At 38.1% G+C, this 57,671-nt stretch carries 58 protein-coding genes and 2 riboswitches (2 of these 60 cut by a window edge); of the genes, 13 read left to right on the forward strand and 45 right to left on the reverse strand.

The features are described from left to right. The 9 genes from ACN6MT_RS18950 to thiM form a co-directional block, all read right to left on the reverse strand. Positions 1-7: the start of an ABC transporter substrate-binding protein gene (locus ACN6MT_RS18950; RefSeq protein WP_419887517.1), read on the reverse strand. 998 nt of this gene lie to the left of the window's left edge; only the first 7 of its 1,005 coding nucleotides appear in the window; its start codon is at positions 5-7; its stop codon lies beyond the left edge, outside the window. Positions 8-21: 14 nt separating this feature from the next. Beyond that, positions 22-765, reverse strand: coding sequence for an ABC transporter permease (locus ACN6MT_RS18955; protein WP_419887518.1), 744 nt, complete (start codon positions 763-765; stop codon positions 22-24). Then, positions 762-1,505 (reverse strand): ABC transporter ATP-binding protein, encoded by a 744-nt coding sequence (locus ACN6MT_RS18960; RefSeq protein ID WP_419887519.1) that lies wholly within the window; start codon positions 1,503-1,505, stop codon positions 762-764. Before ACN6MT_RS18960 ends, ACN6MT_RS18955 begins: the two co-directional genes overlap by 4 nt. Positions 1,506-1,516: 11 nt before the next feature. Further along, positions 1,517-2,965: an acyl-CoA reductase gene (locus ACN6MT_RS18965; protein WP_419887520.1), complete on the reverse strand. Its 1,449-nt coding sequence runs from the start codon at positions 2,963-2,965 to the stop codon at positions 1,517-1,519. Further along, a complete protein-coding gene (locus ACN6MT_RS18970) occupies positions 2,962-4,047 on the reverse strand; it encodes a long-chain fatty acid--CoA ligase (protein WP_419887521.1) in 1,086 nt (361 codons plus the stop codon). Before ACN6MT_RS18970 ends, ACN6MT_RS18965 begins: the two co-directional genes overlap by 4 nt. Before the next feature lie 16 nt (positions 4,048-4,063). Then, the gene (gene thiW / locus ACN6MT_RS18975; RefSeq protein WP_419887522.1) at positions 4,064-4,573 is read right to left on the reverse strand and encodes an energy coupling factor transporter S component ThiW; all 510 of its coding nucleotides are present in this window, start codon (positions 4,571-4,573) and stop codon (positions 4,064-4,066) included. A gap of 76 nt (positions 4,574-4,649) precedes the next feature. Continuing rightward, positions 4,650-4,757, reverse strand: a riboswitch (TPP riboswitch). Between the two features lie 269 nt (positions 4,758-5,026). Beyond that, on the reverse strand, positions 5,027-5,638 hold the full coding sequence (gene thiE, locus ACN6MT_RS18980) for a thiamine phosphate synthase (RefSeq protein ID WP_419956482.1): 612 nt from the start codon (positions 5,636-5,638) through the stop codon (positions 5,027-5,029). Between the two features lie 63 nt (positions 5,639-5,701). Next, positions 5,702-6,508: a bifunctional hydroxymethylpyrimidine kinase/phosphomethylpyrimidine kinase gene (thiD, locus tag ACN6MT_RS18985; protein WP_419887523.1), complete on the reverse strand. Its 807-nt coding sequence runs from the start codon at positions 6,506-6,508 to the stop codon at positions 5,702-5,704. A 12-nt stretch (positions 6,509-6,520) separates the two neighbouring features. Next, positions 6,521-7,327, reverse strand: coding sequence for a hydroxyethylthiazole kinase (gene thiM / locus ACN6MT_RS18990; protein WP_419887524.1), 807 nt, complete (start codon positions 7,325-7,327; stop codon positions 6,521-6,523). A gap of 108 nt (positions 7,328-7,435) precedes the next feature. Then, positions 7,436-7,547: riboswitch (TPP riboswitch) on the reverse strand. Between the two features lie 154 nt (positions 7,548-7,701). Here thiM and ACN6MT_RS18995 point away from each other — a divergent pair. Continuing rightward, positions 7,702-8,277 carry an HAD-IA family hydrolase gene (locus ACN6MT_RS18995; RefSeq protein ID WP_419887525.1) on the forward strand — a complete coding sequence of 192 codons (576 nt, stop codon included), beginning with the start codon at positions 7,702-7,704 and terminating at the stop codon, positions 8,275-8,277. Between the two features lie 42 nt (positions 8,278-8,319). Here the strand turns inward: ACN6MT_RS18995 and ACN6MT_RS19000 are convergent, their stop codons facing one another. The 3 genes from ACN6MT_RS19000 to sstT form a co-directional block, all read right to left on the reverse strand. Further along, complete coding sequence (locus ACN6MT_RS19000) at positions 8,320-8,757, reverse strand: universal stress protein (RefSeq protein ID WP_419887526.1); 438 nt, start codon at positions 8,755-8,757, stop codon at positions 8,320-8,322. A gap of 91 nt (positions 8,758-8,848) precedes the next feature. Beyond that, positions 8,849-9,046 (reverse strand): DUF6199 family natural product biosynthesis protein, encoded by a 198-nt coding sequence (locus ACN6MT_RS19005; RefSeq protein WP_419887527.1) that lies wholly within the window; start codon positions 9,044-9,046, stop codon positions 8,849-8,851. Between the two features lie 156 nt (positions 9,047-9,202). Then, positions 9,203-10,441 carry a serine/threonine transporter SstT gene (gene sstT / locus ACN6MT_RS19010; protein WP_419887528.1) on the reverse strand — a complete coding sequence of 413 codons (1,239 nt, stop codon included), beginning with the start codon at positions 10,439-10,441 and terminating at the stop codon, positions 9,203-9,205. A gap of 391 nt (positions 10,442-10,832) precedes the next feature. Between sstT and ACN6MT_RS19015 the strand changes: the two genes are divergently transcribed. Then, positions 10,833-11,141 carry a hypothetical protein gene (locus tag ACN6MT_RS19015; protein ID WP_419887529.1) on the forward strand — a complete coding sequence of 103 codons (309 nt, stop codon included), beginning with the start codon at positions 10,833-10,835 and terminating at the stop codon, positions 11,139-11,141. A 190-nt stretch (positions 11,142-11,331) separates the two neighbouring features. Continuing rightward, positions 11,332-12,867 carry an MHYT domain-containing protein gene (locus tag ACN6MT_RS19020; RefSeq protein WP_419887530.1) on the forward strand — a complete coding sequence of 512 codons (1,536 nt, stop codon included), beginning with the start codon at positions 11,332-11,334 and terminating at the stop codon, positions 12,865-12,867. 31 nt (positions 12,868-12,898) lie between these two features. Here the strand turns inward: ACN6MT_RS19020 and ACN6MT_RS19025 are convergent, their stop codons facing one another. The 4 genes from ACN6MT_RS19025 to ACN6MT_RS19040 form a co-directional block, all read right to left on the reverse strand. Further along, positions 12,899-13,318 carry a hypothetical protein gene (locus tag ACN6MT_RS19025; protein ID WP_419887531.1) on the reverse strand — a complete coding sequence of 140 codons (420 nt, stop codon included), beginning with the start codon at positions 13,316-13,318 and terminating at the stop codon, positions 12,899-12,901. Positions 13,319-13,491: 173 nt separating this feature from the next. Next, the gene (locus tag ACN6MT_RS19030; protein ID WP_419887532.1) at positions 13,492-15,279 is read right to left on the reverse strand and encodes an acyltransferase family protein; all 1,788 of its coding nucleotides are present in this window, start codon (positions 15,277-15,279) and stop codon (positions 13,492-13,494) included. 248 nt (positions 15,280-15,527) lie between these two features. Further along, a complete protein-coding gene (locus ACN6MT_RS19035; RefSeq protein ID WP_419887533.1) occupies positions 15,528-16,094 on the reverse strand; it encodes a DUF4256 domain-containing protein in 567 nt (188 codons plus the stop codon). A 941-nt stretch (positions 16,095-17,035) separates the two neighbouring features. Continuing rightward, positions 17,036-17,425 (reverse strand): cupredoxin domain-containing protein, encoded by a 390-nt coding sequence (locus ACN6MT_RS19040; protein WP_419887534.1) that lies wholly within the window; start codon positions 17,423-17,425, stop codon positions 17,036-17,038. Between the two features lie 308 nt (positions 17,426-17,733). On the opposite strand from ACN6MT_RS19040, the gene ACN6MT_RS19045 reads away from it, so the two are divergent. Next, positions 17,734-18,276, forward strand: a complete 543-nt coding sequence (locus ACN6MT_RS19045) for a GNAT family N-acetyltransferase (protein ID WP_419887535.1) — start codon at positions 17,734-17,736, stop codon at positions 18,274-18,276. Positions 18,277-18,604: 328 nt separating this feature from the next. Beyond that, positions 18,605-18,778, forward strand: coding sequence for a hypothetical protein (locus tag ACN6MT_RS19050; protein WP_419887536.1), 174 nt, complete (start codon positions 18,605-18,607; stop codon positions 18,776-18,778). Positions 18,779-18,969: 191 nt separating this feature from the next. Here ACN6MT_RS19050 and ACN6MT_RS19055 read toward each other — a convergent pair whose 3' ends face one another. The 3 genes from ACN6MT_RS19055 to ACN6MT_RS19065 form a co-directional block, all read right to left on the reverse strand. Continuing rightward, positions 18,970-19,410: a cell wall hydrolase gene (locus ACN6MT_RS19055; protein ID WP_419887537.1), complete on the reverse strand. Its 441-nt coding sequence runs from the start codon at positions 19,408-19,410 to the stop codon at positions 18,970-18,972. A gap of 33 nt (positions 19,411-19,443) precedes the next feature. After that, positions 19,444-20,556: a cell division protein FtsZ gene (locus ACN6MT_RS19060; RefSeq protein ID WP_419887538.1), complete on the reverse strand. Its 1,113-nt coding sequence runs from the start codon at positions 20,554-20,556 to the stop codon at positions 19,444-19,446. A gap of 290 nt (positions 20,557-20,846) precedes the next feature. Then, a complete protein-coding gene (locus tag ACN6MT_RS19065; protein WP_419887539.1) occupies positions 20,847-21,338 on the reverse strand; it encodes a DinB family protein in 492 nt (163 codons plus the stop codon). Positions 21,339-21,548: 210 nt separating this feature from the next. Here ACN6MT_RS19065 and ACN6MT_RS19070 point away from each other — a divergent pair, with 210 nt between their 5' ends. Continuing rightward, entirely contained in the window at positions 21,549-21,788 is a 240-nt protein-coding gene (locus ACN6MT_RS19070; RefSeq protein ID WP_419887540.1) for a hypothetical protein, read from the forward strand. Between the two features lie 53 nt (positions 21,789-21,841). Here ACN6MT_RS19070 and ACN6MT_RS19075 read toward each other — a convergent pair whose 3' ends face one another. The 5 genes from ACN6MT_RS19075 to ACN6MT_RS19095 all read right to left on the reverse strand — a co-directional run bounded on the left by ACN6MT_RS19075 (position 21,842) and on the right by ACN6MT_RS19095 (position 27,530). Further along, positions 21,842-22,468 carry a class I SAM-dependent methyltransferase gene (locus tag ACN6MT_RS19075; protein ID WP_419887541.1) on the reverse strand — a complete coding sequence of 209 codons (627 nt, stop codon included), beginning with the start codon at positions 22,466-22,468 and terminating at the stop codon, positions 21,842-21,844. A gap of 166 nt (positions 22,469-22,634) precedes the next feature. After that, a complete protein-coding gene (locus ACN6MT_RS19080; RefSeq protein ID WP_419887542.1) occupies positions 22,635-23,168 on the reverse strand; it encodes a 2'-5' RNA ligase family protein in 534 nt (177 codons plus the stop codon). 134 nt (positions 23,169-23,302) lie between these two features. Continuing rightward, on the reverse strand, positions 23,303-24,778 hold the full coding sequence (locus ACN6MT_RS19085; protein ID WP_419887543.1) for an amidase family protein: 1,476 nt from the start codon (positions 24,776-24,778) through the stop codon (positions 23,303-23,305). A 142-nt stretch (positions 24,779-24,920) separates the two neighbouring features. After that, the gene (locus tag ACN6MT_RS19090) at positions 24,921-26,231 is read right to left on the reverse strand and encodes an MDR family MFS transporter (protein ID WP_419887544.1); all 1,311 of its coding nucleotides are present in this window, start codon (positions 26,229-26,231) and stop codon (positions 24,921-24,923) included. Between the two features lie 393 nt (positions 26,232-26,624). Continuing rightward, positions 26,625-27,530 (reverse strand): AraC family transcriptional regulator, encoded by a 906-nt coding sequence (locus ACN6MT_RS19095; RefSeq protein WP_419887545.1) that lies wholly within the window; start codon positions 27,528-27,530, stop codon positions 26,625-26,627. Positions 27,531-27,694: 164 nt separating this feature from the next. On the opposite strand from ACN6MT_RS19095, the gene ACN6MT_RS19100 reads away from it, so the two are divergent. Then, positions 27,695-28,996, forward strand: a complete 1,302-nt coding sequence (locus ACN6MT_RS19100) for an alpha-glucosidase/alpha-galactosidase (protein ID WP_419887546.1) — start codon at positions 27,695-27,697, stop codon at positions 28,994-28,996. A 302-nt stretch (positions 28,997-29,298) separates the two neighbouring features. Here the strand turns inward: ACN6MT_RS19100 and ACN6MT_RS19105 are convergent, their stop codons facing one another. The 6 genes from ACN6MT_RS19105 to ACN6MT_RS19130 form a co-directional block, all read right to left on the reverse strand. Continuing rightward, positions 29,299-30,081, reverse strand: coding sequence for an alpha/beta fold hydrolase (locus ACN6MT_RS19105; protein WP_419956483.1), 783 nt, complete (start codon positions 30,079-30,081; stop codon positions 29,299-29,301). Positions 30,082-30,176: 95 nt separating this feature from the next. Continuing rightward, the gene (locus ACN6MT_RS19110; RefSeq protein ID WP_235847130.1) at positions 30,177-30,701 is read right to left on the reverse strand and encodes an AAA family ATPase; all 525 of its coding nucleotides are present in this window, start codon (positions 30,699-30,701) and stop codon (positions 30,177-30,179) included. 1,124 nt (positions 30,702-31,825) lie between these two features. Next, positions 31,826-32,293, reverse strand: coding sequence for a hypothetical protein (locus ACN6MT_RS19115; RefSeq protein ID WP_419887547.1), 468 nt, complete (start codon positions 32,291-32,293; stop codon positions 31,826-31,828). A gap of 166 nt (positions 32,294-32,459) precedes the next feature. After that, positions 32,460-33,056, reverse strand: coding sequence for a class I SAM-dependent methyltransferase (locus ACN6MT_RS19120; RefSeq protein WP_419887548.1), 597 nt, complete (start codon positions 33,054-33,056; stop codon positions 32,460-32,462). Between the two features lie 252 nt (positions 33,057-33,308). Next, on the reverse strand, positions 33,309-33,440 hold the full coding sequence (locus tag ACN6MT_RS19125) for a hypothetical protein (RefSeq protein WP_419887549.1): 132 nt from the start codon (positions 33,438-33,440) through the stop codon (positions 33,309-33,311). 70 nt (positions 33,441-33,510) lie between these two features. Then, entirely contained in the window at positions 33,511-33,957 is a 447-nt protein-coding gene (locus tag ACN6MT_RS19130) for a GyrI-like domain-containing protein (RefSeq protein ID WP_419887550.1), read from the reverse strand. Between the two features lie 695 nt (positions 33,958-34,652). On the opposite strand from ACN6MT_RS19130, the gene ACN6MT_RS19135 reads away from it, so the two are divergent. Beyond that, positions 34,653-36,335 (forward strand): multicopper oxidase family protein, encoded by a 1,683-nt coding sequence (locus ACN6MT_RS19135; RefSeq protein ID WP_419887551.1) that lies wholly within the window; start codon positions 34,653-34,655, stop codon positions 36,333-36,335. A 383-nt stretch (positions 36,336-36,718) separates the two neighbouring features. Then, positions 36,719-37,858, forward strand: coding sequence for a hypothetical protein (locus ACN6MT_RS19140; RefSeq protein ID WP_419887552.1), 1,140 nt, complete (start codon positions 36,719-36,721; stop codon positions 37,856-37,858). Between the two features lie 245 nt (positions 37,859-38,103). On the opposite strand, the gene ACN6MT_RS19145 is transcribed toward ACN6MT_RS19140, so the two are convergent. Next, the gene (locus tag ACN6MT_RS19145; RefSeq protein ID WP_268875075.1) at positions 38,104-38,232 is read right to left on the reverse strand and encodes a hypothetical protein; all 129 of its coding nucleotides are present in this window, start codon (positions 38,230-38,232) and stop codon (positions 38,104-38,106) included. A gap of 305 nt (positions 38,233-38,537) precedes the next feature. Between ACN6MT_RS19145 and ACN6MT_RS19150 the strand changes: the two genes are divergently transcribed. Both ACN6MT_RS19150 and ACN6MT_RS19155 read left to right on the forward strand, forming a co-directional pair. Then, positions 38,538-40,259, forward strand: a complete 1,722-nt coding sequence (locus tag ACN6MT_RS19150; RefSeq protein ID WP_419887553.1) for a multicopper oxidase family protein — start codon at positions 38,538-38,540, stop codon at positions 40,257-40,259. A gap of 189 nt (positions 40,260-40,448) precedes the next feature. Further along, positions 40,449-40,916, forward strand: coding sequence for a low molecular weight protein-tyrosine-phosphatase (locus ACN6MT_RS19155; RefSeq protein ID WP_419956484.1), 468 nt, complete (start codon positions 40,449-40,451; stop codon positions 40,914-40,916). Between the two features lie 41 nt (positions 40,917-40,957). Here the strand turns inward: ACN6MT_RS19155 and ACN6MT_RS19160 are convergent, their stop codons facing one another. Beyond that, positions 40,958-41,764 carry a hypothetical protein gene (locus tag ACN6MT_RS19160; protein WP_419887554.1) on the reverse strand — a complete coding sequence of 269 codons (807 nt, stop codon included), beginning with the start codon at positions 41,762-41,764 and terminating at the stop codon, positions 40,958-40,960. Between the two features lie 320 nt (positions 41,765-42,084). Between ACN6MT_RS19160 and ppsA the strand changes: the two genes are divergently transcribed. Then, a complete protein-coding gene (gene ppsA / locus ACN6MT_RS19165; RefSeq protein ID WP_419887555.1) occupies positions 42,085-44,727 on the forward strand; it encodes a phosphoenolpyruvate synthase in 2,643 nt (880 codons plus the stop codon). Positions 44,728-44,829: 102 nt separating this feature from the next. Here the strand turns inward: ppsA and ACN6MT_RS19170 are convergent, their stop codons facing one another. The 3 genes from ACN6MT_RS19170 to ACN6MT_RS19180 form a co-directional block, all read right to left on the reverse strand. After that, positions 44,830-45,060 (reverse strand): hypothetical protein, encoded by a 231-nt coding sequence (locus tag ACN6MT_RS19170; protein ID WP_419887556.1) that lies wholly within the window; start codon positions 45,058-45,060, stop codon positions 44,830-44,832. A 187-nt stretch (positions 45,061-45,247) separates the two neighbouring features. Further along, positions 45,248-45,694, reverse strand: a complete 447-nt coding sequence (locus ACN6MT_RS19175; RefSeq protein ID WP_419887557.1) for a DinB family protein — start codon at positions 45,692-45,694, stop codon at positions 45,248-45,250. A gap of 18 nt (positions 45,695-45,712) precedes the next feature. After that, a complete protein-coding gene (locus tag ACN6MT_RS19180) occupies positions 45,713-46,279 on the reverse strand; it encodes a hypothetical protein (protein ID WP_419887558.1) in 567 nt (188 codons plus the stop codon). 188 nt (positions 46,280-46,467) lie between these two features. On the opposite strand from ACN6MT_RS19180, the gene ACN6MT_RS19185 reads away from it, so the two are divergent. Next, complete coding sequence (locus ACN6MT_RS19185; RefSeq protein ID WP_419887559.1) at positions 46,468-47,106, forward strand: histidine kinase; 639 nt, start codon at positions 46,468-46,470, stop codon at positions 47,104-47,106. Between the two features lie 355 nt (positions 47,107-47,461). Here ACN6MT_RS19185 and ACN6MT_RS19190 read toward each other — a convergent pair whose 3' ends face one another. The 10 genes from ACN6MT_RS19190 to ACN6MT_RS19235 form a co-directional block, all read right to left on the reverse strand. Beyond that, on the reverse strand, positions 47,462-47,797 hold the full coding sequence (locus ACN6MT_RS19190; protein ID WP_419887560.1) for an acyl-CoA thioesterase: 336 nt from the start codon (positions 47,795-47,797) through the stop codon (positions 47,462-47,464). Between the two features lie 79 nt (positions 47,798-47,876). Then, positions 47,877-48,641 carry a carboxymuconolactone decarboxylase family protein gene (locus ACN6MT_RS19195; RefSeq protein WP_419887561.1) on the reverse strand — a complete coding sequence of 255 codons (765 nt, stop codon included), beginning with the start codon at positions 48,639-48,641 and terminating at the stop codon, positions 47,877-47,879. Positions 48,642-48,710: 69 nt separating this feature from the next. Further along, complete coding sequence (locus tag ACN6MT_RS19200; protein WP_419887562.1) at positions 48,711-49,913, reverse strand: iron-containing alcohol dehydrogenase; 1,203 nt, start codon at positions 49,911-49,913, stop codon at positions 48,711-48,713. 26 nt (positions 49,914-49,939) lie between these two features. Beyond that, a complete protein-coding gene (locus ACN6MT_RS19205) occupies positions 49,940-50,659 on the reverse strand; it encodes an ABC transporter ATP-binding protein (RefSeq protein ID WP_419887563.1) in 720 nt (239 codons plus the stop codon). Next, positions 50,652-52,472, reverse strand: coding sequence for an ATP-binding cassette domain-containing protein (locus ACN6MT_RS19210; RefSeq protein ID WP_419887564.1), 1,821 nt, complete (start codon positions 52,470-52,472; stop codon positions 50,652-50,654). The genes ACN6MT_RS19205 and ACN6MT_RS19210 overlap by 8 nt, the downstream gene beginning before the upstream one ends. After that, positions 52,469-53,362, reverse strand: a complete 894-nt coding sequence (locus ACN6MT_RS19215; RefSeq protein ID WP_063253323.1) for a branched-chain amino acid ABC transporter permease — start codon at positions 53,360-53,362, stop codon at positions 52,469-52,471. The genes ACN6MT_RS19210 and ACN6MT_RS19215 overlap by 4 nt, the downstream gene beginning before the upstream one ends. Positions 53,363-53,515: 153 nt before the next feature. Continuing rightward, positions 53,516-54,763 (reverse strand): ABC transporter substrate-binding protein, encoded by a 1,248-nt coding sequence (locus ACN6MT_RS19220; RefSeq protein WP_419887565.1) that lies wholly within the window; start codon positions 54,761-54,763, stop codon positions 53,516-53,518. A gap of 20 nt (positions 54,764-54,783) precedes the next feature. Further along, a complete protein-coding gene (locus ACN6MT_RS19225) occupies positions 54,784-55,956 on the reverse strand; it encodes an acyl-CoA dehydrogenase family protein (protein WP_063253322.1) in 1,173 nt (390 codons plus the stop codon). Beyond that, on the reverse strand, positions 55,956-57,503 hold the full coding sequence (locus tag ACN6MT_RS19230; protein WP_419887566.1) for an acyl-CoA synthetase: 1,548 nt from the start codon (positions 57,501-57,503) through the stop codon (positions 55,956-55,958). Before ACN6MT_RS19230 ends, ACN6MT_RS19225 begins: the two co-directional genes overlap by 1 nt. Before the next feature lie 21 nt (positions 57,504-57,524). After that, positions 57,525-57,671, reverse strand: the end of a protein-coding gene (locus tag ACN6MT_RS19235; protein WP_419887567.1) for an enoyl-CoA hydratase/isomerase family protein. It continues 639 nt past the right edge of the window; the window shows 147 of its 786 coding nt (coding positions 640-786); its start codon lies beyond the right edge, outside the window — the gene reads right to left on this strand; the stop codon is at positions 57,525-57,527.

Consider the following 57,671-nt stretch of genomic DNA (forward strand, 5'->3'; position numbering starts at 1 on the left):
ATTTCATTTGTAATAAGCTCCTCAATGATTTTTATATTGAAATAAACGACGTTCAATGAAATAAATGATTTGATAGAGAAAAGTTCCAAGAATCGTAATGATAATTAGGACTGAGAACATTAAGGGTGTGTCCATCATGCCTTGAGAGGCAATAATTAATGCGCCTAAACCCTCACTGCCTCCGATAAATTCACCCACTACAGCCCCGACAACAGCTAGAACAACCGCAACCCGAAAACCAGCCATTATACTTGGAAGCCCAGCGGGGATTTTTAATTTGAGCAAAGTCTGCCATCGGGTTGCCCCTAACACCCGAAACAATTCTACTTTTTTAGGATCGGTGTATTGAATGGCGGTTACTGTATTTTCCATTAACGGGAAAAAGCAAATTAATGCCGTGATGACAACCTTAGAGGTCATTCCAAATCCAAACCATAGAATAAATAATGGTGCCAGCGCGAGTTTTGGAACAGCTTGACTGGCAATGACATAAGGAAAGAAAAGCTTTCGGATAAACTCAACTTCACCCATCCATACCCCTGTTAGGATCCCCAACAAACTCCCTAGAAAAAGACCAACAACAATCTCCAAACTGGTTCTGAGAATATGCGGAGTATAATAACCGCTTTTTAATCCATCTATCAGGGTTGTGACCACAACGGAAGGTGCTGGAAGGACTAATTCGGACATTTGCTTGGCCAGCATTTCCCATCCGATCAATATCAAGATGAATAATAACCAGGAATATACCGAAACTTTTTTCATCGTTGTCCTCCACTAATGGCGGTCCGGATTTCCAAGCAAAGCTGACTAAACTGTCCAGAATAACGAAAATCGGTTGTGTGTCGATCTGGAAAATTCACGGAAAAATGCTTGATGATATTCCCTTTATCCATCACCGCAATACTATCTGATAAGTAGACTGCTTCTGAAATATCATGGGTAACAAATAACACCGTCATTTGATGAACTTCACAAAGGTGCAGCAGATCGTCCTGAAGTTCCTCTCTTGTAATCGCATCAAGTGCTGAGAAAGGCTCATCCATATAAAGCAGGGTTGGAGATCCAATCAGCGCCCTCGCAATCGAAACACGACTTTGCTGTCCGCCTGATAAACGAGATGGGTATTCCTGTTTTAAATGAGTTAGACCCATACTTTCTAAAAGGGATTCTGCTCTTTCTACATGTTCTTTGGTTACTTTACGTTTAAGCGATACAGGTAAAAGAACATTATCTACTACTGTTTTCCATTCCAAGAGAGTCGGTGCTTGAAACACAAATCCAATTCTTTCGGACGGTTTTATTTTTTCATTTTGTAAAAGTATGGAACCCTCATTTGGGATTAATAATCCCGCCGCCAGCTTTAACAACGTGGTTTTTCCACAACCGCTTTTACCTAACAAACTATGAAACTTTCCTTTTTCTACATCGAAATTCACGGCATCAACAATCACATTATTTTTTGCATAGCTGTAGGTAACATCTTGTAAACTCAAATAAGCCATTTTCTATCCTCCTAATCGATATAAGCGGCAAAATTCTCTGCATACTCTTCGGCTGAATGCTCTATATCAATCATTTGAACCAAATCTAGTAAATTAAAACGGCCATCATGGTGCCAGCCTGATTCCGGAGAAGTCATCTTTCCTATAGAGGTGATTCTTGTTACCCCCACATTTCCTAACTTTTCAGCCCATTGAAAAAGTTCCCTCGGGGCAGCAGCCACACCTGCACTTTGTAAAAAGGAACGATAGGGTTTAAGATTAGGCAAAATATCATCTACGGTTTCAAATGGTATGACCTTCACCGCTCGATTGGAACAGGTTGGTGAAAACAGCGCACCTGCTTCATAGACAACAGTCCAATGATTTTCAGTTTGACCCCATACCTGTTTGGCGGATCTGGTATAAGATGATATTTCTTCTTGGTTACGCCAATGGATAGCGGCTGTCATTTCCTCCAAGGACAAAGTGCGCCTAGGGTATCTCTTTTGATAACTTTCGAGTTCCTGGGCGAGATACTGTGCAAACGCTTCGGGTGATACATTTCCCCCTTTCTGAACATAGAAAATATGAGGAGAATAACAACCCTGCTGATCGAATTGAATAATGTCGAATGCTGCATGATGAGCAGTGATTAATGCTTTTCGCGAGTCCAGTGCAGTGTTGCTGATTACCCCGAAACTGACTTTATGACCAAATGGCAAGAAACGAGTGGTGACTGGGATTCTACGACTCATTGATTCTAGTGACTGATTACTTCCATAACCGACCACCACATCTGGATACGTAAAAAACTCCTTTTCTCGATCCTCATCTCCGCCCTTCCACCAGACAACCGCTAGGCAATCCTTGAGTTGAGGAGCAACTTCCACTAAAACCTGTGCGAACCATCCGGCAAACAACGGCTCCGCACTCGATACCTTGCCAATGTTACCTGATTTCACCAATAACCCTGAAATGAGACTCCATAACGGGAGGGCTGGTACATTTCCAGCCCATACATGGAGAATTAATTCAGATCCGACTGCTTTAGAAAACCCTCTCTTTATGCGAGGTTGAAAATCATCGAGCAGCAAGGGGTTTCCTAGGTCCTCAACCACGAAGCGCTGCAGCTCCTGTTTGCGGAACTTTTTTAAAAAAGACGTAAGTCCGAGTCGAATCATTTCTTCATCGTAACCAGTTACAATTGGCAGCAGCCTTTCTGCTTTCTTCCGGTAGGTTGAGTTCCGGTCGAGCATAACTTCAATGGCGGTGTCAATAATGGTAATAATCTCCGTAATCGTCATTTTTTTTAACACTTCGGTACTGGCTTTTTTAACCTTCTCGCTCACTTGTTGCATTTGCTTTCTAGTAAGTAACGGCGCTTCTACTTCTAGAGTCACACCTTTTCTTGAAAATGTAAGAATCTTTGACTCTATTACCTCATCCCCAATATCGGGAAGGTATCCAACTCTTTCTCTCATCGTGCAGCTCCCTTTGCAGCCTTGATAAATTCTTCAACCGCAATCGAACAGCCCTTCGCCTCAGTACCTTGTACCCTGCCTAAGAGGAGAAACCCGCCATCCACTTTCATTCCTAAGTCTTCGGTCAAAATGGTGGTGACAGAATTGAAGTTGGCAAGGTCACAATGAACGATGACCCCGCGTTCTCCCTCAGCGACGTCTTCACCTGTTAACGGGTCTATGATTCTCGTTTTCAACCAATGAGGACCGGACTTAACAGACGGAACCCGTTCATTTCCAGAATCATAGAGCTGTGAACTCAATTCCGTCATACCATACATGTTAATGCAATCTTTTCTTGGAACACCTAATACTCTTGATAACTCATGGTAAAAATCATCCAGTTTCCATTCTTTTGACTGATTTTTATATCCACCCGTATCCAAAATTCTGCTTCCAGGCGGCAGTTGGAAACTCCGTCCGATGTTTGTTAGTTCTTCAAACAGATGAACAAAACTGTAGGAAGCCCCTAATAATGCATATGGCTCACCAGAGCGTTCTGCATGCTCCAATTCTTGAATGAGTCTCTCGATTTCAATCCTATTTTCACCTAGGAGATAGTGACTCTCCTCCGTGCCGAACTCCTGCTTCGCAAGCGCTAAATAGCGAGCTAATGAGGAATTTGGCATTTCTTTTTCCGTCGGGAACAGAATTCCCATTCTGATTTTTTCAGTTTCTTTCATAAAGCGCTGTTTAAAATAAGTTTTCATTGAATGATTCCATACCTCTAAGGTCGGATGGTAGTGTTTCCCTTTTATACCTAGTGTGGTACCGCTTGTCATAAAGTATCTCTCTGCTTCTGCAGGTGGTGTACACGTTAGTGGTACCTCCTTAAAAGCATTAATCGGTACCGCTGGTATGTCCTTCCACGTTTTTACGGTCCGGATGGTTTTGCCTTTTTGCTGACAAAACTTCCGGAATGGAAGGTTATTGGTGTATTGATAAGCGAATAGTTGTAAGGCGTTTTGATTAAATTCATCTTCTGAAAGCGAATCTGATTGAAGAATCGTTAGTAAATACTGTATGATTTTCTGCTGTTCCATGAAGGTAAGTTCCTTTCTATTTCAAAGTAGTTCCATGTTGAGTTAGCACAGGTATTTTCTTCTTTAAAAAGACGGAAAGAATGATGGCGCCAATCAGTGCACCCGCGATCGAGCTAAAAATAAATAACGGGATAAAGCCAAATACTGCCGCTTCTTGACCTAATAATAGTGTTGCGATTGGATAGCATAGTATCGCTCCAAGAATGCCTGTTCCTATTACTTCACCGATAAACGCCATATAAATCTTTCTGGTTTTCATAAAAAGAAGTCCCGCTAATAAGGCACCCACCATACTACCTGGAAATGCAAAGAGTGAACCCGTTCCCATCATATTTCGCAGAATGGAGACACATAGTGCCTGGGCAACGGCATAAACCGGTCCTAAGAGAACAGCAGACAAAACATTTAAGAAATGCTGAATCGGAAACACCTTTGTGAAACCGATTGGAATATAGAATAAATTACTCGAAAGTGTGCCAATCGCGATTATCATTGCAGTCAATGTGAGTTTGTGTGTTTTTCTCATAAAAAAAATCCCTCCAAGTTTTTAATAAGCACTGGGGGATAACTGGTTCATACGATACCATTGCCTCAAAAAACAGGTTTTGGATCGTTCACTTCCCTACGCTGGTATAACCCAGATCAGGTTCAGGGGTTTAAGACCACTACAAGTCTAATCTCAGCCTATTCCGGCTCCCCCAGTGCTAGTATGAAATTTTAATAGAATGGTTCTGTTGTTGATTATGTTATTCCGTGGACGATGCGGGTCCGAGTATTGCTTTTCGTTACCGCAAACCGCCTATATTTACTTTGGCGGGCACGAATAGTGCCGTTTCGTTACCGTATTTCACAAAAATCCGCTTTGACGGGCATGAATAGTACCGTTTCGTTACCGTTTTCCACAAAAATGAGTTATTGCGGGCACGAATAAATTAACTTCCATAACTCCCTAACAAAAATCAAAAAAAATCTCGTTAAATCAAGATCGTATCTCTAACACACTTTTTCTTAACGATTTAGCTGCTTCAGTAACAGAAGGAGCATGACTAATCGCAGTTATAACCGAAACGCCATCCGCTCCTGCTGTGATAACCGACCCTGCATTATCCGCAGTGATTCCGCCAATTCCCACAATCGGAATGCTAAATTCTTTGTGTCGAAGTTCTTCGATAAGCTTCGTACCGTTTGAAGGCTTGGCGTCTTCTTTGGTTTTCGTTGGAAAAACGGGACCGATCCCAAAATAATCGGCTCCTCCCTTTAAGGCTGTGACAGCCTCGTCGTAGCTATGTACGGAAACGCCAATGATTTTATCTTCGCCAAGCTTCTTTCTTACTTCCTCCACGGGTTCATCATCCTGCCCGATATGAACACCGTCCGCATTAAGTGAAATGGCTAAACTGATATCGTCATTAATAATAAAAGGGATGTGGTTTTCTCTGCATAGTTGTTGAAGTTGTCGAGCCAGTTCAAGCTTTTGATCCCCGGTTAAAGCTCCGATTCCTTTTTCACGAAATTGATAAAGGGTGATTCCACCTTCAATCGCTTCCTGCAGAACACGAACAGGATGGTCCTTACAGTTGGGACTTCCCATAATAAAGTAAACGTTCAATGCCTCTCTTAATGAATCACTATTTTGAAAATTCAACCTGGTCACCTACCTTATCGTTAACATTCTTTTTCGAAATGCCCAATGATTGGTTGGCCCATGACCTTGACCAATCAGCAGCTGATCTTCTATGGCTGCCTGGATAAACTGCTTCGCTATTGATACAGCTTCATACACACTTAAACCTTTGGCTATTTCAGCCGTGACAGCTGCTGAGAATGTACATCCTGTTCCGTGAGTATTCTTGGTTTGAACTCTTTTACTCGTAAAGGTCTTAAATTCCTTCCCATCAAATAAAAGATCTACTGACACATCACGGTCTTCATCATGGCCACCTTTTAAAACCACATGCTTAACGCCTAAGTCATAAAGTCGTTTAGCAGCTTCCTGTTTATGCTCATTCGTTTTAATCGACATTCCTGTTAATACTTCCGCCTCAGGAATATTCGGTGTAACGACCATCGCTAGTGGCAACAAATACTGTTTTAATGCCGAAATCGCCTCAATTTGAAGCAGGGACGCTCCACCCTTAGCAATCATAACGGGGTCAACCACGACATTTTGCCAGTTGTAGTATTCAATTTTTTCAGAAACAGCTTTGATGATCTCTGCATTAAATAACATGCCTGTTTTAATGGCATTTGCTCCCATATCTTCGCCAATTGACTGTATTTGTTTGCTGACTGCTTCAGCCGTCATGGGAAATACTGCTTGAACCCCAAGTGTATTTTGAGCGGTAACAGCTGTCAGAGCTGACATCCCAAACACCTCTAACTCTTGAAAGGTCTTTAAATCAGCCTGAATTCCTGCACCGCCGCCGCTATCAGAACCAGCTATCGTTAATGCTTTTTTCATGATGTCCACTCCTTATACTTGTTTAAAAGTCGCTAATTGATCAAAATCCTCAGAAGAAACGAGTGACAGTTGATTTAAAAATTCCACTTGGAAACTGCCAGGTCCCCAGTGACCTGTCTTAACAAACGCTTTTTCGGCTGCCATTCCATAAAAGGTTAACGCGGACAATCCAGCAAGGAGCAGGTCCTTTTCGACTCCCGCAAAGGCACCGATCACAGAGGTTAACAGACAGCCTGTTCCAGTCACTTTTGTTAACAGAGGGTGACCATTTGAAACCAAATACGTCGTCTCTCCATCTGTCAGTACATCATCTTTTCCCGTAATCACAACAATGGTATTCAACTTTCGTGCCGCAGTTACAGCTAATTCAACATTGTTCCCCTGCTGTGCACCCGCATCAACGCCCTTGATTTCCCATTTTTCCCCTAGCACATTGGCGACTTCGGCAGCATTTCCTCGGATTATCGATATTTTCACTTCATCCAAAATTTTTTGTGCCATTTCGGTGCGGAAAAAAGTAGCACCTGCACCAACGGGGTCGAAGATGACCGGAATGCCTAGCTCATTTGCTGATTTTCCCGCTAAGATCATCGAGCCGACCACTTCCCGGTTTAATGTCCCGATGTTAAGGACCAGGGCACGCGATATCCGAACCATGTCGGCTACCTCTTCTTTTGCATAAGCCATCACGGGTGAAGCCCCTAGCGCTAAAAGACCATTTGCCGTGAAATTGGTGACAACTACATTGGTAATATTATGTACGAGCGGGTTTTCTTCTCTTACCCTTTCTAAAACAGAGCTTAGTTCGTTATGATTCATTACTGCACCTCCACTTTTTTCCTTTAACCATGAACCTATTAGTCTTTTAAACATAAAAAAGCCAGATCCATTATAATTGGACCTGGCTTAATAGTTAGAGAAAAAGGTAATTTCACTTGGCTACTTTCCTACGCTGGTATCATCCAGATCAGGTCCAAAGGGTTAAAAAACGTAACGTTTTTCTCTCAGCCCATGTATAAGGGCACCCCTAGTAGGTAAAATCTTATGTAATTATTTCCTATGATAGTCCTTAAATTTCGAGATGTAAAGCTTTTAATCTCACCAATATATTTACTGGTGTTATGGAAAAGATAATGATACAGTAATACTTTTCAGGTAATTTTACGATTTTTAGTGAATTGAGGGGACAAAACATGAACATATTATGGGACTTTGATGGAACACTTTTTGATACATATCCAGCACTGGTAGAGGGTTTTGTTGCTTTAAGTCAGCGTGACCTTGATCGGGATGAGGTGCTGCGTTGGCTGAAAGTCGATTCGAAAACGGCCTTTAAACATTTCGGGATTGATGAAGATCGACGTGCGGAATATAAAACGCTTGATATCCAATACTCAAAGGTCAGTAAGCCATTTGAACATTTAAAAGAAGTCTTAGCAGCTGTAGAAAACAATATTATTGTCACCCATCGTGACAGGGAATCTGCCAACTATCTTCTAGAAAAATTTGGTTTAACCAACTACTTTAAAGAGATTGTTTCTGTTGAAGAACAAGGTTTCAACAGGAAACCACATCCTTCTTCTTATGAATTTGTTTTGAAAAAATATGACATTGATTTTGTGGTTGGTGACCGTGAATTAGATTTACTTCCGGCTAGACAACTAGGAATTAAAACCGTTGCCTTTCAAAACCGCGACATCGAAGCTGATTTTCATTTAGACAGCTATGCTGAATTTATTCCTGTCGTTTTTGAAAATAAAAGCATGTAGAATCAGTCCTATTGGACTTTTTCTACATGCTTTTTCAACTAGTTATTTAACTATAAAAACGGGACAATGTGCTTTTTGCACGACATAGTGGCTGACGCTACCTAAGAATAGTTCCTTCAATCCACTTAATCCTCTGCTTCCCATAACAACAAGATCGGCGTCATTTTGTTTCACAAATTCTACAATCATATGACCTGGTGAACCCTCAATAGCAAAGGTTCTAGACTTATTTGGAAGCGATTTTAATTCTTGTTCCACTTCGTTACATACTGCTTTTACATCCTCTTTTTGCCTCTCATGGTAGGCATCAAATGCATAACCATACGAATAAACCATCGGTCTATCAGGCTGCATAACCATAACCACTAATAATTCAATTTGTTGATCCTGTTTCGCTAAATTCATGGCCATGTTCAAGGCTTTTTTACTTAAATCCGAATGATCATATGCAACAACGATTCTTGAATAATCCGTTAACATGGTTATCATCCTCTCATAAAAAACCAATATCTTATACTTTTATTATACTTCTGTGATGTTTATTTGTGGCCATGAGATAGTGACAACTTTGTTAAATGAATGCTACGATAACCGTCCCGATACCTACAATGAATATAATCATACCGCTAAAACGTGTTGTCCAAAGATACAGATCAGATGGTTCTGTTCCATCATTGGATTTCCAGCTTTCCGAAATCCACCAAATGAAAGAAGGTACTATGATAAACAATAAACCAATAAGGATAAAAAATATTCCAAGTGCTAACATTAAATCTCCCCTATTTTTATGCTTCTCTTACTAAAACATACGTTTAAGAGTTGATTTTCGTACATCCCAAAATAAAAAATATACTTCAATTCCTCATAAAAAATCCCTTCTGTGAGACCATTACTGCCTGTCTACACAAAAGGGATTACGCTTATATTATGCAACTTTCTTGATATTGATCTTTTTACCTTCTTTTATCTTTTTCTTATAATCAGCTGTTGCTGTGAAAAGGACATCTGTTGAGGAGTTAAGAGCCGTTTCAAAGGAATCTTGTAAAACACCGATAACAAAACCTACTCCAACTACTTGCATCGCTACATCATTAGGAATTCCGAATAAGCTACAAGCAAGCGGGATCAATAATAGTGAGCCGCCGGCAACACCAGAAGCACCACAAGCACAAACTGCGGATAATACGCTTAAGATGATGGCTGTAGGAATATCCACTTGAATGTCAAGAGTATGGACAGCTGCAAGGGTTAAAACGGAAATCGTAACCGCTGCACCAGCCATATTGATGGTAGCCCCTAATGGAATCGATACTGAATACGTATCTTTATCTAAATCTAGTTTTTCACATAATTTCATATTAACCGGAATATTGGCAGCAGAGCTGCGTGTAAAGAATGCAGTAATTCCACTTTCATTAACGCACTTGAAAACAAGTGGATAAGGATTCTGACGAACGTTTACGAATACTATGAGTGGATTGACAACGAAAGCCACAAAAAGCATACAGCCAATCAAGACAACAAGTAATTTGCCATAGCTTAATAGAGACTCAAGTCCATTGGTTGTAATTGAATCAATCACTAGACCCATGATACCTAGTGGAGCTAACTTGATTACCCATGTTACCATTTTCGAAACGGCGTCTGAAAAATTAGTAATCAACGTTTTTGTGGTGTCAGGGGCATTTCTTAATGCCAATCCAAGTACGATAGCCCATGCTAAAATACCGATATAATTTGCATTCGCAATGGCATTAACCGGGTTATCGACAACGTTCAATAGTAATGTTTTGAGAACCTCTACCACACCACCTGGAGCTGCCAAATCTTCAGCACCCTTTGTAAGGGTAATACTAACAGGAAAAATAAAGCTTACAATAACCGCAATGAATCCAGCCAGAAAAGTCCCTAAAAGATATAAGGAAATGATGGATTTCATATTGGTTTGCTGACCACTTTTGTGCTGCGCAATGGCAGACATAACCAAGAATAGAACCAATACAGGTGCTATGGCTTTTAAAGCACCTACAAATAAGGAACCTAAAATGACAACTGGTTTTGCTACTTCGGGAACCGCGACAGCCAGGATAATACCAATTAGTAAACCAATACAAATTTGCTTTACCAGACTGATTTGATTCCACTTTTTCAATAAATTTTTCACAGATGTACCCCTCCCGCTTGTTTGCAATCTCCAGTACAAAAGAACCATAAAGTGTGTTCCTTTGTATAACTTAAAAAATTCCCCTATCCCTTAAAATCTAATAAATAGAATTATAATGAATATTTAGATATATTACAATAGTTAATTACATAGTTTAGTATAACAACATCCTCCAAGTTAATCAATAAGATGTGAACAATATTCGTATAACTTTTATCATTGTTCGGGTTTCACTTAATATTATATGGATATTAAATTTAATCATTCGGTTTTTAAAAGTTTTATAAAAGAGATGGTAAATAATTTTGTTATAGGCTAAAAGGCTAAAGGAAAAAAGTAGGATTTACTTTCCCCTAACATCTCTTAAAATACATATTGGGAGGTTCGCAGTATGTTCAAAAAAATCATCATCCTTGGAATACTCTTATCTATATTATTGGTTTTACTCATGATAAAATCACAATCCAGTAGTCCGGTTTCCAATCTTGGGAATGAAACATCTGAATACAAAACAGTAGAATATAAAATTAGTCAAATGAAAGACGAGCAATTTTATGGGCAAAGTGAGGATGGAACCAAAATTGTCTTTTCAGCTGAAAGCATCGATTCAAATGAAAAAATAGATGTCGGTGATGTGGTCATATGCTATTTTGAGAAAGATAATGTCGGAAAAGGGTTAATAAAGGTTGAAAAAAAATAATTTAGCAGTACCCGAGTCATTTTTATTAATAGGGATTTTATAAATTCCAAAGAAGCAGCCATTCTCGCATCGAGGATGGCTTTGTTCTATTTTGACTTCAAAAATATTCTTTAATTAGCCATCACGGTTATTTAGGTACAATTTACCATTTCTTGTTATTTCGTTATAATATGCTGCTTGGAAGTACATCATGGTAAAAATTCAAACTATTTGGAAGTGGTTAACATTGGAACATAATATGACCGGGACTTACAACGATTACTGGTTCGTTTTTTCCATTCTACTTGGAATTCTTTTTTCATACATTGCGTTAGATCTCCGCTGGAAAATGATCATTTTTAAAAATGTCAAATACAATCTATGGTTATTAGGTTGTGCCATTGCCATGGGTATCGGGATTTGGACCATGCACTTTGTGGGTATGTTTGCGATGAATATGCCGAGGCATAGTGTATATGATGCGAGGTTGGTATTGTTTTCACTGCTGATATCCATAACCGGTACAGGTCTCGCCTTCTTTATGATGAAATCAAATCATCTTAGACTGCTATTCTCGAGTCTGTTTATGGGTGCAGGAATTGTTGGTATGCACTACTTAGGGATGGAGGCCATGCATGTAAACTTCTCCATTACCTATAACCCGCCAATCGTTCTTTTGTCGGTAGGGATAGCTTTTACTGCTGCATTTGGATCTTTATGGGTACTCTTCTTTTTTAATCATCACCGCTCAATGAATTTTAATTGCAGGGTATTGAGCAGTATCCTAATGGGCATTGGAATTGCAGGTATGCATTATATTGGGATGTGGGGTACGAATCTTCACTATCACCCCGCTCTCAACCCTTCCGATGCCTATTATTCAGTAAGTTCCAGTACCTTGAGTTCTTTTATCAGTGTCCCAGGTATAATCGTCGTATTGATTATGTTATTATCCAGTGCCTTTCTGGATAAAAAACTAATTGAACATATGAAGGATCTAAATAATCATGAGAAAAAATTAAGAGAATCGGAGAAGCTTTCGCTTGTGGGCGAACTGGCGGCTGGTGTAGCCCATGAAATTAGAAATCCTTTAACGACATTAAAAGGATTTACGCAAATGATCGCTGAAAATCCAGATGCCGAGAACAATAAACGATACAGCAAGATTATGATTGATGAAATAGACAGGATTAATTTTATTGTAAGTGAATTTATGGTCCTCTCTAAACCACATATTCTTCATTTTGCTTTAACCGATATTTCGCAAAGTATCAAAAATGTGATTACCCTTTTAAATACGCAGGCAATCATTAATAACATTGAAATTCTTCCGGAGTTTGTTGGAGAGCAGTTTTTAATTAAATGTGAGGAAAATCAAATTAAGCAGGTAATTGCCAACCTGATCAAGAATTCGATCGAAGCTCTTCCGCAAGGAGGCAAAATTCACATTCGAATAGAACAACAAGAAACGAACCTTGTTATTTCGGTGGTTGATAACGGTGTAGGGATTTCGAGGGAAAATCTTCCTTTATTAGGTACCCCCTTTTATACGACAAAAACAGAGGGAACCGGTTTGGGGCTAATGGTGAGCAAGAAAATCATTCAAAATCACAATGGAAAATTTCAAATAAACAGTATTCCAAACATCGCTACAACGGTAACGATTACCTTACCCATAGAACATAGCCATTTAGATTATGTAAAAAGAAATCGTAAAGATGATCCCGCTTTATCCCAAACTTCTTAAGTTGGACGGCTTAACCAGCCAAAAAGCTTTTTTATTGGTTTCTGAATATAATCATTCCTATAATCATCGGTACCACCATGAGTAATCCGACCATTAATGTGGGAATGGGTAATCGATTAGAAAAAATCGCCCCAAATTCCCCAAGAAAACCTCCTATCAAAAAAGGAATGGCGGTTTTTGTTTTATTTGCATTAGGTTTTGCATAATACCAGGCATCCCAAACCGTATAAGCATAGAAGCCTGGATAAAATAACACGTATTGAAAATTGGCTGCCTCTAACGCTTTTTGATGAAAGCCGTTAAAATCTAGATGTATCGCCGTATTGATTCTCCCCAAAACATTATCATAATGTTCAACAAAGAGAAGAAAAACACTTTTCAGGAATTGCCGATTATAGAGTTGACCAAATCCAGGCATAAGCATGGAAAATAAAGCTGCAAGATTCCGCATGAAACTCTCCTTTTTTCTATGTAGTGTTTATTATGTTTTCCAATTATTTGGAAACGTATTGAAATAAAAAAATACAAATATCGACAAATTCCGACCGATTCAACATGATACACTCAATAACTTATTAAGTGCAATTTGTATAAAACAAAAACGCAGAGTAAATTCCAATTGAATTACTCTGCTAATGTATCAGCTATGAGGTTTGCATATGTTTCCCCGCCAGCTCTAGATAGATGAACACCATCCTTTGAAAAAAACTCCGGATGACCAGCACTAGCACTATACCAATCTATAAGAACGGTATTCGGAATACTATTAACGACTTCCTCTAACGTATGATTCACTGTGAATTCCCAGGCACGTGGTACACGACAGTTTATTAAATACACTTTTTTATGATCCAGACTATTAATGACATTTATTAAGTCTGTTTTTACAAAAGGTCCATTGGTTCCTAGTTGAATAATCACATATTCCCCCAATTGCCCGCTTCCCTCCAGCTGCTTAATCACCTCTGGTATCTCTTTCATCTGCCGGCCGACACGGTAATCAATAACCGCTTCTGGGTAATGGTTTTTAAAGAATGGAGCCACGTCATAGAGAATCGAATCACCTATCACTGTAATCGATTTCGATTTAGGGTCCGGAGCTGGAGCTGGTTCAGGTTCAGGTTCAGGCTCTAGAGTAGGTTCATGGATGAATTCGATTTGATTTATTGTTTCTATTGTTAATGGAGCTTTCGTAGTGACCATCACCGTGGTTTTTCCAGCAAAAACGAATAATATTCCTATCAGTACCGCAAATAGGACAGCGCAGCTTCCTATAACCAGCCTCTGCTGAACAATGGTTTGTTTTCTGAATGTGGTTAAGCTGAACTTAATCTTCCCTGCTCTTATCGGAGTTTCCACAAAACGGTAGGATAAAGCCGAAATGATTAAGGTAGCACCTAGTTGTAAGGTTATTCTCCAAACATTTATTCCGTCTGTGTTAACAATGGGTGTGGTCAGGATAATAATCGGATAATGCCATAAATAGATCCCATAAGAACGAATCCCAATCCATCGTAAAGGCTTAACACTTAGCCATTTCCCAATCATACTAGCAGGATGAGCGAATGCCGCTACCACTAGACTTGTAATAATTGATAATAAAAGCATGCCTCCCTGATAATGAAACGAGTCAAATTCTGATATAACAATAAAATTCATCACGATGATTAACAGTCCTGCTATCCCTATTATTTCGAGGACCATACTGGCATGCCGCGGTAAAGTCCTAGATAATTTTTGACTTGGCCAAACGAAGGCAAGTGCTGCTCCAAGCAGCAGTGAAAAAGCTCTTGTGTCCGTTCCATAATACACACGAGAAGGATCACCTCCCGGTATATAAAGGAATGCCATTAACCAAGCAGAAGTGACCACACCAAATAGGATAGCCAAAATACGAAATCTTTTCCTTTTAATAAAAGAAAAACCAATAATTACCAGCAGCGGCCATATGAGATAAAATTGCTCTTCAATCCCTAGTGACCATATATGAGTAAGGGGTGACGCTGGGCCGAAGCGATCAAAATAGGAAACTTCGTGAAAAATGTACCACCAATTTGTAACATAGAGCAAGGATGGAAAAAAATCAGAACGTAATTTTTCAAACGAAGGATGATTTGTGAAAATTACCAGTAAGGTTACGATAAAAATCATACTCAGTAAGGCAGGAGCTAATCTGCGAAAACGCCGAATCATAAAGCGAATGTAGTCAATTTTATTGTTTGTGCTCCATTCATCGATAAGAATGTCTGTAATTAAGTATCCAGACAGAACAAAGAAAACCGTGACTCCTGTAAATCCGCCTTGAAACCATGGGATGTTCAGATGGTAAAGAATCACCCCTATGACGGCAATGGCTCTAAGACCATCAATTCCTGGCATATATCTGCGTTTACCGCTGCTTGGAACTTCCATACCATCCTCTCCTTCCTTTATGTTGAAAGGCTTAACATACATCAGTGCTATCCCTACACCCTACTGTTTTTTTATGATTACAAAGGTTTAATCATTCTCCTTTCATTGAACAAAAGATGGGAAATTTACGCATAAAGAAAGAAAGGCAGAATCATCCGCCTTTCTTTACCTTACCAATATTTACGTTCTGAATTCCAAGAAAGTCGATGAACCCATTTCCCGGTATTGGTGAAACAAATGTGTAAAAATTAAACTCTTAGTGAGCCGCGAAAACCCCTAGCAGCATAATAGGAATCTGCTCCATTGTGATACACAAAGACCGTGTCATAACGACGATCACAAAACAAGGCTCCGCCAAGTTTCCTGATATTATCTGGAGTTTGCACCCAGCTCGATGTTTTTAAATCGAAATTTCCTAGTTCCTGCAGCCCTCGGTATTGTTCTTCCGTTAAAAGTTCGATGCCGATCGTGGCAGCTAAATCCATCACGCTATTTTCTGGTTTGTGATTTTTCCTTGAATCCAGCGCTTTACGGTCGAAACAAAGACTTCTGCGGCCTTTAGGACTTTCAGCTGAACAATCAAAAAAAATGTATTCGTCCGTCTCTTGTCCTTGGCCAACAACATCTGGTTCTCCGCCAGTAGCTTCCATTTCATTCAGCGACCACAGTTTATCAGGGTTAGCTTCAAGCTTAGCTACTATATTCTCCCACTCAAGTCCCTCATGTCGGTTCATGTTTTTCTCAAAACGAGCTTTCAATGTTTTGAGTAGCTCTTCACGTTGTTCAAGTGACAATTCGTTATGTGTTACTGTCATATTCGTTTCCCCTTTGCTATAGATTCATGCACTGTTATTGAGGATCATCTCATAGTTATTCATTTTACCATTATTTGACCAAAAAATATGTAAGTAAACCACTTCTTAAGTTCATTATGAAAATAACGATAAGGAAAAACTTATTCTAAACTTCATTTTCTCTATCCTATTTATCTAGTACCTTCTTGTATTATTTTCACTTTTTACTATTTTCCTTCTTGATCATCTTACCTTTAGGAATTAATTAGGAGACTGACAAAAAAGTAATTTCCAAAGACATAAAAGTTACCGTTGCCTATTAAAGAAGCAAGACCACATTGGCCCTCGGCCTGTCGAGAAAGTGTCGACAGCCTTTATTTTGACTATGATTAAACAGGGACTAGTACGATTCGTCCTTAAGCCCCTGTATTGAGGAAAAAATCTTGCTTGGTGCTCACGCGATTTGTCCTCTAGACCCTGTATTGAGGACAAATCTTGCTTGGTGCACACGCGATTTGTCTTCAAGAGCCTGCATTGAGGACAAATCCTTGCTTAGACTCAGGCGATTTGTCTTCAAGACCCTGTATTGAGGACAAATCTTGCTTGGTGCACACGCGATTTGTCTTCAAGACCCTGCATTGAGGACAAATCCTTGCTTGGATTCACGCGATTTGTCCTTAAGACCCTTTATTGAGGACAAATCTTGCTTGGTGCACACGCGATTTGTCTTCAACACCCTTTATTGAGGACAAATCCTTGCTTGGACACACGCGATTTGTCCTTAAGACCCTTTATTGAAGACAAATCTTGCTTGGTGCTCACGCGATTTGTCTTCAAGACTCTGTATTGAGGACACATTCTTGCATGGACTCACGCGATTTGTCCTCAAAGCACATAAAAGTAAAAAATTGCCGAGAAAGATACCCTTCTCGACAATCTAAAGGCCAAATTGGCCTTGCTTGTTAGTTGACTATTACCTTACCAACCATTCCTTCGTTGAAATGATAACTACATATCAGCTCATATGTACCAGGCTTATCCGGTTTCACGATAATGGTTTTTTCTTTTCCCGGCTGTATTTCAACGTCAATTCTAAGATCTTTCACAGTGAAGGTGTGTTCTCTTTTACCCACGTTTTTCAATATCAACGTTGTCGGTTTTCCATTGGGAATGGTGATGACTTTTGGATTAAAGTAATTATCGTTCAACTGGACCTCGATGGCATTCACGGTCTCCATAGGCTGTGTTGCAACACGGGATTCGGCAAATACACCGAGTGAACCTGAAGTTGTCACAACCATAATCATTGCAAGCAAAACGACCAATCCTGGTAACCACTTTTTCACAGACATTCGCAATCCCTCCTTTCTTAATCAGTATTTTTTACCAATTCATTAAATATTATCAATGTCAATTGCTTTGCAGTGTGTGTACTAATGGTAACTCCTTTATTCTAAGTAAGAAAAACTCACCAAATATAAGGGTTTGATTTTAGTGTTTTGAATTTTTTTCAGTAAATCAAAGAAATTGGAATAATATTCATTTAATCCCAAGATTTATATATAATACAAAGTGTGAATCGTAAAAATACTGATAGTTTTTGTTTAAAACTAGCTCTTGAAAGACTCAGAAATCATTGCGGATGGTGAAGAAGATGTTCATGAATGCAAAAATAGAAACAAAACGATTAATCCTGCGGCCTCTCATTGAAGAAGATGCGACACCTATCTTTAGGATGGCAACAGAAGCAAGTCACTTTACATATCAGCCTGACCTGCCTCCTTCTACGGTAAGTGAAATCGAAACTCTTATTAAATGGTCTAAAAGCTGTAATCAAAGAAATACTCCGGAGAAAATATATAAGTTTAATTTGGCATTCGTCTTAAAAGAAACGTTAGAAACGATCGGGATTGGAGGCCTTGGTCCACATGATATAGACACAGAAAAAACAGAGATCTACTACGGTATTCAAGAAGCCTACCAAGGAAGCGGATTATCGACTGAAGCTGCGGCAGCCATTTTGGATTATGGTATCAATACCATCGGTTTAAAGAAAATCATCGCAACCGTACATCCAGAAAATACTGCCTCTAAAAAAATCATAGACAAAATCGGGTTGAAATATTGTAAAACATTATCAGGATTAACAGGGGAACATAGTCATTTTAATGGTTATTTGCTTTATGACATTTATAAATCATAATATATAGAACACATAAAAAAACGCTAGATTAGAAGAATGCAATACATTTCTCTAATCTAGTTTTTTTGCATTAATTTGTTAATCTGTAACGATATTCTGAATTTTACTACCCTTAATGGTGGGAATTAAGTAATAGGTATTATTTGTTATTTTTCAGAAAATTAAAAAAATCACAAATTTATCTAAAAAAACTCCCTACTCCCTATTCCCTACTTTCTCATAAACTGAATTTGTGAGTGAAGCGTTTTCTGGAATGTGGGGTGATTTTCGATTACATAATGTCTATTATTTTTAAGTTTCACTATCTTAAAAAAGGGGAGGAAAAAATGTGGGTTTATTGAAAAAGATAAAAAAAGCAGCAGTACTATCCTTCCATTTACCATCCCTGCTGATCAAGAAGCCATCAATAACAACAATGGTGATGTTCCTGGTTACGATGAAGATCCTTCCTATGTATACCGTGATAAGAATGGGAACGCATATGGGTTTGATTTTGGTCTAACATACGATAAGAAAAAGAATGGAAAATAATTGAGGTTAAACGTTTTAAATAGGCTGACTTAGAAAAGTCGTTACACTACGGCTAGTATAAGTCAGCCTATTTTTCTATAAAGAAGGGCGTCAATCCTGCTTGGATTAACACCCCTGGTTTTTTTAGTGAAATATTTTTTTCATTCCTTCTTTAGAAACTAGTCATCCTCTATAAACGCTATCACATGTTCCTGGTTTTGGTTCATAAAAACAATGTTCTTTAAATTGTCCAGTAAAAGGTTGGCCGTACCAGGTTGGAGGACACGGACCAGTTGGATTAAAGTACCAGAGAGAATATTTCGCTGGGTGATCTCTCCAATGTTCCAAATTCCGTCTTGCTAATCTTCTTTCGGATTCTCTTGCTCTTTGATAAAATACATTGCCTTTTTGGACAGCTTCAAAAGAGAAATTTCCTCCTTGTACATGGAAGATGACTTGCCTAACGGTTCTCAAACTCTTAAAGTCTGTACAATCTGCTACAACACGGTTCACAATGACATTTCCCACATAGAGCATTCCTTGTGTTCCTTCGCCTTCAGCTTCTGCTCTCATCATCCTTGCCATTAAGTCAACGTCTGAACTTCGGTAAGCTACTCGCGGCATATTTCCACCTCCCAATATAGTAAGAAATAATGCCTACTTCTTTTGATATTTATTTAACTTGGAAGTGATTGATATCGGCTTTCTTTCCTGTTTCATCAATTTTAAATTAGAAGCCCAACGGATACCTGACTCGTAATTTTGAGTGTTTTCCTTTTTTACGAGGTTCTGTAACCTTTCCTTATTCTTTTCTATCGATTCTTCTACGGAGAGCATCCGGCGAGATGGGAAGGATAATCCTGCAAGTATAGTGGTGATGGTAGGGTCGGTTTCTGTGATATAGGTTCCCTCGAATAATTGCAGCGGTTCCCCCACCCTTTCAAAGATCGATGGTACATTGATTAGCTTTGAAATGGCCTCTGGTCCCTCATAGATAAGCCCGGCCCTGATGACACCTTGAGATTCCACAGGACAGAATATGGAGTTCTCCCAAGAAACCTGAACCTTTTTTGAAACTTCCGATGTATTTTTGGCCTCCGTAATCGGTGCAGAAGAGATAATCGTAACGCCTCTTGACCCAAGGATATTCATAAGATCTGTTTCATCAAAATTGCCAAAGAAAGAGCTCTTTTTCGTAATTTTTAATAGATGGTTGATCGCCTCTATGGCTTGAAGATTGGCAGAAAGGTATATTTCGTGTTTACTGGATTGTGGTTTCTGTTTACGCATTTGATCATTGTCGACAAGGAAGACAGAAGAAATGCCTTCGATATTGGAAAGTTCTTCAATACACTCCGCCGTATTAATTCGATTTCCCGCTAATACATTTCGTTCTGGGATAACCGCGATGGCCCCCACCCTAACACCAGGGAGTTGATCGATTAACAGATCAATCAACATCGGACTCATTCCGGAACCCGTGCCGCCATCCGTTGAAAAAGCCACTAAGAGAAGCTTGATATTTTTAAAGGAGCTGTTAACAAAATCAATAATTTCCTTATAGTTTTCCTGAAGCGCCCGTAATCCTAATGAACGATCTTGCCCCGCTCCATTGTATCCTGGAACAAAAAACTTTTTTTCTACCCGGGTATTTACAACACCATCTCGTTGATTCGTATTAATGAGAGCTGTTGGAAAATTCAAGGCTGATGCAATTTCCGCTATATTCCCACCTGCTTGACCTACACCCAAAATTCCAATCGATTTCACCAAACACTCCTCCTTAATAAGCTAAAAATCTAAGTTGTAAAGTTTAGAAGACTTCCGAACCCAATAGTGGATATGGAAAAACAATCCTTATACCATTTTTACTATTTAGATGGGCAATTTATGACCATAATTGGCCCCTTCCTTTTTTTTTGTGGCAGTTTCAGGAATATTCGTAACCATTGACTATAAAAAATAGCCCATTTTCTCAGTATTTAATTGAGAAATTGGACTTGAAGTAAAACGCCTTTAGTTGAAGATAGGAACCAATTTATGAATATATTTCACTTATATTAATAACTTTCCAACTCATCTTTTTGACGCAAATGATGACGAAAATGCATTCCAACCAAATCATACCATTCCTTAGCATTCAACCAGCCGAACCCTCCATGTTCAACTTTATTATGTGGGTTAATATTATCCACTTTCGATTCCCACTGACTCAATCTTTGAATTAACTGATCCATCCTGATAATTAAGTCTTCCGTGCTTTCTGAATTATTTGGTGGAGAATTTAGCTCATCTGGTAATCTTATTTTAATTGGCGGAAACCCTCCGTTCCTAAATAATTGTTCACCAAACTGAGTTTTCCCAAAGGGTTGTTCCTCAGTTAATGTAGCACATGTTTCCAGATTATCAAGATATTCATGGGCAACAACAATTAAATGATCATACATCTGACCAATAGACCAAACTCCTTCTTTCGAGATATATCTTAGCTGTTCCAATGAATAATTGTATAGAGCACTTTTAAAAGTAATAAGCAGTTTAATGTCACTCAAATAAATCCTCCTTCGTAAATGAAACCTAAACATGCACTTTATTCAATAACAAAAGCTGTCTGGATGGCAGCCTATTCCGTTTTGTGAAGTAATACATAGTACTATAAAAACTGAAAATAATACCAGTGAGCTGTTGTTTTTATATTTGTGCTTATTTATAAAGTGAGGAACGCACATGGCACCGCTCTAACTGTAAAAGGAGTTGAAGTAATGGAAAATATTTCTAATGATGTTCATATAGGTGAATTAATAGCTGTCTCTAAGGTTTTTGAACTAAACCCTTTTCAAATGGTAACACTAATTGAAAAGGGGATACTGGAAGTATTCGAAACGAAAGAAGCTTTTTTAGCAAAGTACGGAATTAAGGAAACGTATGATGAATTAGAAGATTGGTGTGAGTTAAACAATGGGAAGATTTTTACTAAACCTAAAGTTGATAGCAGTCCATGACGAATGTCTTCAACAATTAACAGTGTTAGTGGAACAATAGACTCGAGGTTAATTTAGTCTTTAGTTCCCCTAACCGCAACGGTATGATACCCTCTTGAATCTGGACCTCTGACAAATGAAACGTCCCTAAATCCTGCCTTCTTCATAGACGGAATTACTTGATTTTCAGTAATACCTCTTATGCCTTCCCAAGTATCGTCTTCTTTCCCGTCAGAAAAAGTAAGGATTACAACTCCTTTTGGCTTTAGAACCCGAAAGATTTCTGATATTGTCGTCGCTATATCAGTCCAAAAATAAATAGTTTGGATGCTGAAGACCGTATTGAAATTTTCATTATGAAAAGGTAACTTATTGAAATTTGCTTGTACTAGTTTTACTCTATTTTCGTTAATTGCCTTTTTGTTTCTAATTCTGGCCGATCGAAGAATAGTTGGAGAAATATCCAAACCGACTATTTCTTCAGCTAAATCCTTTTCTAGAATTAATTTAATGGCATAACCAGCCCCACACCCTAACTCTAAAATCCTGTCCCCATGTTGAATATTCATTAGCTCTAATGACCAATTTGTTTCAGTCTTGTGCTGCCTTACCATTTTTTCACCAATATATGTACCAATAATTCCTTTTGGCGTTTTATAATGACTATCAAAAAATTCTTTAGTTGCTTTGAAGAAACCCATACATACCCCCTTGATCTGTTCTACTAGCTTATAATTCAACAAAGTTTGAGTTATCCCTTTCTAATCTTACTTTAAATTAACCATCCTAGCTAATCGAATAAGCAAAAAAGGCTGTGAAGGCAGCGAGTTCTGAAACTCAAGCTATCCCGAGTTAGAATCCTTATACTTAGTTTGCTAAAGGAATATCTATATATTTTCTATACTTGTTTGGTTGAATTTCTTGATATACTCTTAAAAAATCAACTTCAAATGAAGGATAAGGACTTAGCTGTTCATCAGAAAATTGAGCCATCTCTTTTAATTCTTCACTCGATAGCCCCCAGTGTGTTTGTCCTAAAGTTAGATGGGGTACGTAATCATCAAGTTCCATATATTTTTTTATTAAGTATTTTTCAGGAGAAACTTCATTAACAATTTTTCTATGTAATTCAAAAATCTCGTTTGATTCCACACTTAAAAATAGTACGCTAACACCAAAAAAGGCTGGTTTATTTATTTTTACTTTGAATGGCAAAGTAGTTTTGCATACATTTTCAACTTTTTTTAGCCAGTCTTTTTCAGGTGTTAAACCACCTTGCGCCTTTATTGTAATATGAGGTTCTACAACATCGGGAAGAGAATTATTTGTCCAATGTTTTTGGAATTTCAATACTTTACTTTTGTAGTCATCTGAAGGTACAATCCCAATAAAATACTGCATATATTCCTCTCCTCATACCTTTATTATAAATATTTCTACAATGGTTTTTGATTTTCCTTGTTCAACCAACTGTTGCATTAGTACAACCATCAAAAAAGATCGCCACGGCGATCCTACTTTAACTCTTGCCCCTATTAGTTGGATAGTGGGGATTTTCTATGTTTTGTAGCTTGTTCTAAAGAATACGCAAGTTTAATTAAAGTTCCTTCACTAAAAGCACCGCCAGCAAAAGTGATTCCAAAGGGTCTTCCATTTTCCATATAGCCTGCAGGGACTGCAATGGAAGGATAGCCCGCTTTAGCACAAATAGTAGAACCAACATAAGAAGGAAACAATATGGCGTCAAGATTATACTTTTTTAAAGCGAAATCAATACCCTGCTCTTGGGAAAAATATAAATCTTCTAATTTAGCATGTAAATATTCTGGATTCGCCAATGAGTTATGCGGTAATCCCTCTCTAAACCTGAGCATATTCTGCCCATACTTTAACGCCTTTTCTTCATTCCTAGTATTATATTCAATTAATTCTTTATCGGAATGTACAGGCATGTAAGAAGGCAATTGGGAAAGGTAATTTCCTAATGCATGTTTCATTTCATAGATTGGAACCCCCCAACTCCATTCCCTGTGAAAAGATGGAATATCTATATTCTCAATTACCGCTGCTCCTTTACTTCTCACTGTCTGAATAACATTTTTAAAAAGGTCTTCATCGTACTCACCTGAATCCCTATAATAATCTTCAGAAGCATTAGTAAAAACACCAATTCTCGCACCATTTAGTCCATCTGAATCTAAAAAGGTTGTATAGTCTTTACAAGAAATACCTTCACTTTTATATGTTGCTGGATCAAACTGGTCGACACCAGTTAAAGCACCTAATAATATAGCAGCGTCAGTCACTGTCCTTGCAAAAGGGCCTGGTGTATCTTGTGTGTAGGTAAACGGAATCATTCCAGAACGGCTAATTAATCCAACTGTAGGTTTAATCCCCACCACCGAGTTTTGTATGGCAGGACTAAGAATCGACGCGTCGGTTTCTGTTCCTATGGACAATAGCGTTAAATTGGCAGCAACCGCCACAGCGGAGCCAGAACTAGAACCCCCAACAAAAAATTCACCAGGACCATATGGATTTAACGTTTGACCTCCTCTTGAACTGTACCCTGCCAACATCGTTGTAGACATGCCGTTCGCTAATTCAGTCATATTGGTTTTCCCCATAATAACAGCACCTGCTTCCCGTAGTTTTTCAACTAAAAAAGCATCTTTTGTACTCAAGTGATGTTCTAAAGCTAAGGCTCCTGCACTTGTATGCATTTTATCTTTTGTTTCGATATTGTCTTTAAGCAAAACAGGAATACCGTGAAGTGGACCCCTAGTTCCTTTCTTTTTTCTTTCATGGTCTAAATCCTCTGCAATAAAGATTGCGTCAGGATTTATCTCCAGTATAGAATTCAAATTGGATCCACTTTGGTCATATTTAGCTATCCTGTAAAGATAATACATTACCAATTCTCTTGAGGTTAAAATTCCCGTCTCGAATGCTTCTTGTATTTCCTTTATGGTTAATTCTTCCTTGAGAATTTTATTAAAAATTAACTCCAAAAAATGATTCACCCTTTCACCTTATAACATAATGATTCTTATAAATTTATCACCTTTAACTTTTGCTACTTCAACTAAACTGAAATATCAACTACTACGAATCGGGTCCGATATTGAGTAACTTAATCTTTATAAAGCTATGTTAATTTGTACTACCTGCTGTAACTTCCTTTTTTAAATGAAGGGTCTGATTCTTTTCCTGTGCTTGTGATGCCCATTTATCAAGTGACAAATAAATAACACCCGCAACGATACAACCTAATCCTAGAACCGTAAATAGAACCTGACCAAGATTTTCATCAAGCAAAAAACCTGCAAGTATGGGACCTACTGCACTACCAACAATCCACTGAAGACTTGCTGCCCCCATATAAGTACCACGTAAATGTTCGGGTGCGATATTCGCTACAAAGGTCATTTGTACCGGGGATAAGAGCATTTCCCCTAGCGTGTAGATTCCATAGATAATGAGAAGAACGAAAAGAATACTCCAATAGGAAAACTGCAGCTTTGTAAAAAAGATGGGCAGCCATCCTACTGCAAGAAGGCCAAAACCAAATAAAACCGAACCATATAGCATAACCTTTCCGAGTTTGCGCTTACCTGCCCATCTCGATATCGCAAATTGGAAGAAAACGACCAGTGCTCCGTTAAAAGCCATTAAATAAGGGTATGGATTTTGGGCATCGGAAAGTGCTGGCATTTGTTGATCAAAATGCAGTGGAAGCATCCCTTCCGTTTGTGAGAATCCCATCGAAATCACAATTCCCGTCATAATATAGAAAAATAAAATTTTATCTTTGAAGAGCACTGTAAAAATGGAGGGTAGTTTCTCTTCTTCCGCAAGATCTACGGTATCCTTTTTTCGTTTATTTTTCGGTAGTGTTTCAGAAAGCAAGAGTGCTAAAAACAGAGAATAAACAAAAACGGATGAAGCAGCAATAATAAAAATAATAGATTTTGATAAAAACACAACGGACGCTCCAAGCAATGGACCGATTGCAGCTCCAATATTGTGTCCCATCCGCAGCAAACCATATGCTTCCGTTCTTCCCGCTTCATCCGTCACATCAGCGACCATGGCTGATGCCGCAGGATGAAAAAGAGAATTAAACAAACCGAAAAAACTTGAGATGATTAAAAATGGATAGAAGCCATCGAAAAATATAAACCCAAGCATAACCAGACCGTTTCCAACCATAGAAACAATCATAATAGGCTTTCTGCCATATTGATCCGCAAGCTTTCCACCTAATAAGGAACCAAGCACTCCGGCAACCGGCCCCATCGCCATTACAATACCAACTTGCCAAAAATGATCCACCTTATCACTCATATATAAAGCGAAAAAGGGCATTAACATCATCATCGCAATACCATTAATCGATTCACCGATAAAACGAATCCAAATATTACGATCCATCTTTCGGTAAGCCTGTAAAGTCATTTTCAATTCTTTATCCTCATTTCTATCTGACATCAATCTATGTCAGTCTTATTTTTATCAAGCGTTAGAAAAGCACTTTTTCCAGCACAAAAAGCCGTGAGCAAGTTAAACCTGCCCACGGCTTCATTACGTTAAAGAATGGGAAAGGAAAACTTATGGTTGATTCAACACTTTTTGATTAAAACATAGTGGAGTGCTAGCGGTTGACATAAATACATTTGTAATGGAATGAACTTCTACAATATGTAACCCATTAAGCATTTCCTTCCACCCCTTATTCCTGAAATTTTTTAATTATCTTAATTATCCATTAGAATTATAATTTACAATTAACTAAAATGTAAAGAAATTCCTTTTGAGAAATAAAAACCTATATCCATCCATTCATATTGTCATAACTTAATCAATGATTAAATGATCAATTCCGACGACGTCTTTACGATCACGAAACGTCCCGGCCGATAAACCAACCACTTTACGGAATACTTTATTAAAATAGTTGGCATTTGCATAGCCCACTTGGGCAGCAACGTCCGTAACAGAGAAGGTTGTTGAACGAAGAAGCTCCGCCGCTTTTTGAATCCGGATTTTGGTAAGGTATTGCACAGGCGTCATATTTAGTTGACTTTGAAACTGTTTAATAAAGTAATACCTTGAGAAACCAGATACGGAAGCGATTTCGTCAAGTGTAATCGGTTCTTGATAATGTGTATGGATAAAGGATAGAGCTTTTGTAACCTGGAGAGAAATATCTTTCATTGAATTATCCATATTCTTTACGAAACGGTAACACTCCATAATAAACTCATAAGCTTTTGCAGAGGCACAATAGGCATCTGTAACCTTTTGATCATATGTGTCTTGGTAAATTTTCAGTAAAAGCTGGATCAACTTTGAGTCCGGAGGAATTTTCAAAACAGGACCACTCTGTTCTTTCATAAACCGCCAGCAATCAGCGGCTTCTCTTCCCACTAGTGTTATAAATATAAACTCCCAACGCTCGCTCCCCTTTGGAAAGTAATATCGATGATCGCTAGGAATCTCGACAATGAATGCCTCCCCTGTCTTCAGGGTATAACTTTTATCCTCTATGTCCAGTATTCCCGATCCAGACAGAGTGTATTGAAACACATAAGTGCTGTTATCTTTCCGCTTTAACCCGTGCCAATCATATACTGTGCCGGGCATTTTCTCTTCCCGGCCAACCGCGAAAATGTTTGCCACATCGGTAGGAAGCGCATCTTGAAAACGAAAACCGAAAGTTTGATAATCTTTCATTGGTTTCTCTCTATATAGTAAAGACAATATTTTACCCTCCAATCGCACTAACTTACCATTGAGGTTATTATGGAAACGTTTTACTATTATTATAACAGTAAAAAATACAAAGTTGCATACAGGGAATTAATTTATTATTAAAGCAATTTTTTATCCTACAGTCCCTGTTTCACTTTCCAGGAGGTAAATTTATGTCAAAAATTACGTTTATTGGAGCAGGAAGTACGGTTTTTGCAAAAAATGTACTTGGTGACTGCATGTATGTTCCCTCATTAACTGGGTTCGAGTTCGCATTATTTGATATAGACAAGGAACGCCTAGAAGACTCGGAAAATATGTTAAATAATTTAAAACAAAGCATACAGGCAAACATAGTAGTGAAAGCCTATTCGGACCGCAAAGAAGCATTACGAGGAGCAAAATACATTATTAACGCTATTCAAGTTGGCGGCTACAAACCAAGCACCGTAATAGATTTTGAAATCCCCAAAAAATATGGTCTTCGCCAAACTATTGCTGATACAATCGGGATTGGCGGAATCTTCCGTTCGCTTCGCACCATTCCGGTTATGTGGGATTTCGCCAAGGATATCGAAGAGGTTTGTCCGGATGCGCTGCTATTAAACTACACAAATCCGATGGCAACCTTAACAGGCGCCATGCTGCGCTATACAAATGTGAAAACCGTTGGACTATGCCACAGTGTACAAGTTTGCAGCGAGCACCTATTTAAAGAACTAGGAATGAATCATGAAGGAGTGGAAGAAAAAATCGCCGGTATCAACCATATGGCATGGCTCCTTGAAATCAAACGCGATGGCAAAGATTTATATCCAGAAATTAAACGCCGTGCGAGAGAAAAACAACTTACAAAACATCATGATATGGTCCGCTTCGAATTAATGGACAAATTCGGATACTACGTTACGGAATCATCAGAGCACAATGCCGAATACCATCCATATTTTATTAAACGGAATTATCCGGAATTAATTGAGAAATTCAATATCCCTCTTGATGAGTATCCTCGTCGATGTGTAGAGCAAATTGAACGCTGGGACAAAATGCGCGACGAGATGGTCAACAATGCCCAGCTTACCCATACCCGTTCTCACGAATATGGTTCCCGTATTATTGAGGCGATTGAGACGAACGTTCCATTTAAATTTGGCGGGAACATTTTAAATACGGGTCGCTTAATTAGCAATCTGCCGGAAAAAGCAGTTGTTGAAGTTTCATGCGTTGCTGACCGCAGCGGAATCACTCCTTGTTATGTTGGAGATCTTCCGGAACAGTTAGCAGCCCTTAACCGTACAAATATTAATACACAACTTTTAACCATTGAAGCAGCGGTAACGAAAAAGAGAGAACATATCTATCAGGCAGCAATGCTCGATCCTCATACGGCAGCGGAATTATCAATGGATGACATCATTTCGATGTGTGATGATTTAATTGAAGCACACGGTGATTGGATTCCAAAATTTGAATAATCCAAAACAAATTTCGTTTCTATAACAAATAGAGTATTACCCTCTTTACCTCCAATTTAAAAGAGTGACTAACTATTAAGTTGTCACTGACGTTACTCATAAGTTTCGCAAAAAAAGGGACAATACCTTTAAAAATAGGTACTGTCCCTTTTAATCAGGAATAATAACAGAAGATAGTATTATGAAAGCAGATACAAGATTTGAAGGTTTGATAGTATCCATTATGATATAAATGTGGAAAGATCCTCTAAATCATTTTCGTTCCGAAGTCATTAAAGCAAGCCATTAATTGAAGATGTCTCTCAACCAACAAATTGCTTTAATAACTGATTAAACTTGTCACGTTCTTCCCAGAAACAACCATGGCCGCTGTAATGAAATGGAACAAGTTGTGAATTTCTTATATTTTTATTAAGCTCATGAGCTTGTGCAAATGGAATAACTTTGTCGTGAACACCGTGAACAATTAAGGTAGGGACATGTATTTTTGGCAAATCTGCATAAAGCTTCTCATCTCTTAGTGTAATGATAATCGCAGCCGTTGACCAACCTGCTGCTTGTAACCCCAATTGAAAAAACCAATCAGCGAATGAGCTCGTTATATATTGAAAGAAAAAGGAGTCTGTTACTTCTTGCATCAACTTAGGACGGTCATTTAACGTTTGAGTTAGGAATTTAGTTGCCGTTTCTTTCGTAAAGCCTATAGGAGCTGCGGCGTCAACAAGGACTAGGTTGGATACTCCGAAACCATTGTGCCGGGACATATATCGAATCGCTATTGCTCCACCTGTGGAGTGACCTACAAGGGTGAAATTGTCTAATTGAAGTACACCAACTATTGCACGAATATCGTCTGCCAATTGATCGAAATTGTAACCACTAATTGGCTTATCCGACTTTCCGAAACCTCTCCAATCAATTCCGATACATCGGTATCCCATTATGGGGAGCACATCAAATTGATACTCAAACTGTTTATGGCTTAACGGCCAACCATGTAAAAACACGATCGTCTTATTTCCCTCTGGATGAATATCTTCTACATATAATCTTACGCCTGGTTCTACCGTAACATAGTATCCCACACCGATTCCCCCTACCATGGCTCTACCTACAAAATATTCATTAAGGATCATTAGGTGAATACCTATGGTTACAGTCATCGATTACTTATCACTCCTTAATGAAAGGAGCGAACCTTTTGGTCTATTTTTTTTACAATATCGTTTATATTTACATCGTCGGTATCTATGAACTGTTCAAAATAAATATCTTTAAATCCATCCATACACTTCCTCGTTTGCTTAAAGCACCAGTTACCTTCCATCTCTCCCCTTTTCCTAAGCCTTTCATGAATAGTTTCTTCATTGGCAGTTAAACAAAAATGATAAGTTTTTTCATCTATTTCTTTGAATCCAGTAAATATGTATTCGAAATAACCTTTATTAAAAATGGTCATTGGAACAATTAAATTCTTGTTATATGTTTTTTTCAAAAGACTGGCAACATTGACCACTAATACCTTCCATAGCTCAAAGTCTTGAAAATTATCAGTTCTTTCGAAAGGATGTGCAATATCCTCCGAAATGATATTGCGTAACATATAGCCAACTTCTTCAGGGTCAAAAATCATACTATTGTTTATGATTTTTTGTAATTCTTTAGCAACAGAAGTTTTTCCAACCCCATAGGCTCCATTAATCATTATTATCAAATATCTCCATCACCTAAAAACTTTCAAAAAAATTTAGTATTGGGTAGGAAAATCCCTTCCCGGAACTACAAGAAAAAAGACCGCAGCAGCGATCATCATCCATTGTTTTTCTATTTAGGTGCTATTTTTAAATCGAATTAATGAGATATCTTAAAAATAATATTTCCACCTCATTTAATCAAGTTATAAAAGTTGAACCTATTTCATTAGTGCTCTTATTGTTCAATGCTTGGACCTATGCCACTCGAATTTAATTCAAAAGGTTATAAATAAAATCCGAACTACCTGGAGTTAAAAGGAATAATGATGTAGCAATCAATGATATTCCACAAACAAACATATATATATTTTTCTTTACTGACCGAGAAACAACCAATTTAATAGTACCTACTACCAACAGAACGATCCCAATAAAAAGTAAGAACAAATAATAAAGTCCCAATCAAAGCACCATTCAATGGTTAAATTTCAAAGAATTACTCAGTCTCAATTACATAGTATTTATATGTATATAGATTATCTATGTATAAAAATAATAATGGATAAATTCAGTAAAGTAAATACTTTGAATATTTTTTTCATTTAACTGAAAGAAAAAGGGTAAGTATTCGTAACAAAACAATTACTCATGGTAGTTAAATCAGGCGAATTTGAACGGGTTGCATTAGATATGGGAGTAGCAGTTTTTGAAAAGGAATTTATCAAATAACATTTAGGATTTGAACAAATAATGAGATACATAAACTTATAACAAAGGTTATAAGCCAATTTATTTTTTTTGTTGTCCTTAAAAGTATATTTAGTACTGAACCGATTGCCATACAAAGTAAAAAAGAGACTAAGATCATAATAAATTCCAGAATTATCCCTCCTATTACTTGTATATTACCACAAATAACCAAATTGCTTTTTAATTTTTCTACAGGTAGATTAATTTATGTTTTTCAAAAGTAAAATGTATTTCAATTCGCTAAGGTTCCAACTTTTTAGGATAAATAAAAAAAAGGACTAAAATAATAGCCCTTCTTTGAATATCAAAATAAATATCCAAATTAACTTCAATTGTTTTTCGATTATCTTAGTCGATATTGTTTTTTATTACTGCTTTACAACTCTCATTTAATTGCTTGATTTTCAATTTTACAGACCCATTTGTAATAAAGTAAAACTGCGATTAACAAAACTGGATTAACGAGAAATGAATACCATGTGCGCCACCAATTATGCCGAAAATAGCCCCAAGGTTCAGGTAATAATGTAATGAGTTCATATAATGTTATAGCTATTACCCAGCTCAGTAAATAAAGTAATTGTTTGTATAACAACTGCTTAAATGGATACCAATTTAGAAATATGATATTAACTGGTGGAATTAATACAGTGAAAGCAGGAAGCACCCACCAATTTATTTCTTTAGTAAAGTACCAATAACCATGGTATTTAAAGTCTATATAGGTCTCCGTAACCGCCTGGAAAGCGATTGTAAACGTCCATATATGCAGCAATTGATTATTGTTTAGTCGTTTATTGGTTGTAAAAGCCACCAAATTAAAAAGAATAATGGCAGTAATAAATCCGATCATCGAAAAGAAAACATCCTTTTTACAATAGCTTTCCAACCACACCACTAATTATTCAGATATATTTTTAACTACACGATATGCCCCATTCTTCCTGAAATGCCTCCGAATGCTATGTTAAATGGCATATTTTATTGAAGTAAAGCACCAAACATCTTATTCTTCATCCTCACTTTATACTACTGGATATAAACATTGAGGCATCTTGATTCATAAAGATTCGATTTCCATGGTAGAATGTCTTAATTTCAGTCGATTTAAATCCAACTTCGGATAATATTTTTTTCAGATCTTCATGCGAAAAACCGTTATGAACCTGCGGATGATTTATTTTATCGTTTTTATCAAAATCAATAACAAGGAGCTTGCCGCCATTATTTAAAATGTAGAACAACTCTTGTAATATCTTTTTAGTATCTGGAATATGAAGAAGGACTAGTGACATTAAAACTATATCTGCCTTAAGTTCTGGAGTTTCTAGAGTAAAATCTGAGTAAAGTACATTTGAATTGGTAATTCCTTTGTGAGCAATTTTAGCTTTCGCAACCTCCAACATTTGTTGTGATGAATCTACCAACAAAATAGAATCCACTAAATCTGATAATTCTAAACTAATTAAGCCAGTACCACTCCCATAGTCGATTAAGGATTTTGATTTACTATAGCGTAATTCTGGTTTTACCTTCTCAATTATAACCTTAGCTAATTCAATTCTTTCTTCTGTATCATACCTGTTTGCCATCTGCTCAAAAACGTTATTTTCCATATTCTACTCCCTATTGTAAATATCAAAACTACATAGTAGAAATTCTTGTTTCATTTAACTTCACTGGGTTAAATTACGTTGTTTTATGAAATTTTTGATCCCCGTAATAATACCGATGATGAAATAGAGTATTCCATTGCCCACGATAATTATACCTATAAAAGCAGCTCCAAAGGCTGCTCCCACCCCGTCACCACCCATACTGTGGTCAACCTTTACGAAAACCGAGCCTGATATAAAAGCAATGATCGGTCATAGTATTCCAATGATTAACCCAGATCTCCATAAAGGCATTTTTCCTTTCTTATATAAATGAATAGCAAAGAAATTTAAAAGTAATAGACTCGCTATTAATATGCTCCAGATTGCTCCATCGCCACTCATGTAATTATCTCCTTTAGATAGTTTTTTATTTTTCAGTGAAGCTACCTATGGAAAGATTAGTATAGGGATATTAAGTATGGATTGGTAAATAAATTTCGACTTCTTCCTCGCCATTATCAATTGGATGATAGGTTTCAATAATATAAGATTCTAGATTCCTTTTATGCCCTTGGTCTTCTGACCATTTCAATAAATAATTATGTAGGTTTCCAAGATCTTTCATGCTCCCCCTAGTCGTTACATAATGTTGTTCTGTTTCTGTATAAACCATCCCTATTGGCACATCTGTTAAAGGTTCTTGAACTATCACCCCTACTACATAACTACCTTCCAGATGGTTTTCATCCTTTTTGGGCTCAAAAAGGGCTATTTCAGTAATAGAACGAATTTCCAATTCGTCTAACCGATTAAGGATTTTTTGGGCGAGTTTTGGAACATCCGTACCAAAATCAATAAAAGGTCCACTTCCTTTTAACCCTACCATTCTAAAATTCCTCTTCACCTTTTTAAATTCCATCTCATTTCCCCCAATCTTTACTAGGTATTTACTTTCATTCTCCCTCACCCCTAATATTTCCTTCTATTGGCACTGTGTTTTTATCAACAAAACTCCCTTCAGCACAATAAGAAAAAGCTGTCCCAACGACAGCCCTCTTCCCTAACTCTCCCACCCATTAATGCAACGAGTTATAATTTTCATTTTACTTTTTGGCTATGTTAAATAAGGCTGTTTGATTAACCCTCTAGTAACCAGCGAAGTAAGATAAGCGGAGAATTTCCGGCTAAATGCAGAATGGAGCCTATTTCAGGGTTAATAAGGGGAGGTTTTCCGGTTAAGCAAAGCAATCTTATCCGTTTTCACGTATTTCGGGTCAATAGGCGGAATCTCTCCGTCTATATAGGTTACTTTTATGAGTTATTACTAGTTAAGCGAGATTTTTCCGTCTAACTAGATTCTTAAAATTAATAACAACATGACTCGCAACAAAAAAGTAATTTATTTGATAGTTTTGTCCCAAATAAAAATACTTTTTTTGGTCACAATAGCACCCATTTTAATAAATTTATACGTTTGTCCTTCACGGGCTTTTCCCTGATTACATACACTATAACGTATTGAAAGAAAACATGATAGGATACGTAAATTTTAATATTTTCTAACGAATCTACTTGCTACTCTACTAACTATAAAAAATAAAGAAGGTGATTTTTTTGGAAGGAAATAATAAATTTCTTGAAGAAAGTAGTGACTCTGGATACACAGAAAGTAGTGATACTGAATGTACTGAAAATTTGGTAGATCCATCAATACCGGCTACCATACCGAAATTTGTTGATGAACTTCCCATTCCAAAGGTTCTACAGCCAGTCTCACAAGGGAATGATTATGATTATTATGAAGTTGAAATGAAGCCTGCTAAGCATAAATTTCATAGAGACTTTGGAGAAGCATTGATCTATGGCTATAACGGTATGTATCCTGGACCTACTTTTGAAACCATGAAAGGCCATCCCGTTCGAGTAAAATGGATTAATAATCTGCCATTTAAACACTTTTTACCAGTAGATAAAACGTTGGAGGATGCGATTGATAGCCCTGAGGTCCGGACGGTCGTGCATCTCCATGGTGCCAATGTAGCCCCTGACAGCGATGGCCACCCTGAAGCCTGGTTTACCCGCAATTTCGAATATACAGGTGCAAAATATTGCAGGAGAGTCTATGAGTATCCAAATCAACAACAGGCAACCACACTCTGGTATCATGACCACGCAATGGGTGTTACAAGACTTAATCTTTATGCTGGCCTGGCAGGATTCTATCTCATTCACGATTTCAATGAGCAGAGCCTTGACCTTCCAAAGGGGAAATATGATATACCTCTCATGATACAAGATAAAAGCTTTAAACCTGATGGCTCTCTATTTTATCCGGAAAATTTAACACCTAGAAATCCATTTGTCCATCCTTCTGTCGTACGAGCATTTATTGGGAATACGATGGTGGTCAACGGCAAGGTATGGCCATATCTTAATGTTGAACCAAGAAAGTATCGCTTTAGAATGGTAAATGCGTCAAATTCAAACGGTTTTACGTTTAAACTTTCAAATGGACAAGCCTTTTGGCAGCTAGGCACTGATGGCGGGTTGATAAGTGTATCTAAGCCAATAGAAAAATTCCCTCTCGATCCTGCTGAACGTATAGATGTTATCATTGATTTTTCTGGTTTAGAAGGTCAGATTATCACTCTTCAAACAGAAGAATTAGATCTTCAGGGGAATCCAGAAATCCATAAAAGAGAGGTTATGCAGTTTAGAGTAGGCAGTAAAGGCGGAGATACTATTACATTGCCTCAGAACCTTCGTCGATTTGATAAATTGGAAGAATCAAAGGCAATAAAAACAAGAAGAATTGTTATGACCCAAGAGACAGATGAGTTTGGAAGGGTTAAGTTAACGTTAAATAACCTTGAGTTTAGTGATCCTGCTACAGAATTTCCTGAGTACGATACCATCGAAATTTGGGAATTCGCAAACCCTGTATTTAATCCTAATAGTCCCATTGGTATTCCTCCAAACATTTCTCACCCTATTCATCTTCATCTTGCTCAATTCCAGGTACTCAGCCGACAGCAATTTAATGTAACCACGTTTAATGCCAATCAATGGATTACTAACGGCACAGGCATAGATTTTGGAACGAACCCAGTCCTTGCCCCAGACCCAAGTGAAATAGGGTGGAAAGATACGGTAAGAGTGGAAGCTGGTCAAGTGACGAGAATAATTGTCCACTTTAAAAATTACACAGGAGAATATGTATGGCATTGCCACATTCTTGAACATGAGGATTACGAAATGATGAGACCTTTGATTGTGATTAAAAAGTATGTTGATTAGTTCTTACAAAGGAAGGCGTAAAATCTATTCCGATCAATAAAAGGCAAATGTTGTGCATGGAAGTGAGTATAGGAATGTATCACCTATACTCACTTCTGTTTTTATGTGTATCTGGACCGTAAAAACCTTATCCCTTTTGGGTAAATTCAATGTACAGGCTGTCACCTTCTGCATACTATGCTTACAACTATGATGATAAGAAGAATTTAGGGTGCCAGTGTATTTTTACCTTTACTCATGTTTCCGAAGGCCTCCATCATTATCTTCACTAAACACTCCTTTATAACTTACGGTAATCATCGATACATCTCTTTCGTTTTTCCATAAAGTAATTCATTTCATACACAGCTGTTATTAGCTGAAAAAGGGGGAACTATTTTCAAATGAAATTTCCAAATGGTACAGATTTAAGTGGTTTAAATCGGAACCAGGTTATTAATCTTCTTTTAGCCTCGATTGGCTTTGAAGAGCTCGCTCTAGGTTACTTGGTTAAATCTGAAGCTGATTTGCTTCAAATGGCATTAGGGAAACTGCCTGTCAACGGTAGTGGAAACGATGGTCCAATGGTCAAATCAATTAATGATCTGTTGCGCCTCAATCGCAGTATTAACAACACATTGCAAACCATCACAAATAAAGAGAGACTGCTTTTATTAAAACTGAGAGAAGTTGCTGATTTAATTGGGAATGTCCCAGCGTTAGAAAATTTATGCTTTGCCACGGCTGCAACTGGGGAGGCGGTTGTGGAAGCTGCCTATATAAATGAAGAAAAGATTGGCTTTAATGTGACTGTAAATCAAATTGATCTTTTTATAGGCGAGAATTGTACAACGGAAAATGATAGAATCCAGTTGCGCTTTTCACATGAAGCTTGTCCATTTGCATCCATTACCTTAGTTGAAAACACAGCAAACATTTTCTGCAACTCCGCTTTTAACACCGCTTTAATTAGCGCTTCAGTGAATGTCGATGCTTCCAACAATCAGTTGGACGGCGAATATAACGCAGTCATTTCCTTGAATGAGAATGGGAATATGACGATTTTCTTAGAAAATGAACAAAACCGCCTTCTTTTTAAAATTACGGGTGCAGTTGTCGATGTGGAAGAGTGCCAAGATGAGGGTCTTGAACCTGCAAACAATTGCGCGTGTTCCGTAACGATCTCAACAAATCAAAATACTGTCATTACAGTCACGGGGGAAAATGTGTTTTTTCCAGCGACAATATCTAATCTTTATATTGATGTTCCGTGTAATTGTGATGCTGCGAATAGTACGATGTCCGTCGTTATTAGGGAGGACTTTATACAGATTCTTATTCCAGGAGAGTTTGAAGACGGAACCATTTCTACGGTATGTGATGTAAATGAAGCAGTGATTCAAGCGGGAGTTATACTTGGCGGAGTTTTTTATCGTGTATATATTTTAGCCAATCGTGATGGAACAGTAACAGCAACCTTTGAAGGATCATCTACCTTTACAATCACACTTACTGGAGCCAATGTTGCGATTAGTGGTTGTTAGCAGGTGCCTGGTACTACCAACAATTTGTCGATACCTTCTTCTCGACGTTATTCGGTGGTACCAGGCACTTTTATTGATCCAAAAGAAAAACGTTCCTTTTTTAACCAAGAAACGGTCAAACAGACTTTTAAAAATTAGTCACCAGCTTTATCAAAGCTTTTTTCCTGGTGATGATTATCATGAACCTCCAATTTTACCTTTCAAATAAATAAGTCAAGAACACCAACGTGGGCGCTCCCATTATTTTATTGTTTTTTCAATTCATTAACTATTTCGTTAATGCGTTTTTCTACTTCATAAAGGTTCTGTTGCATCCGCTCACGCCGGCTGGTTAAGACCTGCAATTCCTTTTTTAATTCCTCTGTTTTGCTCATAATTTCCTCCCTGCTGATGATTAGGATATATGATTAGTATGCTAGAAGCCGCCGTCCTCAGACACGGAAGAAAATGTCTGCTTTATTGGCAGACATTCTTGGGAACTGCTTCTTTAGCTTAATAAGAACTGCTGTTGGCCATTTCGTCAATCCGGTCAATAATTCCTATAAAAAGATAAATTGATACGCCAAAATCCTCAGTGTTTTTACCCTTTTGTACTCCTGCCTCTTACCTATCCCTTTTTCCCTCATATACTGCTAGTACAACTTAAAAAATATTGTTCCATAGGAAAAGGAGGAACGAAATGCATTTTATGTTAACGAAGTTTGTGGATGCCCTGCCTCTCCCTTCAGTGATACAACCTGTTGGACATCGTAATGGAATTCCATATTATGAGGTAACGATGAAGCAGGTGAAACAACAGCTACACAGAGACTTACCGCCAACAACTGTTTGGGGGTACAATGGGACCTATCCTGGTCCAACCTTTGAAACAAGACGAGACCATCCAATCATGGTTAAATGGATAAACGAGCTTCCCTTTGAACATCTATTACCTGTTGACCGTACGATTGAAGGGGCAGAACCAAACCAGCCTTCCGTTCGAACGGTTGTGCATCTACATGGAGGACGGGTACGTCCAGAAAATGATGGATTTCCAGAGGCTTGGTTCACACGTAATTTTGAAAAAAGAGGCCCCAAATTCCTGCACGAAGTATATTATTATCCCAACTGTCAACGCTCAGCTCCGCTTTGGTACCATGACCATGCCTTAGGGATCACAAGGCTGAATGTATACGCAGGTCTTGCTGGATTATATTTTATTCGCGATTCACAAGAAGAAAGCTTGAATCTTCCGAGTGGCAAGTTTGAAATTCCTTTGGTCATTCAAGACCGTTCATTTTACCCGAATGGGGAGTTATTCTATCCGTCACAGCCTGATCCAGTACCCTCTCCAACACCAGAAGTACCATTTTTCCCAAACCCCTCTATTGTACCGGAATTTTTCGGAGACACCATCTTGGTGAATGGTAAAGTCTGGCCATTCCTTGAAGTTGAACCTCGTAAATATCGTTTTAGGATTTACAATGGATCTAATTCAAGGTTCTATAAAATCCGCTTAAGCTCTGGCCAGACATTTATCCAAATTGGTTCAGAAGGTGGTTTATTTGATCAGCCTGTAGAAATGGAAGAGATTCTCCTTGCCCCTGCGGAAAGGGCTGATGTAATTGTTGACTTTTCAAAACACAAAGGCGAAAGAATGGTTATGACCAATAGTGCTAACTCACCTTTCCCATTTGGGACCCCACCTACACAAGATACAGCCCAGATTATGGAATTTCGAGTTAAAAAACATCTTTCCCATCAAGATAAGAGCGTAATCCCAACTACATTAAGCTGTTTAGAACGATTGAACCCTGATAAAGCTGCTGTGACACGCACTAATACGTTGGATGAATCAGTGGATCAATTTGGACGTCTGCTTCTTTTACTAAACAATATGGGTTGGAGCGACTTACCTATTACAGAAACACCTAAAAACGGGACCATTGAAATATGGCAATTATTTAATAGAACGCTTGACACACATCCTATTCACTTGCATCTTGTTCAATTTCAGATCCTTGATCGGGCACCTTTCACGGGAGATCCTTTGGATCCTGACAATCCAACCAATCCACTTATTATTGGTCCTTCTGTTCCTCCTGATAAAAATGAAAGAGGCTGGAAGGACACCGTACGTGCTAACCCAGGTGAAGTCACCCGAATCATCGCACGATTTGGACCGTTTACTGGAATCTATCCATGGCATTGCCATATCCTTGAACACGAGGACCACGATATGATGCGACCGTATGAAGTTCTCCAAAACCACGATTTTGACCCATGCATCCCGATCCCAGACGTATGCCCAGAGGATTCATTTACCCAGTGCTGTGATGGAGACCACGAACATTGTGGGTGTAAAGAAGAACACGACCATGATGAGTCAAGTTCGCAGGATGAATCCAGTTCTCACCTCTAAGGAAATGGTAAAAAGAAAGACTAGCTGAAAATCAGAGCTAGTCTTTTAATATTTTTTCTATTTCATTCACAATGAAATGTCCCTGCTGCAAAGCCAATTGAAAGAAACACTTTGTTCTTATTAATTTACAATCTTTGATATAATAACTAGAATGTTCAATATGGAATAAAGATAAAAGGAGTTTATATGATGATTCATGTATTATTTGTTTGTTTGGGTAACATTTGCCGTTCACCTATGGCCGAGGGAGTGTTTCGTAACCTATTAAAACAAGAAAATTTGTCGAGTAAAGTCAGCGTCGATTCCGCTGCAACCAGCTCTTGGCATATAGGTTCTCCTCCCCACAGAGGAACGCTTGGCATCTTAAAAAAATACAACATTTCCGCAGAAGGTCTTGTTGGACGCCAATTAACAAAAGAGGACTTTGAAAAATTCGACTATATCATTGGGATGGATGAGAGCAATATCAACAACATTTTCGAAATCACCGGTAAACCGCAACATCCAAAAATCATCCGTCTGCTCGATTTAACGGACCATAACAAAGATGTTCCTGATCCTTATTACACAGGAGATTTTGAAGAAACCTATCAGTTGGTTACTGATGGCTGCCAGGCATTACTAGAAAAAATTCGTAAAGAACGGAGCTTAACCTAAAAAAATATCCCACAGCGGGATATTTTTTTAGCGTCGTTCCTTTAAATATTTTCGCATTTCTCTAATAACGTCTCTGTCTGTTCGATTAGCGTGATCATTTTATTCCAGGAATTTTGCGTATTAAGATCCTGCGAGTGGGCTAGATTATTGCGAAGGTTTTCTAATTTCTTGAAGAAATCTTTCCCTTTGCTTTTTGAATCAATCCCCAAAAGCTCACGTAAAGGCTGTTCGTTTAATACGATGTCCCTTTTATCACACAGCTGCAAGCAATCACTGAGTTCAATGCCTTCATTTCGCGCTTTCCGTTGTAAAAATAAATCCTCGGCCAGTTGAATTCTTTTTTCACTTAGGTGCTTCTTCCAGTTAACCTCTTTAAAATAATCACGAATGATTTGATATAAATGCATTTCTACCAACGAAATAATACCGAACAAAAGCATCCGAATCGGTGGTTTCTGGAGATCCGCTAGTGTTACGACTTTGGTAATACGGTTCCCTTCAATAACGAAAAGTCTTTCAGTATTTTTAAAAATAAAAAGTGTTTGAAGCAGCGGTGTGGAATCAGAAACAAGATCAGATGGGCTAAAACTGCTGAAATATTCCTTGCAGCTCCCCTCCCTCAAATCCTCTCTAAGTACATATCCAATCACCATACCATTCTCTTCGACTCCGATTACGTCATAATCTTTTGAAGTCATCTGCTCCTTAACCTGTTGGGCCGGATCCCCTATATTGCAGGTAGCTAAAACCTCTGAAATACTATTAACAGTTATATTTTTTTCAAATAAAGAACGAAGACTTTTGTAAGTACTGACATGATCGCGCTGTTGTACTGGGATGAATGGCATAGGAACTCCCTTCTACTTTTACATCACATAATAAAAATTTTTAACAATCTATTTTGAAATTCCAACTATCTGTTCATATGTTCATAGATGATCTGTAAAAAAGTTGATTTAATCTTCGGGTATAACTGGGGACTATACTTTTCTAGGCGAGATACTTTAAAAGTTGTACTCTCCCTACTTTAATTATATCACATAAAAAAAGGGCGATATAGACTGTTTATTCTCAAATATCCCTGCTAAAATGCAATAGTACTTACATGTTATGGGTTAAGGAATTACCATTCCTTTTACCTTAAATGATCCATTAGGAGAGATGTAGAATGAGTTCGTTGGTTCTCAGTTTTCGGGAAATGGAAAAAACACAGCTTTCGCTTGTTGGCGGAAAAGGATTGAATTTAGGGGAGTTATCGAAAATTCCAGGAATACAAGTACCTGAAGGATTTTGTGTGACAACAGCAGGATATCAGAAAGCCATCGGACAAAACGAAACGTTTCAAGCATTGCTAGAGCAACTAAACAGGCTAACTGTTGACCATCGAAATGAAATTAGTATCATCTGCAGGAAGATTCGACAACTTCTTTTAAAAATAGAAATTCCTGTTGATGTGGTTAAAGCAATTGCTCACTATCTCTCTCAGTTCGGCGAAGAACATGCTTATGCAGTGCGTTCCAGTGCGACTGCTGAAGATTTACCGTATGCCTCCTTTGCTGGTCAACAAGATACCTATCTAAATATCATCGGAAAAGAAGCCATCTTGCAGCATGTCAGCAAATGCTGGGCTTCCCTTTTTACAGATCGCGCTGTTATCTACCGTATGCAAAACGACTTTGACCACAAGCAGGTATTTATATCTGTTATCATTCAAAAAATGGTCTTTTCACAAGCTTCGGGAGTTTTATTTACCGCTGACCCTATTACCTCTAACAGAAGAATACTATCGATCGACGCCAGTTTTGGACTTGGAGAGGCATTGGTCTCTGGTTTGGTTTCCCCCGATTATTATAAAGTACAGGAAAATAAGATCGTCGATAAAAGGATTGCGACAAAAAAGTTGGCGAGCTGTGGCGTAAACGAAGGCGGTACAGAGACGAAGCAGATTGATCTTGCTCAACAAAACACTCAAACCCTTACAGATCCACAAATTTTACAACTTGCACGGATTGGAAGACAGATTGAAGCTTATTTTGGCTGCCCACAGGATATCGAATGGTGTTTGGTTGATGATACCTTTTATATCGTTCAGAGTCGCCCAATCACCACCCTTTTCCCTATACCTGAACAACATGATCAAGAAAGTCACGTCTATATTTCTGTTGGTCATCAACAAATGATGACCGATCCTATAAAACCATTGGGACTGTCGTTTTACCTACTAACGACTCCTGCACCAATGCGGAAAGCCGGAGGAAGGTTGTTTGTGGATGTCACTCATCAACTGGCCTCACCTCTCAGTAGAAACATTTTATTAAATGCCATGGGACAACACGACCCGCTCATGAAAGACGCAATCATGAACCTCATGGAACGTGGAGATTTTATCGTATCGTTACCGGAAGATAAAAAGGCACCAGCTCCCACAAGAGGCAATACAGCTATGCTTGCTCAAATCGAAAACAATCCAACTATCGTTTCTGAACTGATTAAGCGTAATCAAACATCCATAGAAGAGTTAAAACAAAAGATACAAACGAAAACAGGATTGGATTTATTTGATACTATTCTAGAAGATATCCAGGAATTAAAAAAGTTGCTATTTGACCCCCAAAGTTCGGCTGTGATTCACGGTGGTATGAATGCTGCATCATGGATCAATGAACACATGAACAAGTGGTTAGGTGAAAAAAACGCAGCAGACACACTGTCTCTATCTGTACCGAACAATATTACCTCAGAAATGGGTCTCGCGTTATTGGATGTTGCAGATGTAATTCGTCCTTATCCAGAAGTTATTAAATATTTACAGGATGTTAAAGATGATCAATTTTTGGATGAATTGGTTACATTAAATGGCGGGCAGGAAACTCGGAATGCAATAGTAGCTTACCTCGATAAATACGGAATGCGATGTGCTGGAGAAATCGATTTGACCAATCCACGGTGGAGTGAAAAACCATCGATTCTTGTCCCCTTGATACTCAGTAACATTAAAAACGATGAGCCTAATGCCGGCACACGGAAATTTGAGCAAGGGCTGCAAGAGGCGTTGAAAAAAGAACAAGAGTTACTAGATCGATTAAAGCAACTACCGGATGGAAAACAAAAAGCCATTGAGACAAAACGAATGATTAGCCTGCTGCGGAATTTCATTGGCTATCGTGAATATCCAAAATACGGCATGATTAATCGCTATTTCGTTTATAAGCAGGCTTTACTGAAAGAGGCTGAACAGCTCGTAGAAGCTGAGCTTATACATGAAATAGAAGATATTTACTATCTTTCGTTTGAAGAACTTCATGAAGCTGTACGCACAAACAAACTGGATTACGCGGGTTGCTTGGTCGAGCAGCAAGCAGAGCTTGCGACCAGACAGATCATCAGCAAACGGAAAGCTGAATACAAATTTTACGAAAAACTAACTCCCCCGCGTGTGATTACGTCTGATGGTGAAATCCTTACAGGTAAGTACCATCGGGAAAATATCCCGGACAATGCAATTATAGGTTTGCCTGTTTCTTCCGGAGTTATCGAAGGCCGTGCACGTGTTATGCTAAATATGGCAGACGCGGATTTAGAGGAAGGAGACATCTTAGTCACCTCTTTTACAGACCCTGGCTGGACACCATTATTTGTATCGATTAAAGGTCTTGTTACCGAAGTTGGTGGCCTGATGACCCACGGAGCTGTAATCGCACGTGAATATGGATTACCCGCAGTGGTTGGTGTGGAAAATGCCACCAAACTGATAAAAGACGGGCAGCGAATTCGCGTTAATGGATCTGAGGGATATGTTGAAATACTTTAATGGTGGAATACGTATGGAAATAAACAATACACCGCTCTTATGGTAACAGAGCGGTGTTTCACTATGTTTTGTTTCAGTTTATTCCTACATTAAACTATACTTCTAATCTCTTAAAGCTTTACTTGCAATTTCTATCAGTTCACTGGATTCTTTCCCATGCATATCTTGTGCGATTGTTCTTAACGATTGTTCATAATTGGCAGCTTTTTCGGCTTGCTCCATTAACCATTTTAACTCTTTTGTCTGGAAATGGAATTGAGGAATACTATCATGTCTCCCCTTATCATCCATTTCTACAAATGTCTTTAATTGGCGATATCTTAACTTATCCAATTTATTCCCTCCCTTTGTGACTATTAGCACCTGGGATTTAAAGTACTAATAGATGGTACAATTTGATTAGATTATATTCATCAAATCATGAATATATTTTCAAATCGAATGGGAAAAGAAAAAAGAGTGCCTGTCACCATAAATGAAATGGTGACAGGCACTCTTTTTAAATTGATCAAATTGCACCTTATCTTTTAAACGTTATATAGTCAACGTTAATAGGTTCAAGGTCTGCTTTTCTTACTAGTTGATTGATCTGTCCTCGATGGTACTGACCATGAAGGGCAACATGGGTCAAGATGTCTCTTATGGAATGTTGGAACTCTGTTCCTTTACTATTTTTATAGGAAACTAGTTGATTTAAATCGGTCTTGGAAACCCTTGAAAGGAATTCAGCATAGTTATGATGATTTCGATTAACCATCTCCACACATAATTCTAAGCTAACCACTGCCCAGATTGGTAAATGTGAACGATTTGCACCTTTTAATCTAGTATACCAAACGTGTTCCGCATGAAGGATATGGGAGAAAAGATTATTCGCCTTTTTGTTCTCTTCACCGTTTTGTAAGGTTTCTAGAATTCTTTGATTAGCCCAATGTAAATGTTTAAACATAGATTGGATTGTTTCCAAGGAAGCCACACCATCCTTCTAGTTTATTTCTTTTAAGATGAGGTTGGATAAATTTTGGCAATGGCTCATGACGGTATCTACGACTACATCGGAAGCATATTCCAAATAGTGGACCATAAATTCTTTATTATTTGGGTGTAGAAAAGTGCCTATGAAATCAATTAGCAGATCGTTTACTAGCCTGCTATTGGAATAAACCAATTCAGCATGAGCTGCTTGCTCTTCTATAGTGGAACCTTTGTACACCATTTCTTTAAAATGAGGCATATTTTCAGCTAAGTAATTTGACTCGTTCACTTGCCGAGGAACATCCAACATCAGCTTGTGAAAAGTTTCTTGGGCAACAAAGGTTTCTTCTTCAATACAATGCTTTAAAAAAGATTTTGCATGGTTCGTATTTGCAAACAAAAAGGTCACGTTTCTAAGTAGTGTCTCTAAATAAGCTTCTTTGGAATCCACGCCTTGTTTTATCTCTTTTAATACTTGAATCATTCTTTGTGAAAGTTCATCTCTATTCCAATGGGGCTGGTTCATGACAGCGCTTAAAACACCTGCGGTTTGTTTGGATAATATTTCTTTAGACAATGGTTTTCTCTCCTATTTGACTGTATTTACCTCTTTAGAATATCATATCACCTTTTTCTAAAACAAAGCTATGATATTTGGAGATATGAATGAGGATTTATTCCTTTACAGACCGATCCTAAAAATTAGGAATGAAATTTTAAGAGCAATATTTTATACTTTACTAATAAAGGATGGTGATGACTATTATGGAAAAGATTGTAGTTTGTATTAGTAATCCTTATTATGCTGAAAAGCTAATTCAGAGAGGAAAAGTTTTGGCTGATGCGTTTAATGGAGAGTGTGTTGTACTAAACGTGCTAAAAGCACCTTTTGACGAATTGGATTACAATCAATTACAAACAAAGTTAATGTTTGAGAGCTTGGCCGATAAATATAATGTACAGCTTATGTCTGAGCCTTCTAAGTTTAAAAAAATTGCCTATCACATCGCTCAGTTTGCTGAAGAACAGAAGGCCACGCAAATTGTCATTGGGCAAGTGTCTCTTTCCAAACTCGAATTGATGTTGCAAGACTCATTAATAAACAACCTTCTCGAGAAACTTGAAGGCGTCGATTTGCACATTGTTGAAGTCAGTCGTCAAGTAAACGAAAGCGAAGAATATGACAGAGGAATAGCTGCGGAATTAATAAAAATTGCGGATGAATTTGAAATTTCTTTTAAAAGTGATCATAACCAAGAAGGAAAAAAAGGAATTTTTTATAAAATGAGTGCTTCTGACTTCTCAAACGGATTTTTTGTAATGAAACACGGAAATGAGCACCAAGTAATTAAAGTCTTACATGGAAAAGTTAAGAAAGAAGATATTGATCAAATTAGTAGTTAACGTAGTAGCGATAGTAGCGCTGCTTGTTCTTCTACTGGTCGGTGAGGAAAAGGATTATAGTACCCATAACATATACCTTTGTGTCAGGATGACTTTATCAATCTCACTTAAAATAAGGAAGAGATTTTCGCTTATTCCTTTTAAAACTGTTGGAGCCAATGCTGGATTTGAGAGGATGCTGCTTAAATTTGCAAGTAAATCATTTGCTCCAATATCGATGGTAATAAGTTCCGCATCAGAAATAGATCTTCGAAGACTAGCATACTAAAATCCTCGAATCCGAAAATAGGACCCGAGGATTTTAACGTAGTATCTCAAAATTCTAGTGAAACTTTATAATATTTTTCGGTACGGCTTATTTATTTAAAAACTTTTCCAATATATATCTCATCTCATCAGGGATTGGAGAACTTTTTTGTTTTTCAAAATCAAAGTGAACGATAACTGCTTCCCCGTATGCAAGAAGTTCTTCTCTGTCTTGATGGATAAACTCATGACTTAATGTAAAACTACTTCTTCCTATCTCTTTTAAAGATGATGTAACTACGATATTATCATTTACATAAATTTGTTGTTTATAGTCACAATGAGTAGAAACGAGAACAAACGGCCAACTATCCAAATTTGGAACAATTTCATTATCTAAAAGAAACACTACACGAGCTTGTTCTAGATAGATAAAATAACTCACACTGTTGATATGACCTAACGCATCCGATTCACAATATCTTGTGACTATTTCTGTACGATGTTGAATGGTAACTCCCCCCTTATTTATTGACCATATTTTTCTTCATCTCTTCAACTAAGATCGGAACACCCACTGTACAAGTATGAATCCCTAAAACGCTGACCAACTGGAATACTTCCATAATTTCTTCTTTTGTAGCACCATATTTTAAGGCATTCTTAATATGAATCCGTGTACCTGGATCATATAAATGTGTCGTTGCGACATCAATCGCGATATAAATGAACTCTTTAACTTTTGGTTCAAGTGTCCCTTTATTCCATGGCACGGATGAAAACTCAAGGTAAGCCTGAAAAAATTCATCATCTAAAAGTAAAAACTGATCCCATAGCTCTGACCAATACCCACGTGCTTCGATAAACTGTTCTTTTAACATTTTCTGTCTCTCTGTTAATTCCTCATTGAGTTCTACCCCGGCGTTTTTCAGCTCTTCAACTAAAATCGGAACACCAGAGGTACATGTATGAATTCCTAATACACTAGTTAACTCAAAAACTTCCATTATTTCTTCTGGCGTTGCCCCGTATCTGAAAGCATTTTGCATATGGGCTTGAATGCCAGGAGCATATAAATGTGTAGTAGAAGCGTCGATTGCCACGTATATTAACTCTCTTACCTTTGGATCAAGACTTCCTTTTTTCCAAGGGACAGCTGAGAATTTGATGTACGCTTCGAAAAAATCTTCGTTTAATCGTAACGTATCATCCCAAAACTCTGCCCAATATCCTCTTTCAGAGATGAATTTTTCCTTAAGTGCTTTTTGTCTTTCTGTTAATTGGTTCATATTATCACTCCTGTAATAGATTAACTCCAACAATCACTTGTTGAAATCGATGTGAAATTTTACAGATTTTTACCATGCCATATTTAACAAATTCATAATCTCTTCCTCGTCATGAACGGCCCTTGGGCTACTTGCTACTACTAGGTCTGCCATTGCATCGGCAGCGATAGCATTAAATTGTTCCTTTGAAATGTTAACTTCTCGTAAGCTAGTTGGTAAGTCTAACCTTGTAACCAAGTCTTCCACTAAGAATGAGGCCTGTTTTGCAAGCTCTTCTTCACTCTTACCAGCAGGATTGGCGCCCATTGCTTGTGCGATCATAGCTTGCTCCTGCACAGTTTCAGAAAGTGAATACCGCATAACATGTGGCAACATAATGCAGGAAGTAATTCCGTGTGCCACATTCCCATGTGCACCAATTTGGTGACCGATTCCGTGGCTTAATCCCATCATGACGTTTGTCACTCCAAAGAAAGACATCCATGCAGCTTGTTGACATTGTAATCGAGCAAATAAATCATGGGGATCTTCTTTACATTTTGGCAGATTTTCAGTCAATATTTTTATAGCTTCGATTGCCAAAGTGGTTGGTATTAATTGCTTTCCTTTTGAATATACAGTTTCAATTGCATGGTCTAATGCTCTTATTCCTGAAGCTAACCATAGCCAATCGGGTGTATCAACTGTAAATTCAGGGTCTAAAAATACTGTCACTGGCGTTAACTTATCATCAATAAATAATTCTTTTACTTTCCTTCCCTCATCCGTAATTCCAATAATGTTTGAAAATTCTGCTGCTGATAAGGTAGTTGGAATTGCAATATGTGGTATAACAGTATTTTTAATTGATGGGATTTCAACTTCTTTTCCGTACTCATATTTAACTGAATAATTCTTTAGCTGTTCTTTATCCGTTAAAGATTCTCCTAAAATTAAGCTGACAGCTTTAGTGGTATCAATCACTGTTCCTCCACCTAAACTAATAAGCAAATCTACGTTTTGATCATTTATCTTTGAAGCAATATCAAAAACTGATTGACTTAATGTGTGTTGTTTCGTTCCTGACACAACGGAAATCAACTTTTCACCTAATAGACCCTTCACTTTATGAACATAATTTGACTCCAATAAAGAATTACTACAAATAATTACAACTCTATTAGAACCCAACCGCTCAACTTCTAGAGACAATTTATCGATTATGCCCTCCCCATATAACACTTTTTGAATGGGTAAAAATCGATACTCTCCTGTGAAATTACTTTTAGACATTCTTCATACACCCCCTCAACTTTCGACTATCCGAAATAGACAGAAGACATCTCATCTGATTCCATCATGGATTTCAAGTAGTGGATGTCTCCCTTTCCAACAACCTTTCCACGTTCTAGAACGTACCCATAATCCGCAATCCGGATCGCAAGAGCTGCCATTTGTTCGGAAACAATAATGGTAACCCCCTGTGCCTTTAATTCCTCTAAATATTGATAAACTTGATCGACGACAATCGGTGCTAACCCTAAAGATGGTTCATCAAGCAGTAATAATTGCGGTTTAGATAGAATAGCCATAGAGATGATTAACAATTGCTGTTGTCCGCCACTTAGCGTTCCAGCAAGCTGCGACTTCTTTTCACCCAAGATTGGAAATCGTTCATAAACCTCGTTAATTTGGTTCAGCATATTTTTTTTATTTTCTTTTGAATTTCGAAAATAAAAACCTAATAGTAAATTGTCATGAACAGATTGATCCTTAAACAAGCGGCGTCCTTCCATGACATGGGCAATTCCTTGTTTCACTCTTTCCTCTACTGGTTTGGTATGGATGGCATTGTCTTTATAATAGATTTCACCTTGGTCAGGTATAATCAGCCCGCTAATGGCACTTAGCATCGTTGATTTTCCAGAACCATTTGCACCGATAATGGCAGTGATATTATTGGGTTCAATATCAATCGAAACACCTTGTAAGGCTTTAATTGGTCCGTAGTTCACATGAAGATCAGTCAATTTAAGCATGTTTAGCTACCCCCAGATAGGCTTCAATTACTTGTTTATTTTGTTTCATACCTTTCATATCACCGGTGTAGATTTCTTCTCCAGAATCTAAAACAACGACTCGATCAACTAAACTGGAGACAAAATCCATATGATGGTCGATTAACACAACTGGAATACCTTTGCTCTTCACATATCGAATAAGTTGAATTAACAACTTTAACTCTGTCTCAGAAAGGCCAGCTGCCGGTTCATCCAGCAAGAGAATTTTAGGCTCGGCTAGAATTGCTCTTGCTACTTCAACGATTCTTTGAATACCATATGGCAGATTACCTACTTGATCATCGGCGTATTGAGCAAGTTCTGACAAAACCATAATTTGGTCTACTTTTGCCAACATTTCTTGTTCTTCTGCGATACTTCTTTTTAAGTTCAGGGTACAAGAGAGAATCCCAGATTGATATAAGCGGTGATTTCCAAGCAGTAAATTTTCGCGAACTGTCATATTTGCGACATTATGGGGATCCTGGAATGTACGGATAATTCCTTTGGTTGCAATAAGATGACTTTGTTTATTCGTAATGTCATCATCTTCAAAAGAAATCGCTCCCGAAGTAATCGGATAGATGCCACTGATTAAATTGACGAGCGTACTTTTCCCTGAACCGTTAGGGCCAATTAAACCTAATATTTCGCCTCGATAGAGGTTAAAGGTTATTCCATTTAATGCTCGTAAACCAGAGAAGTCTTTAATAACGTTTGTTGTTGTTAGAATCGGTTGATGGCTTCTGTTTGCCTCCGAATCGTTAATTTCTCTTTTTGCCACTACAGTCATTGCAGGTGATGGAGACTTTTCCTTACTTTTAAGATTTTTATAAAGGCTGGTTCTTAATTTCAGTACTCCAGCAAAGCCTTGTGGAATAATTAAAAAGGAAACTACTAATAGCAAGGAATAGATCATCAATTGATATTCTTGGATAAATTGAAGCTTATTTGGGATAAAGGTAAGGAAACCTGCACCCAAAATTGGACCAATGATTGTCCCGAATCCTCCAAGAATTCCCATTACTAGAATTTCAATTGATTGCATCATTCCAAATGAATTCGTTCCGATATATCCCATTAAGTGCGCATACAAAGCCCCGGCAACCCCTGCCATCAATGCACTTACGGTATAAGCTAATTGTTTCACAAATTGCGGCGAGATCCCGATACTCGCTGCACTTAGTTCACTGCGGTGAACAGCTAAAAAAGATCTACCGATATAGGATTGAACAAAGTTTTTGAACATCCATAAAAAGAACACAACAATGACTAAAACAACCCAATAGTAATAAGCAAGACCCATTGGAATCCCTAATAGAGTGAATGTACCTAGCTGGGGAGATGGAATGCCGCTTAAACCCATTACACCTCCTGTGACAGAAGACCATTCTTTTGCCACCTCTTGTACAATGAATCCAAATCCTAGTGTCATCATCGCTAGATAAAACTCTTTCACACGACCAGCTGGGAAAGATAACAAATATCCGACTAATCCATTTAGCAGTGCCGCTAACAAAATCGTCACAACTAACGACAACCCGAATTTCGTCATGAAAATGGCTGATGTATAAGCACCAATGGCATAAAATGCAGCATGTCCTAGAGAGATTTGACCAGCAAAGCCACTCAGTAGGTTGATGCTTTGGGCAAGGAGAATATTAATGCCCCAGAAGATAAATAACTGAACATCATTAACAGCAAAGAAAAACGGGACTAAAGCAAATAATAAAAACAATGCCAGCTTTGTAAATCCATTATTCGAGATTCTTTTGAAAGTACTACTTTTCATACTTTCTGCACCACCTTCACTCCAAAGAATCCATCTGGTTTAAGAGCTAAAATAATAATTAAAATCAAAAATGCTACGCCATGCTCAGCAGAAGTAGAGATATAGCCACCAACTAATTTTTCAATCACTCCAAGCATGAGGCCGCCAAACAAAGCTCCTTTTGAACTTCCAATTCCGCCTAACACGGCCGCAACAAATCCTAAAACCATGATGTTCATTCCAAATTCTGGAGTAATCGTTCCATAGATGGGAGCAATAAGAATTCCAGCTACACCTGCTAATAAAGCACTAATCATAAAGGACAACGTCATGACCATCTTTGATTTAATCCCCATAACTCTCGCAAAGTTAGGATCAAAAGCAACTGCCTTCATTGCTTTACCCCAAATGGTTTTATTTATAATCACTTCCATTAATAGCATAATGACCAACGCCATCACTAAAACTAGTAAATATTGAGCCGATAATTGAATGCCAAAAATTGAAACATAATCTGTCGCTTGAAAGATGAATGGTGGAAATGCTAATGCTTGAGCCCCCCATATCTTTGAAGCCAAAGCCTGTAAAAACAAACCAAGCCCAAGTGTAGAGACAATCCAACCCATACTAGTTGGATATTTTAATAAAGGCCGTATCGAAAATCTTTCGAGTATATATCCTAAGAGAATAATGATTGAAAATCCTAAGGGTATGGAAACAATCCATGGCAATCCTTTCATTAAAAACGACAGCACGAGCATGGAACAAAACATAATAAATGGACCATGACCAAAGTTTACAACCTTTGTGGTCCAAAACGTGATATTAAAACCGTGAGCAATCAGTGAATACACGGCACCGACACATAATCCAGTAAAAATTAACTCTAATGCAAACTGTAAACTAGACACCGTAACGACCTCCTAACACAATTTCACTTCCAAATAAATCTAACTACTGGTTGAATGCTTACTATGCACCCAACCAGTATAGGATTCTATCAAACAATCATTACTTATTATCCTGAAGGAAGTGAAGGATCCTCCACTGATAGCCATTTCACCTTACTCATATGGAACGAGTTTAATGTTATCGCCATCCTTAACGTATTCAAATAAATTGAGGGCTTCTTCAGAAATTGCATGATGCTGCTGTTCACTAAAAGAATAGGTGGCATTTACCCCTTTATAGTCTTTGATGGATTCTAAAGATTTGATGATATCTTCTGATTTCGTACTTTCTGCATTTTTAATTGCTTCAAACAGAACATTTGCACCATCATAAGCATTTGCTACGTTTAAAGACATAAATAGCTGTGGATTTTCTTCGTCATTGCCCCAATAGCGATCAGCACCGTATTTTTTCTTGTACGCATCCGCAAATTTTTGTGCTTCTTTGGATAGTGGTTCCTGCCCTAGAGCCCCAATCATCGAGCCAATAGTCCCTAGAACTAAATCACCCGCTCCTTCTACATATGGATTTGACAGAGCACCATTTGTTGCAACAAGCGGTACATTCAGTCCTAAACGATCCATTCCTTTTTTAATATTGGCAAGGTCAGCACCCAGTCCAACGACAACCACAACTTCCGCACCAGCATTTTTTATTTTTGATAATTGAGAGGTCATATCGGAAACGCCTTGATTGTATTCTTCACGAGCAACTGGTTTAACGCTAAAATCCTTTTCTAGCATTTCTGAAATCAAATCAATCCCAGACTTTCCGTAAGCCGTACTTTCGTGAAGCAATGCTACCTTTTTCCAGTTCTCACCAGCAAATTTCCCTAGAACATTCGCTTCTACGTCATTCTGTAAAGCAAAGGAGAATACATTTTTCCTTGGTGGTTGGTTCGTTCCATTTGGATAGGTTACTGAAACGGTTTGTGGAACAATATTCATATGGACCATCCCTTTGGCTTCCGTAATCGGAACAGTGGCAAGTCCTGGACCGCTTCCTGCAGGGCCAATAAGCGCAACAACCTCTGGATCTGCAATTAATTGTTGAACATTTGTGGCGGCTTTATCAGGAACTAATTGATCGTCTAAGATTTTAACTTCAATTTTCTTACCGTTAATTCCGCCATTTTTATTCCATTCTTCAATGGCTAATTCCACCCCGCGTTTATTCCCTTCACCATATTCACTATAAGGACCTGTAATAGCGGAGGTCATACCGATTTTAATGGTTCCTTTATCAGAATCTTCTTTTTTCCCACCTGAAGAATTCGTTGAAGTATTAATGGCAGAATTACTGCATGCTGTAATAAAGAACAAGATTAATCCGAGTGCGATTACTGAAAGCCTTTTTATCATTTTGCGAACCCCCAAAAATTTTAATAGGATCTTGGCATTCCCAAGTTATGTTGAGCAATAAAGTTTAAAATCATCTCTTCTGAAACAGGAGCAATTTTAAAGAGTCGAACATCTCTCCATATCCGTTCAACATGGTATTCTTTTGCATAGCCAAAACCACCCAACACTTGCATGGCTCGATCACATAATCCGAATGCTGCTTTACCAGCAATTAATTTTGCTGTATTCGCTTCTGCACCATTCGGGAGTGATTGATCGTATAGCCAAGCGGCCTTGTAATTCATCAATTGAGCCACATTGATTTCAGCACTTAACTCAGCAAGCGGGAATTGAATTCCTTGGTAAGCACCAATCGGCGTATTGTTGAATACAATTCTCTCTTTTGAATAATCTACCGCTAATTTAAGCGCGAGTTGACCTGTACCTACTAAACCAGCCGTTGTGACAATTCGTTCGGCGTTTAGAGTATCAACGAGATAACGCCAGCCTTTACCTTCTTCGCCTATTAGATTGTCTTTATGAACTTTTAAGTTTTCGATAAACACTTCATCAGATTGGACACAATGTGTTCCGACTTTTTCAATCGCCTGCGTTATAATCGCGGGATCTTTTGCGTCCACTAAAAATAAACTGATGCCATCTGTTTTCCTTTGAACATCTTCCTTTTTCGTTGTCCTTGCTACAAGCAGCATTTTGTCAGCAACATTCACACCTGAAATCCAAGTTTTCTGACCATTAATGATATAATGATCACCCTCTTTTTTAGCAAAAGTAGTGATTTCAAGCGAGTTACTTCCCGCGTTCGGTTCTGTTAGAGCCATACAAAAGTTCATTTCACCAGAAGCAATTTTAGGCAAGTATTCTCGTTTTTGAACTTCGCTTCCATGAAGTTCAATGGTGATTCCTCCGAATACGGGGGTCAGCATAAATAACTGACCAACGGTTGAACCTGCACCCGCTTTTGCAAGTTCCTCAATGACCATTGCCATTTCCACTAGACCTAGGCCAACGCCTCCATATTCCTCGGAAATCGCAACACCGATATAGCCGTTTTTCCCTAGTTCACTCCATAATTCATGGACAAATTCATGCTTTGCATCTTTTTCCCGCCAATATTCTAAGCCAAAGTCATTGGCAATTTTTCGAACACCTTCTCTTAACATCAATTGATCTTGGGTAATTTCAAAGTTCATTATGCTCGCTGCCTCCTAGTTTCTCTTAATTGCCTTTTAAGGACTTTTCCTGAAGGGTTTCTTGGTAATTCATCTACGAATTCAATTTCTTGGGGAACCTTGTATTTTGCTAGCTTTTCCTTGCAAAAGGAGAGAAGTTGTGACTCCGTTATGTTCTCGCCTTTCTTTGCAACAATGAACGCTTTTGGAACCTCTCCCCATTTTGGGTGTGGGATCCCAATCACAGCAGCTTCTATCACCAGCGGGTGCTCATATAACACCCTTTCCACCTCAAGGGAAGCAATATTTTCTCCACCGCTGACGATCATATCTTTCTTCCGGTCCGTGATGAACAAATATCCTTCTTCGTCCAAGTAGCCCATATCTCCAGTATGAAACCATCCGTTTCGAATCGCTTTCTTCGTTGACTCTTCATCTCTCCAGTAGCCCTTCGTCACCTTCGGTCCGCGAAAGACAATCTCGCCAATTTCACCTGGCGGGACACTGTTTCCATTGTCGTCGACAACACTCATATCCAAGTGTACGCAAGGTTTGCCTACAGAGCCAAGCTTTTCGAATGTTTTGGAGCGCGGGAGGAAGGTGTCACCTGAAACAGTTTCTGTTAACCCATAGGCGTCACAGAACCAAGCATTTTTAAATAGCTTCTGTACCTTTTCAATTAATGGTTCTGGCATCCGTTCTCCTCCCGCAATAATGAAGCGGATGGAGTCAAGATTATATTGATCTGCTTTTTCAAATTGAAGTAACATATTAATCATGGCTGGTGCTAACCAAATATTGGTCGGCTTTTCTTTTTCAATGGCGGCAAGTACTTTCTCGGGATCAAATTTTCTTAAAATGACAACACTGCCTCCGCGGTGCAATACCCCAGTGGAAGGAAGATCCAATCCGCCAACATGGTATAGAGGACCAACAATTAACGTTTTATCCTCAGGTCCAATGTTAAAGGTCCAAATGTGACCTATATTTTTCCAATATAAGTTTTCAAAAGAAATCTTCACCCCTTTTGGTCGAGAGGTTGTTCCGGATGTATACATTAAGCGATGTAAATCGTCCATTTCTACATGTGCATCTTGTACGTGTGTACCTAAATTGGAATCTATTAAATTTTGATAGGAAATCCATGAATCATCCTGTGTTACGGATAGAGAAACATAGTGTTCGAGTTCGGGTAAACTTCCGCGAATGCTATCAATCTCATTCTGGAAATCGTCCTCAGTGATAATCGCTTTAGCACCAGCATTTCCTAAGATATAAGCAAGTTCATCAGATGCTAAGCGAAAATTAAGCGGCAGAAAAGTTGCTCCAATTCGATTCACGGCAAAGATTATTTCAAAAAATTCAGAACAATTAAATAGTAAAATTCCTACTCGGTCTCCCCGTTCGATGCCAAGAGAGAGAAGCCCTTGTGCTAGGGCATTCACACGATCATTCAGCTCTTTATATGTAATTCGTTTATCACCATAAACGATTACTTCTTTACTAGGACTTTCTTGGGCCCATTTTTTAACGATAGATGAGTAGTTGATATTTCCTTCAAAGCTCAATGTGCTCTCCCTCCAAAATGGTTATCTTCCTAAATAATTAGGTTTCCTTTTTTCTAAAAATGCACTTAACCCTTCTACACGATCCTCCGTACTAAAGTTGACAAGCCAAGCTTCTGCTTCTAAACTTAAGGCATTATCTAAGGAGATTTCACTTCCTTGGTTAATCGC

The organism is Neobacillus niacini, assembly GCF_048572935.1.
Lineage (GTDB): Bacteria > Bacillota > Bacilli > Bacillales > Cytobacillaceae > Neobacillus > Neobacillus niacini.

Bases quoted from the DNA above. Each gene is read 5' to 3' on its own strand.
- ACN6MT_RS18955 (WP_419887518.1), bottom strand. From the start codon at position 765: ATGAAAAAAGTTTCGGTATATTCCTGGTTATTATTCATCTTGATATTG.
- ACN6MT_RS18960 (WP_419887519.1), bottom strand. From the start codon at position 1,505: ATGGCTTATTTGAGTTTACAAGATGTTACCTACAGCTATGCAAAAAAT.
- ACN6MT_RS18965 (WP_419887520.1), bottom strand. From the start codon at position 2,965: ATGAGAGAAAGAGTTGGATACCTTCCCGATATTGGGGATGAGGTAATA.
- ACN6MT_RS18970 (WP_419887521.1), bottom strand. From the start codon at position 4,047: ATGGAACAGCAGAAAATCATACAGTATTTACTAACGATTCTTCAATCA.
- thiW (WP_419887522.1), bottom strand. From the start codon at position 4,573: ATGAGAAAAACACACAAACTCACATTGACTGCAATGATAATCGCGATT.
- thiE (WP_419956482.1), bottom strand. From the start codon at position 5,638: ATGGGAAGTCCCAACTGTAAGGACCATCCTGTTCGTGTTCTGCAGGAA.
- thiD (WP_419887523.1), bottom strand. From the start codon at position 6,508: ATGAAAAAAGCATTAACGATAGCTGGTTCTGATAGCGGCGGCGGTGCA.
- thiM (WP_419887524.1), bottom strand. From the start codon at position 7,327: ATGAATCATAACGAACTAAGCTCTGTTTTAGAAAGGGTAAGAGAAGAA.
- ACN6MT_RS18995 (WP_419887525.1), top strand. From the start codon at position 7,702: ATGAACATATTATGGGACTTTGATGGAACACTTTTTGATACATATCCA.
- ACN6MT_RS19000 (WP_419887526.1), bottom strand. From the start codon at position 8,757: ATGTTAACGGATTATTCAAGAATCGTTGTTGCATATGATCATTCGGAT.
- ACN6MT_RS19005 (WP_419887527.1), bottom strand. From the start codon at position 9,046: ATGTTAGCACTTGGAATATTTTTTATCCTTATTGGTTTATTGTTTATC.
- ACN6MT_RS19015 (WP_419887529.1), top strand. From the start codon at position 10,833: ATGTTCAAAAAAATCATCATCCTTGGAATACTCTTATCTATATTATTG.
- ACN6MT_RS19020 (WP_419887530.1), top strand. From the start codon at position 11,332: ATGGTAAAAATTCAAACTATTTGGAAGTGGTTAACATTGGAACATAAT.
- ACN6MT_RS19025 (WP_419887531.1), bottom strand. From the start codon at position 13,318: ATGCGGAATCTTGCAGCTTTATTTTCCATGCTTATGCCTGGATTTGGT.
- ACN6MT_RS19030 (WP_419887532.1), bottom strand. From the start codon at position 15,279: ATGGAAGTTCCAAGCAGCGGTAAACGCAGATATATGCCAGGAATTGAT.
- ACN6MT_RS19035 (WP_419887533.1), bottom strand. From the start codon at position 16,094: ATGACAGTAACACATAACGAATTGTCACTTGAACAACGTGAAGAGCTA.
- ACN6MT_RS19040 (WP_419887534.1), bottom strand. From the start codon at position 17,425: ATGTCTGTGAAAAAGTGGTTACCAGGATTGGTCGTTTTGCTTGCAATG.
- ACN6MT_RS19045 (WP_419887535.1), top strand. From the start codon at position 17,734: ATGAATGCAAAAATAGAAACAAAACGATTAATCCTGCGGCCTCTCATT.
- ACN6MT_RS19055 (WP_419887537.1), bottom strand. From the start codon at position 19,410: ATGCCGCGAGTAGCTTACCGAAGTTCAGACGTTGACTTAATGGCAAGG.
- ACN6MT_RS19070 (WP_419887540.1), top strand. From the start codon at position 21,549: ATGGAAAATATTTCTAATGATGTTCATATAGGTGAATTAATAGCTGTC.
- ACN6MT_RS19075 (WP_419887541.1), bottom strand. From the start codon at position 22,468: ATGGGTTTCTTCAAAGCAACTAAAGAATTTTTTGATAGTCATTATAAA.
- ACN6MT_RS19080 (WP_419887542.1), bottom strand. From the start codon at position 23,168: ATGCAGTATTTTATTGGGATTGTACCTTCAGATGACTACAAAAGTAAA.
- ACN6MT_RS19100 (WP_419887546.1), top strand. From the start codon at position 27,695: ATGTCAAAAATTACGTTTATTGGAGCAGGAAGTACGGTTTTTGCAAAA.
- ACN6MT_RS19110 (WP_235847130.1), bottom strand. From the start codon at position 30,701: ATGATTAATGGAGCCTATGGGGTTGGAAAAACTTCTGTTGCTAAAGAA.
- ACN6MT_RS19115 (WP_419887547.1), bottom strand. From the start codon at position 32,293: ATGATCGGATTTATTACTGCCATTATTCTTTTTAATTTGGTGGCTTTT.
- ACN6MT_RS19120 (WP_419887548.1), bottom strand. From the start codon at position 33,056: ATGGAAAATAACGTTTTTGAGCAGATGGCAAACAGGTATGATACAGAA.
- ACN6MT_RS19125 (WP_419887549.1), bottom strand. From the start codon at position 33,440: ATGAGTGGCGATGGAGCAATCTGGAGCATATTAATAGCGAGTCTATTA.
- ACN6MT_RS19130 (WP_419887550.1), bottom strand. From the start codon at position 33,957: ATGGAATTTAAAAAGGTGAAGAGGAATTTTAGAATGGTAGGGTTAAAA.
- ACN6MT_RS19140 (WP_419887552.1), top strand. From the start codon at position 36,719: ATGAAATTTCCAAATGGTACAGATTTAAGTGGTTTAAATCGGAACCAG.
- ACN6MT_RS19145 (WP_268875075.1), bottom strand. From the start codon at position 38,232: ATGAGCAAAACAGAGGAATTAAAAAAGGAATTGCAGGTCTTAACCAGC.
- ACN6MT_RS19150 (WP_419887553.1), top strand. From the start codon at position 38,538: ATGCATTTTATGTTAACGAAGTTTGTGGATGCCCTGCCTCTCCCTTCA.
- ACN6MT_RS19155 (WP_419956484.1), top strand. From the start codon at position 40,449: ATGATTCATGTATTATTTGTTTGTTTGGGTAACATTTGCCGTTCACCT.
- ACN6MT_RS19160 (WP_419887554.1), bottom strand. From the start codon at position 41,764: ATGCCATTCATCCCAGTACAACAGCGCGATCATGTCAGTACTTACAAA.
- ppsA (WP_419887555.1), top strand. From the start codon at position 42,085: ATGAGTTCGTTGGTTCTCAGTTTTCGGGAAATGGAAAAAACACAGCTT.
- ACN6MT_RS19185 (WP_419887559.1), top strand. From the start codon at position 46,468: ATGGAAAAGATTGTAGTTTGTATTAGTAATCCTTATTATGCTGAAAAG.
- ACN6MT_RS19195 (WP_419887561.1), bottom strand. From the start codon at position 48,641: ATGAACCAATTAACAGAAAGACAAAAAGCACTTAAGGAAAAATTCATC.
- ACN6MT_RS19200 (WP_419887562.1), bottom strand. From the start codon at position 49,913: ATGTCTAAAAGTAATTTCACAGGAGAGTATCGATTTTTACCCATTCAA.
- ACN6MT_RS19205 (WP_419887563.1), bottom strand. From the start codon at position 50,659: ATGCTTAAATTGACTGATCTTCATGTGAACTACGGACCAATTAAAGCC.
- ACN6MT_RS19210 (WP_419887564.1), bottom strand. From the start codon at position 52,472: ATGAAAAGTAGTACTTTCAAAAGAATCTCGAATAATGGATTTACAAAG.
- ACN6MT_RS19220 (WP_419887565.1), bottom strand. From the start codon at position 54,763: ATGATAAAAAGGCTTTCAGTAATCGCACTCGGATTAATCTTGTTCTTT.
- ACN6MT_RS19225 (WP_063253322.1), bottom strand. From the start codon at position 55,956: ATGAACTTTGAAATTACCCAAGATCAATTGATGTTAAGAGAAGGTGTT.